Annotated in this window: 51 protein-coding genes, 1 tRNA gene and 2 rRNA genes; 27 read left to right on the top strand and 27 right to left on the bottom strand. The window is 62.2% G+C overall.

The annotated features are described in order from the left end of the window. The first annotated feature begins 80 nt into the window (after positions 1-80). The 5 genes from def to AACW18_RS00250 all read left to right on the top strand — a co-directional run bounded on the left by def (position 81) and on the right by AACW18_RS00250 (position 5,961). Positions 81-593 carry a peptide deformylase gene (gene def / locus AACW18_RS00270; protein ID WP_218389829.1) on the top strand — a complete coding sequence of 171 codons (513 nt, stop codon included), beginning with the start codon at positions 81-83 and terminating at the stop codon, positions 591-593. 12 nt (positions 594-605) lie between these two features. Continuing rightward, positions 606-1,550, top strand: coding sequence for a methionyl-tRNA formyltransferase (fmt, locus tag AACW18_RS00265; protein ID WP_218389828.1), 945 nt, complete (start codon positions 606-608; stop codon positions 1,548-1,550). 45 nt (positions 1,551-1,595) lie between these two features. Continuing rightward, positions 1,596-2,888, top strand: a complete 1,293-nt coding sequence (gene rsmB, locus AACW18_RS00260; protein WP_218329898.1) for a 16S rRNA (cytosine(967)-C(5))-methyltransferase RsmB — start codon at positions 1,596-1,598, stop codon at positions 2,886-2,888. A 160-nt stretch (positions 2,889-3,048) separates the two neighbouring features. Next, positions 3,049-4,425, top strand: coding sequence for a Trk system potassium transporter TrkA (gene trkA / locus AACW18_RS00255; protein WP_042652919.1), 1,377 nt, complete (start codon positions 3,049-3,051; stop codon positions 4,423-4,425). Positions 4,426-4,518: 93 nt separating this feature from the next. Continuing rightward, entirely contained in the window at positions 4,519-5,961 is a 1,443-nt protein-coding gene (locus AACW18_RS00250) for a TrkH family potassium uptake protein (RefSeq protein WP_042652920.1), read from the top strand. A gap of 72 nt (positions 5,962-6,033) precedes the next feature. On the opposite strand, the gene rmuC is transcribed toward AACW18_RS00250, so the two are convergent. Then, positions 6,034-7,365, bottom strand: coding sequence for a DNA recombination protein RmuC (gene rmuC, locus AACW18_RS00245; RefSeq protein ID WP_218389827.1), 1,332 nt, complete (start codon positions 7,363-7,365; stop codon positions 6,034-6,036). Further along, positions 7,362-7,577 (bottom strand): hypothetical protein, encoded by a 216-nt coding sequence (locus tag AACW18_RS00240; RefSeq protein WP_042652922.1) that lies wholly within the window; start codon positions 7,575-7,577, stop codon positions 7,362-7,364. The genes rmuC and AACW18_RS00240 overlap by 4 nt, the downstream gene beginning before the upstream one ends. Before the next feature lie 138 nt (positions 7,578-7,715). Here AACW18_RS00240 and AACW18_RS00235 point away from each other — a divergent pair, with 138 nt between their 5' ends. Then, complete coding sequence (locus AACW18_RS00235; RefSeq protein ID WP_042652923.1) at positions 7,716-8,228, top strand: ferredoxin-type protein NapF; 513 nt, start codon at positions 7,716-7,718, stop codon at positions 8,226-8,228. A 67-nt stretch (positions 8,229-8,295) separates the two neighbouring features. Here the strand turns inward: AACW18_RS00235 and AACW18_RS00230 are convergent, their stop codons facing one another. The 6 genes from AACW18_RS00230 to AACW18_RS00205 all read right to left on the bottom strand — a co-directional run bounded on the left by AACW18_RS00230 (position 8,296) and on the right by AACW18_RS00205 (position 14,814). After that, positions 8,296-8,748, bottom strand: a complete 453-nt coding sequence (locus AACW18_RS00230) for an Rrf2 family transcriptional regulator (RefSeq protein WP_042652924.1) — start codon at positions 8,746-8,748, stop codon at positions 8,296-8,298. Between the two features lie 288 nt (positions 8,749-9,036). Beyond that, positions 9,037-9,876: a PfkB family carbohydrate kinase gene (locus AACW18_RS00225; RefSeq protein ID WP_218389826.1), complete on the bottom strand. Its 840-nt coding sequence runs from the start codon at positions 9,874-9,876 to the stop codon at positions 9,037-9,039. A 62-nt stretch (positions 9,877-9,938) separates the two neighbouring features. Further along, the gene (locus tag AACW18_RS00220; RefSeq protein ID WP_042652926.1) at positions 9,939-10,910 is read right to left on the bottom strand and encodes a LysR substrate-binding domain-containing protein; all 972 of its coding nucleotides are present in this window, start codon (positions 10,908-10,910) and stop codon (positions 9,939-9,941) included. Between the two features lie 154 nt (positions 10,911-11,064). Next, on the bottom strand, positions 11,065-11,793 hold the full coding sequence (locus tag AACW18_RS00215; RefSeq protein ID WP_218389825.1) for a glutamine amidotransferase-related protein: 729 nt from the start codon (positions 11,791-11,793) through the stop codon (positions 11,065-11,067). 83 nt (positions 11,794-11,876) lie between these two features. Further along, a complete protein-coding gene (locus AACW18_RS00210) occupies positions 11,877-13,373 on the bottom strand; it encodes a CoA-acylating methylmalonate-semialdehyde dehydrogenase (protein WP_218389824.1) in 1,497 nt (498 codons plus the stop codon). Between the two features lie 109 nt (positions 13,374-13,482). Continuing rightward, positions 13,483-14,814 (bottom strand): aspartate aminotransferase family protein, encoded by a 1,332-nt coding sequence (locus AACW18_RS00205; RefSeq protein WP_218389823.1) that lies wholly within the window; start codon positions 14,812-14,814, stop codon positions 13,483-13,485. A gap of 173 nt (positions 14,815-14,987) precedes the next feature. On the opposite strand from AACW18_RS00205, the gene AACW18_RS00200 reads away from it, so the two are divergent. From AACW18_RS00200 to AACW18_RS00170, 7 genes are all read left to right on the top strand, one after another. Continuing rightward, the gene (locus tag AACW18_RS00200) at positions 14,988-15,530 is read left to right on the top strand and encodes a cupin domain-containing protein (protein WP_042652930.1); all 543 of its coding nucleotides are present in this window, start codon (positions 14,988-14,990) and stop codon (positions 15,528-15,530) included. A 180-nt stretch (positions 15,531-15,710) separates the two neighbouring features. Then, on the top strand, positions 15,711-17,207 hold the full coding sequence (locus AACW18_RS00195) for an aldehyde dehydrogenase (protein WP_218389822.1): 1,497 nt from the start codon (positions 15,711-15,713) through the stop codon (positions 17,205-17,207). A 125-nt stretch (positions 17,208-17,332) separates the two neighbouring features. Beyond that, positions 17,333-17,506 carry a hypothetical protein gene (locus AACW18_RS00190; RefSeq protein ID WP_218389821.1) on the top strand — a complete coding sequence of 58 codons (174 nt, stop codon included), beginning with the start codon at positions 17,333-17,335 and terminating at the stop codon, positions 17,504-17,506. A 120-nt stretch (positions 17,507-17,626) separates the two neighbouring features. Further along, positions 17,627-18,523, top strand: a complete 897-nt coding sequence (rarD, locus tag AACW18_RS00185) for an EamA family transporter RarD (protein ID WP_042652932.1) — start codon at positions 17,627-17,629, stop codon at positions 18,521-18,523. A gap of 71 nt (positions 18,524-18,594) precedes the next feature. Next, on the top strand, positions 18,595-19,413 hold the full coding sequence (locus AACW18_RS00180) for an AraC family transcriptional regulator (protein WP_218389820.1): 819 nt from the start codon (positions 18,595-18,597) through the stop codon (positions 19,411-19,413). A 107-nt stretch (positions 19,414-19,520) separates the two neighbouring features. Further along, positions 19,521-20,162 carry a LysE family translocator gene (locus tag AACW18_RS00175; protein WP_042652934.1) on the top strand — a complete coding sequence of 214 codons (642 nt, stop codon included), beginning with the start codon at positions 19,521-19,523 and terminating at the stop codon, positions 20,160-20,162. A gap of 252 nt (positions 20,163-20,414) precedes the next feature. Further along, complete coding sequence (locus tag AACW18_RS00170) at positions 20,415-21,524, top strand: YeeE/YedE thiosulfate transporter family protein (RefSeq protein ID WP_256351981.1); 1,110 nt, start codon at positions 20,415-20,417, stop codon at positions 21,522-21,524. A gap of 95 nt (positions 21,525-21,619) precedes the next feature. Here AACW18_RS00170 and AACW18_RS00165 read toward each other — a convergent pair whose 3' ends face one another. Beyond that, positions 21,620-22,240, bottom strand: a complete 621-nt coding sequence (locus tag AACW18_RS00165; RefSeq protein ID WP_218389819.1) for a LysE family translocator — start codon at positions 22,238-22,240, stop codon at positions 21,620-21,622. A 101-nt stretch (positions 22,241-22,341) separates the two neighbouring features. Between AACW18_RS00165 and AACW18_RS00160 the strand changes: the two genes are divergently transcribed. Further along, on the top strand, positions 22,342-23,238 hold the full coding sequence (locus AACW18_RS00160; RefSeq protein WP_218389818.1) for a LysR substrate-binding domain-containing protein: 897 nt from the start codon (positions 22,342-22,344) through the stop codon (positions 23,236-23,238). Positions 23,239-23,250: 12 nt separating this feature from the next. Here the strand turns inward: AACW18_RS00160 and AACW18_RS00155 are convergent, their stop codons facing one another. After that, on the bottom strand, positions 23,251-23,919 hold the full coding sequence (locus AACW18_RS00155; RefSeq protein WP_218329889.1) for a chromophore lyase CpcT/CpeT: 669 nt from the start codon (positions 23,917-23,919) through the stop codon (positions 23,251-23,253). Between the two features lie 144 nt (positions 23,920-24,063). Continuing rightward, on the bottom strand, positions 24,064-24,558 hold the full coding sequence (locus AACW18_RS00150) for a GNAT family N-acetyltransferase (protein WP_218389817.1): 495 nt from the start codon (positions 24,556-24,558) through the stop codon (positions 24,064-24,066). 303 nt (positions 24,559-24,861) lie between these two features. On the opposite strand from AACW18_RS00150, the gene AACW18_RS00145 reads away from it, so the two are divergent. Both AACW18_RS00145 and AACW18_RS00140 read left to right on the top strand, forming a co-directional pair. Continuing rightward, the gene (locus tag AACW18_RS00145) at positions 24,862-25,518 is read left to right on the top strand and encodes a hypothetical protein (RefSeq protein ID WP_218389816.1); all 657 of its coding nucleotides are present in this window, start codon (positions 24,862-24,864) and stop codon (positions 25,516-25,518) included. A 133-nt stretch (positions 25,519-25,651) separates the two neighbouring features. Next, entirely contained in the window at positions 25,652-26,098 is a 447-nt protein-coding gene (locus AACW18_RS00140) for an SRPBCC family protein (RefSeq protein WP_218292492.1), read from the top strand. Between the two features lie 187 nt (positions 26,099-26,285). Here the strand turns inward: AACW18_RS00140 and AACW18_RS00135 are convergent, their stop codons facing one another. After that, positions 26,286-26,786, bottom strand: a complete 501-nt coding sequence (locus AACW18_RS00135) for a DUF1993 domain-containing protein (RefSeq protein ID WP_218389815.1) — start codon at positions 26,784-26,786, stop codon at positions 26,286-26,288. A 271-nt stretch (positions 26,787-27,057) separates the two neighbouring features. Here AACW18_RS00135 and AACW18_RS00130 point away from each other — a divergent pair, with 271 nt between their 5' ends. Continuing rightward, positions 27,058-27,585 (top strand): winged helix-turn-helix transcriptional regulator, encoded by a 528-nt coding sequence (locus AACW18_RS00130; protein WP_218389814.1) that lies wholly within the window; start codon positions 27,058-27,060, stop codon positions 27,583-27,585. Next, a complete protein-coding gene (fabF, locus tag AACW18_RS00125) occupies positions 27,582-28,859 on the top strand; it encodes a beta-ketoacyl-ACP synthase II (protein WP_218389813.1) in 1,278 nt (425 codons plus the stop codon). Before AACW18_RS00130 ends, fabF begins: the two co-directional genes overlap by 4 nt. Positions 28,860-29,280: 421 nt before the next feature. Here the strand turns inward: fabF and AACW18_RS00120 are convergent, their stop codons facing one another. Further along, positions 29,281-29,793: a hypothetical protein gene (locus AACW18_RS00120; protein WP_218389812.1), complete on the bottom strand. Its 513-nt coding sequence runs from the start codon at positions 29,791-29,793 to the stop codon at positions 29,281-29,283. 218 nt (positions 29,794-30,011) lie between these two features. On the opposite strand from AACW18_RS00120, the gene AACW18_RS21465 reads away from it, so the two are divergent. Further along, positions 30,012-30,152, top strand: a complete 141-nt coding sequence (locus AACW18_RS21465) for a hypothetical protein (protein WP_305730718.1) — start codon at positions 30,012-30,014, stop codon at positions 30,150-30,152. A gap of 106 nt (positions 30,153-30,258) precedes the next feature. Here the strand turns inward: AACW18_RS21465 and AACW18_RS00110 are convergent, their stop codons facing one another. Next, positions 30,259-32,352, bottom strand: coding sequence for a P-loop ATPase, Sll1717 family (locus AACW18_RS00110; RefSeq protein ID WP_218389811.1), 2,094 nt, complete (start codon positions 32,350-32,352; stop codon positions 30,259-30,261). A 294-nt stretch (positions 32,353-32,646) separates the two neighbouring features. Further along, entirely contained in the window at positions 32,647-34,818 is a 2,172-nt protein-coding gene (gene uvrD, locus AACW18_RS00105; protein WP_218389810.1) for a DNA helicase II, read from the bottom strand. Positions 34,819-35,228: 410 nt separating this feature from the next. On the opposite strand from uvrD, the gene AACW18_RS00100 reads away from it, so the two are divergent. The 4 genes from AACW18_RS00100 to AACW18_RS00085 all read left to right on the top strand — a co-directional run bounded on the left by AACW18_RS00100 (position 35,229) and on the right by AACW18_RS00085 (position 39,965). Beyond that, positions 35,229-36,227: a BMP family lipoprotein gene (locus AACW18_RS00100; protein WP_042652944.1), complete on the top strand. Its 999-nt coding sequence runs from the start codon at positions 35,229-35,231 to the stop codon at positions 36,225-36,227. A gap of 86 nt (positions 36,228-36,313) precedes the next feature. Beyond that, a complete protein-coding gene (locus tag AACW18_RS00095) occupies positions 36,314-37,882 on the top strand; it encodes an ABC transporter ATP-binding protein (protein ID WP_218389809.1) in 1,569 nt (522 codons plus the stop codon). After that, entirely contained in the window at positions 37,879-38,997 is a 1,119-nt protein-coding gene (locus tag AACW18_RS00090; protein WP_042652945.1) for an ABC transporter permease, read from the top strand. The genes AACW18_RS00095 and AACW18_RS00090 overlap by 4 nt, the downstream gene beginning before the upstream one ends. 2 nt (positions 38,998-38,999) lie before the next feature. Then, positions 39,000-39,965 (top strand): ABC transporter permease, encoded by a 966-nt coding sequence (locus AACW18_RS00085; RefSeq protein WP_218389808.1) that lies wholly within the window; start codon positions 39,000-39,002, stop codon positions 39,963-39,965. A gap of 77 nt (positions 39,966-40,042) precedes the next feature. Here the strand turns inward: AACW18_RS00085 and AACW18_RS00080 are convergent, their stop codons facing one another. Then, on the bottom strand, positions 40,043-40,948 hold the full coding sequence (locus tag AACW18_RS00080; RefSeq protein WP_218389807.1) for a LysR substrate-binding domain-containing protein: 906 nt from the start codon (positions 40,946-40,948) through the stop codon (positions 40,043-40,045). A 118-nt stretch (positions 40,949-41,066) separates the two neighbouring features. Between AACW18_RS00080 and AACW18_RS00075 the strand changes: the two genes are divergently transcribed. The 3 genes from AACW18_RS00075 to AACW18_RS00065 are packed head-to-tail and all read left to right on the top strand — an operon-like array spanning position 41,067 to position 43,659. After that, positions 41,067-42,194, top strand: a complete 1,128-nt coding sequence (locus AACW18_RS00075) for an S-(hydroxymethyl)glutathione dehydrogenase/class III alcohol dehydrogenase (RefSeq protein ID WP_218389806.1) — start codon at positions 41,067-41,069, stop codon at positions 42,192-42,194. 50 nt (positions 42,195-42,244) lie between these two features. Continuing rightward, positions 42,245-43,093: an S-formylglutathione hydrolase gene (gene fghA, locus AACW18_RS00070; protein ID WP_218389805.1), complete on the top strand. Its 849-nt coding sequence runs from the start codon at positions 42,245-42,247 to the stop codon at positions 43,091-43,093. A gap of 59 nt (positions 43,094-43,152) precedes the next feature. Further along, positions 43,153-43,659, top strand: coding sequence for a DinB family protein (locus AACW18_RS00065; protein ID WP_218389804.1), 507 nt, complete (start codon positions 43,153-43,155; stop codon positions 43,657-43,659). Between the two features lie 64 nt (positions 43,660-43,723). Here AACW18_RS00065 and AACW18_RS00060 read toward each other — a convergent pair whose 3' ends face one another. Then, on the bottom strand, positions 43,724-44,446 hold the full coding sequence (locus AACW18_RS00060; protein WP_218329877.1) for a head GIN domain-containing protein: 723 nt from the start codon (positions 44,444-44,446) through the stop codon (positions 43,724-43,726). Positions 44,447-44,808: 362 nt separating this feature from the next. Between AACW18_RS00060 and ovoA the strand changes: the two genes are divergently transcribed. Continuing rightward, a complete protein-coding gene (gene ovoA / locus AACW18_RS00055; protein ID WP_218389803.1) occupies positions 44,809-46,959 on the top strand; it encodes a 5-histidylcysteine sulfoxide synthase in 2,151 nt (716 codons plus the stop codon). 66 nt (positions 46,960-47,025) lie between these two features. Here the strand turns inward: ovoA and AACW18_RS00050 are convergent, their stop codons facing one another. The 10 genes from AACW18_RS00050 to rrf (AACW18_RS00005) all read right to left on the bottom strand — a co-directional run bounded on the left by AACW18_RS00050 (position 47,026) and on the right by rrf (AACW18_RS00005) (position 57,254). Further along, positions 47,026-48,003 carry a bile acid:sodium symporter family protein gene (locus AACW18_RS00050; protein ID WP_218389802.1) on the bottom strand — a complete coding sequence of 326 codons (978 nt, stop codon included), beginning with the start codon at positions 48,001-48,003 and terminating at the stop codon, positions 47,026-47,028. Between the two features lie 279 nt (positions 48,004-48,282). Further along, positions 48,283-49,725, bottom strand: a complete 1,443-nt coding sequence (locus AACW18_RS00045; RefSeq protein WP_218389801.1) for an amino acid permease — start codon at positions 49,723-49,725, stop codon at positions 48,283-48,285. A 148-nt stretch (positions 49,726-49,873) separates the two neighbouring features. Beyond that, complete coding sequence (locus AACW18_RS00040; protein WP_218389800.1) at positions 49,874-50,212, bottom strand: tRNA-binding protein; 339 nt, start codon at positions 50,210-50,212, stop codon at positions 49,874-49,876. A gap of 76 nt (positions 50,213-50,288) precedes the next feature. Then, positions 50,289-51,746, bottom strand: coding sequence for an amino acid permease (locus tag AACW18_RS00035; protein WP_218389799.1), 1,458 nt, complete (start codon positions 51,744-51,746; stop codon positions 50,289-50,291). A gap of 103 nt (positions 51,747-51,849) precedes the next feature. After that, on the bottom strand, positions 51,850-52,305 hold the full coding sequence (locus AACW18_RS00030) for a beta-galactosidase subunit beta (protein ID WP_218329872.1): 456 nt from the start codon (positions 52,303-52,305) through the stop codon (positions 51,850-51,852). Further along, positions 52,302-55,376, bottom strand: a complete 3,075-nt coding sequence (ebgA, locus tag AACW18_RS00025) for a beta-galactosidase subunit alpha (protein ID WP_218389798.1) — start codon at positions 55,374-55,376, stop codon at positions 52,302-52,304. Before ebgA ends, AACW18_RS00030 begins: the two co-directional genes overlap by 4 nt. A 319-nt stretch (positions 55,377-55,695) precedes the next feature. Next, positions 55,696-56,661, bottom strand: coding sequence for a transcriptional regulator EbgR (ebgR, locus tag AACW18_RS00020; RefSeq protein ID WP_218389797.1), 966 nt, complete (start codon positions 56,659-56,661; stop codon positions 55,696-55,698). Positions 56,662-56,817: 156 nt separating this feature from the next. Then, a 5S ribosomal RNA gene (gene rrf, locus AACW18_RS00015) occupies positions 56,818-56,932 on the bottom strand. Between the two features lie 26 nt (positions 56,933-56,958). Next, positions 56,959-57,034: transfer RNA gene (locus AACW18_RS00010), tRNA-Thr, on the bottom strand. 105 nt (positions 57,035-57,139) lie between these two features. Further along, positions 57,140-57,254: ribosomal RNA gene (gene rrf / locus AACW18_RS00005) — 5S ribosomal RNA — on the bottom strand. Between the last annotated feature and the right edge of the window lie 3 nt (positions 57,255-57,257).

The raw sequence follows: 57,257 nt of genomic DNA, 5'->3' as shown, positions 1-57,257 counted from the left end.
GTGTTGCTGTTTTTTGTCGACGTAAATGACTAGAATTACGTCAATATTGACTGCGTTTATATGAAACTAAAGAAAAAACTATGGCCATTCTAGATGTATTGCGTTTCCCCGATGAGCGCCTGCGTACCATCGCAGCCCCTGTCGAGACCATTACACCCGAGTTACAACAGATTGTAGATGATATGTTCGAAACCATGTACGCGGAGGAAGGCATAGGCCTGGCCGCGACTCAGGTCGACATTCATCAGCGCATCATCGTCATCGACGTCTCTGAAGACCGTGAAGATCAGCTGGTGCTGATCAACCCGGAGATCCTCGAGCAGTCGGGCAGCACCGGCATCGAAGAGGGTTGCCTCTCCGTCCCCGGCAGCCGCGCTCTGGTGCCGCGCGCCGAGTGGGTCAAGGTGCGGGCACTGGATCGCCACGGCAAGCCGTTCGAGCTGGAAGCGGACGATCTGCTCGCTATCTGCATACAGCATGAGATGGATCATCTGGTCGGCAAGCTGTTTGTGGATTACTTGTCCCCGCTCAAGCGCCAGCGCATCCGTCAGAAGCTGGAAAAGATGGCTCGTGAAGATCGCAAAGCCCTCTGAGGATCTGCCCCATTGAATAAGCTGAAACTGATTTTTGCCGGTACTCCCGACTTCGCCGCCCGTCACCTGGCGGCGTTGTTGTCTTCCGACCACGAGGTCGTCGCCGTCTATACCCAGCCCGACAAGCCGGCGGGCCGTGGTCAGAAGCTCAGCGCCAGCCCGGTCAAGGAGCTGGCCCTCGCCCACAGCCTGCCGGTCTACCAACCCGCATCCCTGCGCAACGAAGCCGCACAGGCCGAGCTGGCCGCCCTCGGCGCCGATCTCATGGTGGTGGTGGCCTACGGCCTGATCCTGCCCAAGGCGGTGCTCGACACCCCGCGGCTGGGTTGCCTGAACGTGCACGGCTCCCTGCTGCCACGCTGGCGCGGTGCCGCACCTATCCAGCGCGCCATCTGGGCGGGCGATGCCGAAACCGGCGTGACCATCATGCAGATGGATGTGGGGCTGGATACCGGCGCCATGATCCGCAAGGTGAGCTGCCCCATCGCCTTTGATGAGACCTCTGCCAGCCTCTATGACAAGCTGGCCGAGCTGGGACCGCAGGCGCTGGTCGAAACCCTCAACGCCATGGCCGCCGGTGATACCGCCGCCGAGGCGCAGGACGATGCCCTGGCCAACTACGCCCAGAAGCTCTCCAAGGAGGAGGCGCGCATCGACTGGTCCATGGAGGCCGTCGCCATCGAGCGCTGCATTCGCGCCTTTAATCCCTGGCCCATCAGCTGGTTTGAAGTGGCGGAACAGACCATCAAGGTCTGGCAGGCAGAGGTGCTCGAGCAGGAACACGGCCAGACTGCCGGCACTCTGCTCAAGGCCGACAAGCAGGGGATCGACATCGCCACCGGCAAGGGCGTGCTGCGCCTGCTGACCCTGCAACCGCCTGGCAAGAAGGCCATGTCCGTCTCGGATCTGCTCAACTCTCGCCGCGACTGGTTTGCACCCGGCACGCAATTGAATTGAAACAAGCGGGGCCCGGGCCCCGACTTGCGCATCTAAGGTAACTCTATGAAAACACGTGCACAGGCCGCTCTCGTTATCCAACAGGTGCTGGATCAGGGCCAATCCCTCTCCGCTGTTCTGCCTGCTGCCCAGGAGAAGGTGGCGCCTCGCGACCGCGCCCTCCTGCAAGAACTCTGCTATGGCACCCTGCGCTGGCTGCCCCGCCTCGACGCGGCGGTGAGCGAGATGATGGACAAGCCGCTCAAGAACAAGAGCCGCATCTTCCATTATCTGATCCTGGTCGGCCTCTATCAGCTCATCTACACCCGCATTCCGGCTCACGCCGCGGTGGCCGAGACCGTCAACGCCGTCAAGCTGCTCAAGGGCACCTCCCTGCGCGGCCTGATCAACGGCGTGCTGCGCAACTTCCAGCGCAGCGCCGAAGTCATACTGCTGCGCATCGACCGCGTCCCCAGCATCCGGCTCGGCCACCCAGAGTGGCTCACCAAGCGACTGCGTCAGGCCTATCCCGAGGATTGGGAATTCATCATGGAGGCCAACAACCAGCGCCCCCCCATGTGGATCCGCAATAACGGCCAGCGCCAGAGCCGCGAGCAGATGCTGGCCCGCATGGCCGAGGTCGGCATCAATGCGGTGGCTGGCGAGGAAGGGGACGACTGCATCCTGCTGGAGCGCCCCTGCGACGTGACCAAGCTGCCCGGCTTCGAGCAGGGCGACTGCTCGGTACAGGACGGAGCCGCCCAGCAGGCCGCCCGCCTGCTCGACCCGCAACCGGGTGAGTGGGTGCTGGATGCCTGCGCCGCCCCCGGTGGCAAGACGGCTCACCTGCTGGAGCTGCAACCCGCCCTCGCCGGCGTCATCGCCGTCGATGCGGACGAGAACCGCCTCAAGCGGGTGCAGGAGAACCTGGATCGTATCGGCATCAAGGCCCGGGTGATCCATGGCGATGCCAGCACGCCGGACCAGTGGTGGCCACAGGGTCAGTTCGATCGCATCCTACTCGATGCCCCCTGCTCCGCCACCGGCGTCATCCGTCGTCACCCCGACATCAAGTGGTTGCGCCGGGATCAGGACATCCGCGAGCTGGCCGAGCTGCAGCGCCGTATCCTCAACGCCCTCTGGGCCAAGCTGAAGAGCGGGGGCACCCTGCTCTACGCCACCTGCTCCGTTCTGCCGGAAGAGAACCGCGACCAGATCCGTGCCTTCCTGGCCGACACCAGGGACGCCAGGCTGGTGCCCCTGCACGAGCAGGACACCCCGGCTTGTCCGGGTCGCCAGTTCCTGCCGGGTGAGGCCGAGATGGACGGCTTCTATTATGCCAAGCTGATCAAGCAGTAAGCGGCAACTGTCGAGGCTGCATCCGGGCGCCTTCCTACGGGCTGGCGCCCTCTCTTCGAAGCAACAGCGTTGAGTAAGATTTCCCTATGCAGATCATCATGTCGGGCATCAGACTGGCTGGCCACCTCAGTAACGGAACAACCTTGGGTAAGATCTCCCTATGAAAATCATCATTCTGGGTGCGGGTCAGGTCGGCGGCACGCTAGCCGAGAACCTCGCGGGTGAAAACAACGACATCACCATAGTAGATACCGACAGCGACCGTCTGCGGGAGCTGCAGGACAAGTTCGATCTGCGGGTGGTGAACGGTCACGGCGCCCACCCCAGGGTGCTGCGCGAAGCGGGCGCCCAGGATGCCGACATGCTGGTGGCGGTCACCAACAGCGACGAGACCAACATGATCGCCTGCCAGGTGGCCTACTCCCTGTTCAACACCCCGAACAAGGTGGCGCGCATTCGCTCCCCGGCCTATCTGGTGGAGCGGGATCGGCTGTTCCTGCCGGAATCCGTGCCGGTGGATCACCTGATCGCCCCCGAGCAGCTGGTGACCGACTACGTGCGTAGGCTGATCGAATACCCGGGTGCGCTGCAAGTGGTGGACTTCGCCGGTGGCAAGGTGGGGCTGGTGGCGGTCAAGGCCTACTACGGCGGCCCCCTGGTGGGCAATGCGCTCTCCACCCTGCGGGATCACATGCCCAATATCGAGACCCGGGTGGCCGCCATCTTCCGTCAGGGCCGCTCCATCCGCCCCCAGGGTACCACCATCATAGAGGCGGATGACGAGGTGTTCTTCGTCGCCGCCGCCGGCCACATCCGCGCCGTGATGTCGGAGCTGCAGCGGCTCGAGAGCCCCTACCGCCGCATCATGATAGTCGGGGGTGGCAACATAGGTGCCGGCCTCGCCCGCCAGCTGGAGAAGCGCTACAGCGTCAAGCTGATCGAGCGCAACCAGAAGCGGGCGGAGCAGCTGTCGGAGCTGCTGGAGAACACCATCGTCTTCTGTGGCGACGCGGCGGATCAGGAGCTGCTGGCGGAGGAGCACATCGATCAGATCGACGTCTTCATCGCGGTGACCAACGAGGACGAGTCCAACATCATGTCGGCCCTGCTCGCCAAGAAGATGGGCGCCAAGAAGACCATGGTGCTGATCCAGCGCAGCGCCTACGTGGATCTGGTGCAGGGCGGCTCCATCGACATCGCCATCTCGCCCCAGCAGGCCACCATCTCGGCCCTGCTGACCCACGTGCGCCGGGCGGATATCGCCAACGTCTACAGCCTGCGCCGCGGCGCGGCCGAGGCCATTGAGGCCATAGCCCACGGGGACGAGAACACCTCCAAGGTGGTGGGCAAGACGGTGGGCGAGCTCAAGCTGCCGCCGGGCACCACCATAGGCGCCGTGGTGCGCGGCGACGAGGTGCTGATCGCCCACGATCGCACCCAGATCCAGCAGGATGACCACGTGGTGATGTTCCTGGTGGACAAGAAGTACATTCCGGAAGTGGAACGCCTGTTCCAGCCAAGTCCCTTCTTCCTGTAACCTGCCCATGCATCAGGCGACAGCATCCAGACCCGGACCTTTCAAAAAGGAATCGTCCGGGTCTTTTGTTAATCAACGACCAGGTTATCTCCCATGATCAAGCTGCGTCCCATCGTCTTCACCCTCGGGCTGGTGCTCTCCAAGCTGGCCCTGTTCATGTGGTTGCCCACCCTGCTGGCGCTGCTCACCGGTTCCGAGGGCTTCGTCGAATTTCTCAAGTCCGTGCTGATCACCCACGGCGCCGCCCTGCTCTGCCTGCACTACGGGCGCAAGGCGGAATTTCACCTCGGGGTGCGGGAGATGTTCCTGCTCACCACCTCGGTCTGGGTGGTGGCCTGCATCTTCGGCGCCCTGCCCTTCTTCTTCATCAACCACATCGACTTCACCGACGCCTACTTCGAGACCATGTCCGGCGTCACCACCACGGGTTCCACAGTACTGTCCGGGCTGGACGGCATGGCCCACAGCATCTTGCTGTGGCGCTCCATCCTGCAGTGGCTGGGGGGGGTGGGTTTCATCGTGATGGCGGTGGCCGTGCTGCCCTACCTCAACGTGGGCGGCATGAAGCTGTTCCAGACCGAGAGCTCGGATTGGTCCGACAAGAGCGCACCGCGCGCCAAGACGGTGGCCAACAACATAGTGGTGGTCTACCTGGTGCTTTCCATGCTCTGCTTCCTCGCCTACTGGGTGAGCGGCATGACGCTGTTCGAGGCGGTCAATCACTCCATGACGACGCTGAGCACCGGCGGCTACTCCACCTCGGATCAGTCCATGTCCCACTTCTCCAACTCGGCGCACTGGATCGGCACCCTGTTCATGTTCCTCGGCGGCCTGCCCTTCCTGCTCTACATCCAGAGCCTGAACCGGCGCGACAACAGCCTGCTCAAGGATGCCCAGGTGCAGGGCTTCTTCTGGCTGGTGGTCTGGGTGACCGTCATCGTCACCTTCTATCTCTGGGTCAGGGACATCTACGGCTTCATGGACGCCCTGCGCATCAGCAGCTTCAACATCGTCTCTGTGCTGACCACCACCGGCTTCGGCCTCGGCGACTTCGGTACCTGGGGGCCGCTCACCAGCATCATCTTCATCATTCTGCTGGCGCTCGGCGCTTGCTCCGGCTCCACCGCCGGGGGGCTCAAGATCTTCCGGGTGCAGGTGGCGTTCGCCCTGTTCAAGAAGCAGATGCGCCAGCTGATGCACCCCTCCGCCGTCTTCCCCCAGAAGTACAACGGCCGCCCGGTCAACGACGCCATCATCCGCTCCATGATCTCCTTCGTGCTGGCCTATTTCGCCATCATCTTGCTGATCGCCGCCCTGCTCGCCGCCATCGGCCTGGATCCGCTGACCGCCATCTCCGGCTCCATCACCGCTGTGGCCAACGTGGGTCCCGGCATGGGCCCCATCATAGGACCCAGCACCAACTTCGCCACCCTGCCGGATGCGGCCAAGTGGATCCTCTCCTTCGGCATGCTGCTGGGTCGACTCGAGATCCTGACCGTCGCGGTGATCTTCTTCCCCTCGTTCTGGCGGCAATAAGGCCGGAGCGGCGGATCCTGATGACAAAAAGGGCAGCCCATGGGCCGCCCTTTCCATCTGCTTTCGACCATCTCAGTCGGCGGAGTCTTCCCGCTCCAGCGCGCGGTTGATCAGCGGCTCCGGCAGCGGCTTGGTCACCTCCACTCCCAGCTCGCGAAAGCGCTCGGCCTGGGCTATCAGGTTGCCGCGGCCGTTGACCAGCCGACCCATCGCCTTGTCGTAGCTCTCCTGCGCCTTGTGCAGGCTGCCCCCCATCTGCTGCATCTCCTCCACGAACAGCCGCAGCTTCTCGTACAGCCGCCCGGCCCGCTCGGCAATCTGGCGCGAGTTCTGGTTCTGGCGCTCGTAGCGCCACAGGTTCTCTATGGTGCGCAGCGCCACCATCAGGTTGGTGGGGCTGACCAGCAGGATGTTGTGATCCAGCCCGTAGCGCACCAGGGAGGGGTCGGCCTCCAGCGCGGTCAGGAACGCCGGCTCCACCGCCACGAACATCAGCACATAGTCCAGGGTGCGCACCCCGGGCAGTTGCTGGTAATCCTTGCGACCCAGCTCGCGGATGTGGTTGCGCACCGAGGCGATGTGCTCCTTGAGCGCCACCGCCTTCTCCAGCGTGTCGTCGCTGTTGTACCAGCGCTCGTACGCGGTCAGCGACACCTTGGCATCGATGATGATGTCTTTCTCTTGCGGCAGGTGGACGATCACGTCCGGCTGGTAACGCTTGCCCTTGTCCACCTCGATATTGACCTGGGTGTGGTACTCGTGGCCCTCACGCAGGCCGCATTCGGAGAGGATCCTGGCCAGCACCACCTCACCCCAGTTGCCCTGCTGCTTGCTGTCGCCCTTGAGGGCCCGGGTGAGCGCCGCGGCCTCCTCGGTCATGCGGGCGTTGAGCTCGGCGAGGCGCTCCAGCTCGAACTTGAGGCTGTGGCGCTGGGCCGTCTCCTGGGCGTGGGTCTCTCCCACCTGACGGCGGAACCCCTCCAGCTGCTCCTTGAGCGGGGTCAGCAACAGATCCAGGCTGTGCTGGTTCAGCTCGCGGAAGTTGCCGGAGTTCTGCTCGAAGATGCGGTTCGCCAGGTTCTCGAACTGCTGGCTGAGACGGGCCTCGGCCTGCTGCTGCAGTTGCAGCTTCTCGGCGCTGGCGATGCGCTCGCTGCGCAGGGTGGCTTCGGCATCCTTGAGGCGGGCGGTGAGCTTGAGCAGCAGGGTTTGCTGTTGCTCCAGCTTCTGCTGGCCCAGCATCTTCTCGTCCTGCAGCTCGTCGAATCTGTCCTGCAGCGCCTGATGGCGCTCCTCGGTCAGCAGCGTCTCCTCCCGGGCCGCGCGGCGACCCACCAGCCAGCCGAGGCCCAGGGCGAGCAGACCCGCCAGCAACGCAGGCAGCCAGCTCGTCATCGGGATCATCGCCGACTCCGCTGGCGCAGGAAGAGTTCGAGGTAGCGGTTGAGCAGCAGCCAGAGCAGGACATAGATGAGGTAGGCGGCCAGCACCACCCACTTGTGGCTATTGACCCCGGTGTCGAGCTCGGCGAACTCGATACCCTTGATGCGGCAATAGGCCCACATCAGCAACGGGAAGACATAGAGCAGGGAGGCACGCCAGAGAAATAACCACATGTGTATGTTCGACCACGCAAAAAGATCTGCCTAGCTTACACAAGGCCAACCCGGCTTGCGATCCTGCGCCACGCTATTCTCTGGCTTGCCGGCGGAAATCTGGCTAAAATTAACCCCTAATAGGTATTCGGGGTAGGCATGACTCACTTTTTCTGTCGCTGGTTGATGCACGCACTGGGAAGCCCCGCCAAACCGGCCGTGGCTTGCCATGAGGCGCGCCCGCCCTGGGCCATCGAAGAATCCCAATACCTCGCCCTCTGCAACCGTTGCGGTGAATGCTTCAAGGCCTGCCCCAACGGCCTGCTCAAACCGGCCGATCAGCCGGAATACGACGGTACCCCCATCGCCGGCACCCCTGTGCTGGATCTCGCCTGCGGCCAGTGCAGCTACTGCGGCAGTTGCGCCAGAGCCTGCCCCACGGGGGCGCTGGATCTGCGGCTCGGCCGCCAGGTGCAGACCCGGGTCAGGATCGAGGCGAGCTGCCAGGCCCGCCAGGGCTTCTACTGCCTGCTGTGCGAGGATGCCTGCCCCCAGCAGGCGATCAAGGCCAGCAGCGAGGGGGTAAGCGTCAACATGGCGGCCTGCGACGGCTGCGGTGCCTGTGGCCTCGCCTGCCTGCACGGCGCCATCACCCTGATCCCGCAACCCTAGCCCGCACAACCCCCGGATGCCAGAAAGCACAGAGGGGCCCTTGGGCCCCTCATGGTCTGCCTCGGCCTTATGCCATGGCCAGGACGTTGTCTTGCTCTATCCCCAGCAGGTGGCAGAGCCGGGTCGGATCCCGCACCGCATCGGCCAGGGTGTATTCCCCCAGCACCTCGAGGAAGGCATTCATGGCGCGGCGCAGTATGCCCTGGATGCGGCAGCCGCCGGAGAGGCGGCAGTTCTCGCGCTTGCAGTCCACCGGACAGAGCACGTGCTCCATGTCCATCACCACGTCGCGCAGGTTGATGGAGACCGCGGAGCGACCGAGGCGGATGCCGCCGTGCTTGCCACGGATCGTCTCGATGTAACCCTTGATGCCGAGCTGATGCACTATCTTGACCACGTGGTTGCGGGAGATGGCGAAGGTGTCGGCCACCTCGGTGATGGTCGACAGGCGATCTCCCGGCTGGATTGCCAGAAAAGTCAGGGTCCGCAGGGCATAGTCGGTAAATCGTGTCAGTTGCATGGTCGCACTTGCCTCTTACTACAAGCCAGAAATCAGGACGACAACCAGGGGCCAAGGGACGGGGATGGTGCGTGCGCCCGCACAGGATCCGCATCTTGAGCCGAGTCGTGGAGTGACAAGGTTAAGAGCAGCCCGGACGGGTGTCGACGAAGATGTACATAAATCGACACTTTCTTTGATTGATCGCAAACTTGCCGGCTTGGGGCAGGGTTTCGGCCATTTCTGGTGGCTAAATTCCATCGGCCGGCGCGGGGTCAAAGACGGGAGAATCGGTTCGGACTATCGCCCTCAGTGGGGCTGTCTCAGCCAGGTTTTCAGGGCCTGGGAGGGGATGGAGCTCTCCGACGCCACCGCGAAGGCGCCCCAGTCCACCGCGCACTGCAGGGCATCCTGGATCGCCATGCCACGGGCCAGGCCGTGGATGAGGCCACCGGCGAAGGCATCCCCCGCCCCCGTGGTATCCACCACCGACACAGGCCGCGCCGCGACCCGGATCTCCTCCTCGCCGTGGATGGCCACGGCCCCCGCCTTGCCCTCGGTCAGCACCAGCCACTCCAGTTGCTCCCCCGCCAGGCCGCGGGCATGCAGCCAGGGATCGGCCACCTCCGCCAGATCGGCGCGGGAGGCCACCAGCACATGGCAGGGACGGCGGGCCTGGCCGCCCTTGGGGTACTGGGCCACCACGAAGCTCTTGCCGAGCATCTGGCGCATGTAACCTATGATGGCGGTGCCGGGATAGTTGACGTAGAGGCAATCCACCCCCTCCACCGGCAAGTCGCCGGGCAGATCGGGGCGACGGGGACGGCGCAAGATGGTGCGCTCGCCGGTGGAGTCCACCAGGATCAGCAGCTCGCCGGTCTCGCCACCGAAGCGCTCCACCTGGCTGCAATCCAGACCATGGCTCGCCGCCTGCTCCAGCAGCCAGTCGCCAGTCTCGTCCAGCCCGATGCGCGAGGCGATGCGCACCTCGTGCCCCGCCCACACCAGGCCGATGCCGGTGTTGGCGGCGCCGCCCCCCAGCCTGCGCCCCTGATCCAGGTACTGCAGACGGGCCCCCGCCACCAGCGGTTCGCCCAGGGAGAGCACATGGTCACAGTTGAGGTTGGCAAGCAACAGGATGCGGGACATGGGTACCTCTAAGGCAGGAGGGCACAGTCGCATCATCGGCCGGGGCCGATAATGCGAGAGGGTCAGTAGACGGGCAGTTCCACCCCGGTCATCAGCTCATCGATACGCGCCTGGGTCGGCTGCTGCATGACGTTCTGGATCACCTCCTTGGTGAGGTGCGGCGAGAAGGAGCTGATGAAGTCATACATGTAGTTCTGCAGCAGTATGCTCTTGCTGAAGCAGAGCTGGGCCGGGCAGGGCGCGAACAGGTACTCCAGGTTGATGGCCACCAGGCCGGGGGCATCGGTGTCGTCGGCCACCAGCGACGAGATGATGCCGATGCCGAAGCCCAGCTCCACGTAGCGCTTGATGACGCCGGCATCCATCACCGTCATGTAGTAGTTGGGGGTGAGGCCGGCGGCCTGGAACACCTGATCCTGCACCTGACGCCCGGTGGCGCCACTCTCGTAGCTGAGGATGGGGTACTGACAGAGCTGCTCCAGGCTCGGCTTCTTCACCTTGGCCAGCGGGTGATCCTGCGGCACCACCAGCGACAGGGTCCAGAGGTAGGCGGGCAGTGCGATCAGCTCCTTGTCGAAGCCGATCTCGTGGGCCACGATGGAAAAATCGGAGTAGCCCTTGCTGATCTGCTCCTTGTTGGCCGACATCACCGGGTGCAGGTGGAACGAAATCTTGGGGTACTTCTTGGTGAAATAGGTGACGCTCTTGGGCAGCAGGTAGCGCGCTATGGTGTGGGTGGTGTGGATGTTGAGCGTGCCCACGGTCGGATCCAGGTACTCGCGGGAGATGGCCTTGATCTTGCCCTCGATGTTGAGCATCGCCTCGGCACACCTGATGATCTCCTCGCCCACCGGGGTGATGCGATGCAGGTGCTTGCCGCGGCGCTCGAAGATACGCACCCCCAGCTCGCTCTCCAGCAAGCCGATCTGCTTGCTCACCCCAGGCTGGCTGGTATAGAGCGCATCGGAAGCGACGGAAACATTGAGATTGTGGTCCCGCACCGCGATCAGATACTTCAACTGCTGTAGTTTCAAGGCTTCACCCTCACAGGCTGGCGCGGCTGTCATTGGATGGACAAGGCCGCCACAAATGGCGGCCAGTGTACCATCCGAACTTGGCATATCACCGCTTGATCCTTCATTTTGCTACAAAATCTAGCATCTGCAGGGGTTATATGACAAACGGGGTTCAGCGCACGGCGGGCCCGACCGGCAGCATGCCGAGAAACTGCAGCAGCCACTGCATCATGGTGGCCGAATCGACCTCCCCTTCCAGCGAGGAGAGGCTGCTCTGGTAGTGCTCATCGGGCAGCCGATCCCGTCGCCGCTCGATCAGCGCCCGGTTGTACTCCACCGAGAACTCGGGGTGGCCCTGAATCGCGACTATGTGATCCCCCTGCAGGAACATGAAGTTCGGGCAGAAGTCGTTGCCCGCCAGCAGGGTCGCCCCCGGCGGCAGCTGCTCCACCTGATCCTGGTGGCTGGCCAGGATCCGGATCGTGTCCAGGCCGGGCTGCATCCAGGGCTTAGCCTCCTGCATGGGGTGGACGGAGACGCCGAGCCCCCAGCCCTTGGTGGACTTCATCACCTCCCCCCCCAGTGCCTGGGCGATCACCTGATGGCCGAAGCAGACCCCGGCCAGCTTGACGTTCTGATCGTGGGCGCGCCGGATCCAGTCGCGCAGCGCCAGGATCCAGGGCAGATCGCTGTAAGCATCGTGGCGCGAGCCGGTGATGAGCCAGGCATCGCATTCGTTCAGATCGGCCGGCAGCTCGCCATCGAGCGCCGACCATACCCGGTATTCCAGCGCCGGGGCCAGCGCCCGGAAGCCCTTGATAAACATCTCGGAGTAAACGGGGCCAAAACTCCCCGCCAAATCGGGGTCCAGCCGGTCACAATCGAGAATTCCCAGTCGCATCTGTCACTCCTTCACAGGGATAGCGGGGCACTCCGGCGGATCCCTCCGCCGGGCCATGCCTGGGCTAGCTACTGCATGGTTGGTCATTTCATGGTCGGCATGGAGAACTCGGCGCCGGCCCGCAGGCTCTGTGGCCAGCGTGCGGTGACTGTCTTCATCCGGGTATAGAAGCGTACCCCATCCGGCCCGTGCATGTTGAGCGGCCCGAAGATGGACCGCTTCCAGCCACCGAAGCTGTGAAACGCCATGGGCACCGGGATGGGGACGTTCACCCCTACCATACCGACCTGAACCCGGGTGGTGAAGTCCCTTGCGGTATCCCCGTCGCAGGTAAAGATGGCGGTGCCGTTGCCGTACTCGTGATCGTTGATGAGCCCGAGCGCGGTTTCATAGTCCGGCGCCCGCACTATGGCGAGCACCGGCCCGAAGATCTCCTCCCGATAGATGCGCATCTCGGGGGTCACCCGATCGAACAGGCTGCCGCCGATGAAGTAGCCTTCGCCGTGGCTGACGCCACGCCCATCCACCCGCAGCTGGGCTCCCTCGGCCACCCCCTGATCCACGTAGCCGCGCACCTTGGCCAGATGCTCGCGGCTGATGAGCGGCCCCATCTCGTTCTCCGGACTGGCGCCCAGACCCGGGCCGACCCGCAGCGCCTCCACCAGCGGTGTCAGCTTGGCCACCAGGGCATCGGCAGTGACCTCGCCGACCACCACGGCCACCGAGATCGCCATGCAGCGCTCGCCGGCCGCGCCATAGGCCGCTCCCATCAGGGCGGAGACCGCCTGATCGAGATCCGCATCCGGCATCACCAGCATGTGGTTCTTGGCACCGCCCAGCGCCTGAACCCGCTTGCCGTGGGCCGAGGCGGTGGCATAGATGTATTCGGCTATGGGAGTGGAGCCGACGAAGGAGACCGCGGCCACCCGCGGGTCGGTCAGCAGCACATCCACCACCTCCTTGTCGCCATTGACCACGTTGAGCACCCCGTCCGGCAGACCGGCCTGCTTGAGCAGCTCGGCCATCCGCAGGGAGAGCGAGGGATCCTTCTCGGACGGCTTGAGGATGAAGCTGTTGCCGCAGGCCAGCGCCACCGGGAACATCCACAGCGGCACCATGGCCGGGAAGTTGAACGGCGTGATGCCGGCACAGACCCCCACGGGCTGCATCATGGAGTGGCTGTCCACCCCGCGGCCCACGTTGAGGGAGTGCTCCCCCTTGAGCAGATGAGGGATGCCGCAGGCAAACTCCACCACCTCCAGCCCCCGAGTCAGCTCGCCCTGGGCATCGGAGAACACCTTGCCATGCTCGCGGCTGATGAGCCGGGCCAGCTCGTCGCGATGCTCCTCCATCAGCGCCTTGAAGCGAAACATCACCCGCGCCCGTACCAGCGGCGGGGTCTGGGACCAGTCGGCGAAGGCCTGCTCGGCGATGGCGATGGCATCGGCGCACTCGGCGGCGGTGCTGAGCACCACCTGTCCCTGCTGCTGGCCGGTGGCCGGATCGAAGATGGCGCCGAAGCGCTCGCTGTGGCTCTCTTTCGTCTCACCGCCGATGAAGTTGCTAACCCGGTATGTCATATATCCTCCTTGATGGGTAATTCGTCTCAATCCTGTGTGGCGTCATGAGATCGGCACGCAGGAAGATGGCGCCCGCAGCGCGGGCACCATGCAAAAATAAGGTGAAAAATCAGTCCTGTGCCTGCAGGGCATCCTGCAGCAGGGTGAACAGATCGTCGATCTCGCTGCGCTCTATGATGAGGGGTGGCGACAGGGCGATGATGTCGCCGGTGACGCGGACCAACGCCCCCTTCTCGAAGCAGCGCACGAACACCTCGTAGCCACGCTTGCCCGGTGCATCCGGCATGGATTCCAGCTCGATGCCCGCCACCAGACCGTAGTTGCGCACATCCTTCACATGCTTGCAGCCCTTGAGGGAGTGGGCCGCCTCCTCCCAGTAGCCCGCCAGATCGGCGGCGCGGTTGAGCAGATTCTCGTTGCGGTAGATCTCCAGGGTCGCCAGACCGGCGGCGGCGGCCACCGGGTGACCCGAGTAGGTGTAGCCGTGGAACAGCTCTATGGCCCCCTTGCCCGCCGCTATCATGTCGTCATAGATGTGGTTCTGCACCAGCACGGCCCCCATGGGGATGGCGCCGTTGGTGAGCCCCTTGGCACAGGTGATCATGTCGGGCATGACATCGAACTCCTGGGCGGCGAAGGGGGCACCCAGTCGGCCGAAGCCGGTGATCACCTCGTCGAAGATCAACAGGATGCCGTGCCTGGTGCAGATCTCCCGCAGCCGCTTGAGGTAGCCCTTGGGCGGCATGATGACGCCGGTGCTGCCGGCGATGGGTTCGACGATGACGGCGGCTATGTTGCTGGCATCATGGAGGAAGACGATCTTCTCCAGCTCGTCGGCCAGGCTGAGATCCTCCTCGGGCAGGCCCTTGGTGAAGGCATTCCTGGCGATGTTGAGGGTATGGGGCAGATGATCCACCCCGGTCAGCAGGGAGCCGAACCACTTGCGGTTGCCGGGGATGCCGCCGACCGAGATGCCGCCGAAGCCGACGCCGTGATAGCCGCGCTCGCGGCCGATGAGGCGGGTGCGGCTCCCCTGGCCGCGCGCCCGCTGCCAGGCCAGCGCTATCTTCAGCGCCGTGTCGACGGCCTCAGAGCCGGAGTTGGTATAGAAGACGTGGCCGAATCCCTTGGGGGCTATCTCCACCAGCTGGTTGGCCAGCTCGAACGGCAGAGGGTGGCCCATCTGGAACGTGGGGGCGAAATCGAGGTGGGAGATCTGCTGGGAGACCGCCTCGGCAATCTCGCGCCGACCATGGCCCGCGTTGCAACACCAGAGCCCGGCGGTGCCATCCAGTATCTTGCGGCCATCCTCTGAGTGATAATACATCCCCTCTGCCGACTTCAGGATACGCGGCGCCGCCTTGAACTGCTGGTTGGCGGTGAAGGGCATCCAGAAGGCGGACATGTCGGAGGGAGTATTGATGTCGCTTATCGGTTTCATGGTCACCTCATCCTTAAGGCGTTTAGTAACGCTTGGCTTGTGCCTATTAAATTAAACACCTGAATCCATAAAAAAGGGCCATTTATCGCCCCTGCTTGGTGTCACCCTCTTGGGGTGGTATAAGATATTTAACACAATTTTAATAATAGTAAACAGTCAAGGAGTGTCTATCGATGGATATCGGTCACCGCCTCAAGGCGGTTCGCACCAAGGCGGCCCTCTCCCAGCGCGAGCTGGCCAAGCGCTCCGGTGTGACCAACGGCTTTATCTCCCAGATCGAGAAAAATCAGGTGAGCCCGTCCGTGGCCTCGCTGCGCAAGGTGCTGGAAGGCATTCCCATGTCGCTCGCCAGCTTCTTCACCGATGAGACGGAGATGGATTCCGAGGTGATCTTCCGTGCGGACGACATGCCGGATCTCGGCACCCACCCCATCAGCTATCGGCTGGTGGGCCACAGCCGTGCCAACCGCGCCATCGGCATGATGCAGGAGATCCTCCCCCCCGGGGCCGACACCGGCGACGACATGCTGAGCCACGAAGGGGAAGAGTGCGGCATCGTCATCCAGGGTCAGGTCGAGGTGACCGTCGGCGAGCAGATCCACCTGCTGGCGCCGGGGGATGGCTACTACTTCGACAGCCGCACCCCGCACCGTTTCCGCAACGTGGGCGAGCAGGAGTGCGTGCTGATCTCGGCCAACACCCCGGCCAGTTTCTGATGACGGAGCGGCCGCCTTTGGCGGACGGGCGGGCCCACCAGCCCCGGTGATATCCCCGTCCGTTGCCAAAGGCTGACGGGGGCAAATGTTTAACAAAGTTGTACACATATGATTTACAAGCGGCAGGATGTTTAGCATATTGATACGCGGAGACTATCTTTGCCGGTTTAAGGAGTGAACATGAGTGACCTGACCCTGGCCCAGTGGCAACACAAGGCCGCCCATCTGACCCTGCCCTCACAAGCCTTTATCGACGGCAGCTACCGGGACGCCGTCAACGGCGCCACCTTCGACTGTATCAACCCTGCCAACGGCCAACTGCTGACCAAGGTGGCATCCTGCGATGCCGCGGATGCCGAGCTGGCGGTGCAAGCCGCCCGCGCCGCCTTCACCGACAAGCGCTGGAGCGGGCTGGCCCCGAAGCAGCGCAAGCAGATCATGCAGCGCTTCGCCGAGCTGATGCGCCTCAACAAGGTGGAGCTGGCGCTGCTGGAGTCGCTGGACATGGGCAAGCCCATCGGCGACGCCATGGGCTATGACGCCCCCGCCGCCGCCAACTGCATCGCCTGGAACGCCGAGGCCATCGACAAGATCTACGATCAGGTCGCCCCGGTCGAGGAGAGCGCGCTGGCGCTGGTGACCCGCGAGGCGCTCGGGGTGGTGGCCGCCATCGTCCCCTGGAACTTCCCGCTGGTGATGGCCTGCTGGAAGCTGGGACCGGCGCTCGCCACCGGCAACTCCGTCATCCTCAAGCCGTCCGAGAAATCCCCCCTCACCGCCCTGCGCATCGCCGGTATCGCGAAAGAGGCGGGCATCCCGGATGGAGTCTTCAACGTGCTGCCAGGCTTTGGCCACACAGTGGGTGAGGCGCTGGCCATGCACATGGACGTGGACTGCATCACCTTCACCGGCTCCACCAAGATCGGCAAGCATCTGGTTCAGTGCTCCGGCAAATCGAACCTGAAACGCGCCTTCATGGAGTGTGGCGGCAAGAGCCCCAACATCATCATGGCGGACGTGCCGGATCTGGACGCCGCCGCCAAGAGCGCCGTCGGCGCCATCTTCTACAACCAGGGCGAGGTGTGCACCGCCGCCTCCCGCCTGCTGGTGCAAAACAGCATCAAGCCGCAGTTCATGGCGCGGCTGCTGGCCCATGCCCGCGAGTGGATCTCCGCCAACCCGCTCGACCCCGCCACCCGCATCGGCGCCATGGTGGACAGCATCCAGCTGGAGCAGGTGCTGCGTTACATCGAGATCGGCCAGCAGGAGGGCGCCAAGCTGCTGCTGGGGGGCCAGCGCACCAACCAGGAGAGCGGTGGCTTCTATATAGCCCCCACGATTTTTGATGAGGTGACGCCGCAGATGCGCATCTTCCGCGAGGAGATCTTCGGCCCCGTGCTGGCGGTGAGCGGCTTCGACACGCTCGAAGAAGCCATAGCGCTCGGCAACGACAGCGACTACGGCCTGGCCGCCGCCATCTGGACTGCGGACCTCAATCAGGCGATCAAGGGCTCCCGCGCCCTGCGTGCCGGCACTGTGTTCGTCAACAACTGGGATGGGGGCGACATGACGATGCCGTTCGGCGGCTTCAAGCAATCCGGCAACGGCCGCGACAAGTCGCTGCACGCGCTGGAGAAGTACACCGAGCTGAAGAGCACCTGGATCCAGCTCGATTAATGTCAGAAATGAGCCGATGTGACGAAAGAGGGGGAGAAATCCCCCTTTTCCATTTTTACCCTTTCATCACCCGCCTCAATCGATATAATCGTCAAATAGACAAGCTGTTAAATATAAAGATAAAAATGCTGTTTTTTCTGGGAAGTGTACTGTTTCTGGTAGTGGGGTTGCCGCTCCTGTTCTTCGTGCTGGGCCAGGGTGAGGCCTATGTGATCTGGGGCCCCTGGATCTCCGCCATCGTACTCATGCTGTGGCTGCTGATGGATGTGGAGAAGATCCGCCGTGGCGGCGGCCGCTGAGCCGGTTCCATGCTGTAAAAATCTCGCCAAGCCTCGTTTATTCACTTCTTTCCCCCCAAAAGTATCGCTACACTGATTTTTTGCGATGTTTTCCAACATCCGACTCTGAAGGTTATCCACATGCAGCAACAAATTCAGCGCCAGGGCGTCATCTATGCCCTGTGTGCCTATACCCTTTGGGGCCTGGCGCCCATCTACTTCAAGACCATTTCCGCCGTCCCGGCCGCCGAGATCCTGACCCATCGCATGATCTGGTCCTGCGTCCTGCTGCTGGTGCTGACCCTGCTCGGCCGCCAGTGGCACAAGGTGCGGGCGGTGCTGCGCCAACCCAAGGTGCTGCTCACCCTGGCCTTCACCTCGGTCACCGTCGGTGGCAACTGGCTGCTGTTCATCTGGGCCATCAACAACGGCCACATGCTGGATGCCAGTCTCGGCTACTACATCAACCCGCTGTTCAACGTGCTGCTCGGCATGCTGTTCCTGAGCGAGCAGCTGCGCCGCCTGCAGTGGTGGGCCGTGGGGCTGGCGGTGATCGGGGTCGCCGTCCAGCTCATCGCCTTCGGCTCCCTGCCCTGGATTGCACTGGTGCTGGCCTCGAGCTTCGCCATCTACGGCCTCATCCGCAAGAAGCTGGCCCTCGATGCCCTCACCGGCCTGCTGATCGAGACCCTGATCATGCTGCCCCCCGCCGCCATCTACCTGTGGGGATTCGCCGACAGCCCCACCAGCCACCTCACCGAAAATGACTGGCACCTCAACCTGCTGCTGATCGCCGCCGGGGCCGTCACCACGGCGCCGCTGCTCTGCTTCACCGCGGCCGCCACCCGGCTCAAGCTCTCCACCCTGGGTTTCTTCCAGTACATAGGCCCCAGCCTGATGTTCATCCTGGCGGTGACCCTGTACGGGGAGTCGCTGGCGCTGGACAAGATGATCACCTTCGGCTGCATCTGGAGCGCGCTGGTGCTGTTCAGCCTGGACGGGCTGCGCAGCGGCAAGCGCCGTCAGGCCGCGGGTTGAGGCCCAGGGTGCGCTGTGGTCGACGCAATAATCTACAAGCCAATCGCCGGCTTTCGGGTTATCAATAGTCGATGAGCGCACCCCAATCCCGCATCCATTACTGGCAATCCCCGCTGCTGCCGGGGGTTGAACTCTCCCACTCCCACCACAGGGAGTTCAGCTATGGCCGCCACGTACACCTGGACTATCACATAGGTCTGGTGCAGCAGGGCGGCCAGAAGTTCATCCACAAGGGCAGCAGCCACAACCTGGTGCGCGGCGAGCTCTCCACCGTCAACCCGGACGAGATGCACGACGGCCTGAGCCTGCTGCCGGAAGGCTACGAGGTGCGGGTGTTTGCCATCGCCCCCGAGCAGCTGGCGCGCTGGCTGCCAGACAACCCTGAGCCCTTCTTCGACAAAGGGCTACAGGCCAGACCCGACCTCTATCAGGGCTTCGCCCGGCTGCACATGTACCTGGATCGCCCCCAACCGGACGGCCTGCTGGCGGAGAGCCGGTTGCTGGCCCTGCTCGGCGATCTGCTGCGGCTGGCACCGGAGCGCCACGCCCTGGCGGATCCCCAGCTGCGCTACCTGCGCGATTATCTGCTGGGTCAGCTGGATCAGCGCCACAGCCTGGAGGATCTCGCCGCCCAGTTCGGCCTGGATCGCTTCACCTTCCTGCGCCAGTTCAAGAAGAAGACCGGCATGACCCCCTATGCCTGGCTCAAGCGGCTGCGCCTCGAACGCGGCAAGCTCCTGCTCGCCCGCGGCCTGCCGGTGAGCGAGGTGGCGCTGGCGGTCGGTTTCTTCGATCAGAGCCACTTCCACCACGGCTTCCGCCAGGCCTTCGGCCTCACCCCGGCGGACTACCGCCAGCAGATGCAGTCGTTCACAGGCCAGTCGAGCTGACGGCCACCGGCCCGACCGATTACCACCGGCAGATGCAATCTTTTACAAGCCAGCCCCCGCCCCTATCCCCCATGCTGCCACCTCGTCGTCTTTCCTGGAGTTATGTCATGTTCACCAGCCTGTTTCTGACCATAGGTCTCATCCACCTGATCGCCCTGGCGAGCCCGGGTCCCGACTTCGCGCTGATCCTGCGCACCAGCCTGCACAGGCCCACCGCCCTGGGGGCGGCGCTCGGCATAGCGCTCGCCATCCTGCTGCACGCCACCCTCAGCCTGACCGGCATCAGCCTGCTGATCGCCAGCCAACCCTGGCTGTTCATGGCGGTGAAGATAGTGGGTGCCCTCTATCTGGGCTGGCTCGGTTGGGGGGCGATCAAGGCGGCGCGGCAGGAGAGCGCGACGCTGGCACTCAGGGCCGGCGGCGAGCTGCAAGGCTGGAACCGGGGGCTGCGGGCCGGGCTCGCCACCAACCTGCTCAACCCCAAGGCGCTGCTGTTCTTCATGGGCCTGCTGGCGGCCATGGTGACACCACAGGTGGACGGCCTGACCCGTGGCCTGCTGATCCTGGAGCTGTTCCTGCTGTCTCTGGCCTGGTTCGGGCTGCTGGCCTGGAGCCTCTCCACCGCACGGGCCCAACATCTGCTCGGCCGGGTGCAACGGCCGCTCAATCTGGTCACCGGCCTGCTGTTTGGCGCCGTCAGCCTCTCCATCCTGGTGGAACTGGCCGGCGAGGCGAGCGCCTATATCTGAGCCATGCAGGCCACACCCGTCGCCGAGTGGACCCAGCGCAGTAGGGTGAAACGGCCGCTCAATCTGGTCACCGACCTGCTGTTTGGTATCACCCGCCCAGTCTCTCCATCCTGGTGGAGCTGGCCGGCGAGGCGAGTGCCTATATCTGAGCCATGCAAACCACGCCCGCCGTAGAGCGGGCTGGTGTCGGACTCATTGTGGGATTAGGATGCAGGCCGTCAACTCACCACAATAGTTTAAGGATGCATCGGCATGACTCGAAAATGGTCGCTCCCCATCGTGGCACTCGCGGGGGGAGCGTTACTCTGGCTCGGCAACACCTTTGGTATGAAATGGGCCCTGATGGCCCTGATCGGATTCGGCTTCGGCTTCACCCTCTCCTTCAGTCGCTTCGGCATAGTGTTCGGTTGGCGCGAGATGCTGACCAAGCGCAACAGTTACTATGTGCGGGTTCACCTGCTCACCATCGCCATCGAAATTCTGCTGTTCACCTGCTTCCTCTCCTTTAGCCACGCCCTGTTTGGCGATGCCATGGTGGGCAATGTGATGGCCATCGGCATTCCCTTCATCGTCGGCGCCTTCCTGTTCGGGATCGGCATGCAGCTGGCGGGGGTCTGCGCCACCGGCACCCTCTACTGCTGTGGCGAGGGCCAGCCCCGCTTCTGGCTGGTGCTGCTCTGCTACGGCATCGGTACCCTGATCAGCAACCAGTTCCGCCCCACCTTCGACGCCACCTTCTCCAGCCAGATCGTGCTGGCCAAGGATCTGACCGGCAATATCTGGAGCGGCATGTTGCTCAACCTGGCGCTGGTCGCCGTGCTGTTCCTGCTGTTTCGCAAGAGTGAATTGAAGCGCACCGGCGAGATTAAGCCCATCTTCGGCGGCGGCAACCTGTTCTGGCGCGACGGTCGCTTCACCGTGCTGACCGGCGGCATCCTGATCGCCCTGCTCAACTCCGCGGTGGTGGCTCTGCACGGCTCGGCCTGGACCATCACCGGCGCCGTCTATGACATGGCGCTGCGCGGTGCCTCCCTGTTCGGCCTGTTCGAGGGCAACCCGAAATTGGCCCAGCCACTGTTCACCAACCCCATGGTCGGCATGTTCTGGCTGGGGATCCTGGGGGCGGCGCTGGCTCGCTGTCTCAGCGGGGGCGGCAGCCACACCCCGATCCGCCTCGGCAACAGCCTGGCGGCTATCCTCGGCGGTTTGCTGATGGGGATGGGCGCCATGTACAGCGCCTGCAACCTCGGCGGCTTCTTCGACGGCACTGCGTCGGGCAGCCTGCACGGCTGGGTCTGGATGCTGATGGCCCTCGGCGGCAGCCTGATCGGCATCCGCCTGCGGCCGCTGTTCAAACTCTGATGCAAGCACGGGATGGGGCCGATCTGGGTCGGCACCATCCCGCTCTTCTTCGCCAAGCGGGTTCCCCCTGCCGGCACTGCCTCCCGATCCCCCTCTCAGCCCAATGCCCTTATCAGCAGCAAGAGCGCGAAGCCGGTGAACATCACCGCCGACAACCGGTTGATCCCCCTGGCGAAGCGATCGCCATAACCCTGCAGCCCCACCCAGCGAAACACCAGGCAGTAGCCGCCGTGCACCAGCAGCACCACGCCACTGAAGCTCAGCGCCAGCAGCATGCACTGGCCCAGCGCCCCCTGGCGAAAGTCGATGAACTGGGGGAACAGGCTGGTGAAGAAGATGATCGCCTTGGGGTTGAGCAGGCTGATGAGCACCCCCTTGGCGAAGCTGCGCAGACAATCCCGATCCGTGGTCGTGCCCACCACTGGGCTGACCCCGCGCTGACGCCAGGAGTTCACCCCCAGGTAGAGCAGATAGAGGGCGCCCCCCAGGGTGAGGATCTGCTGGCCCCCGGCCAGCCAGTGGGTAAACCAGAGCACCGCCAGCGAGGCCAGGGTTGCCACCAGCAGTATCCCCACTGCCACCCCGATGAAGCCGGCGATGGCGTGGCGGGTGCCCCGGGTCAGGGTGTTGCCTATGGTGTAGATCACCGCGGGGCCGGGACTGAGCACAGTCCCCAGGGCGAGCAGCAGGTAGAGGGCGTAATATTCGAGACTCATCGCAGGGCATTCCGTGGTCGATTGGATGCCGCCCAGTATATTGACAGCCTCTTCGCCAGCCAGACATAGTGGCGCTCGGCTTTATAAACCAGGAGTTTAGAGTGGATCGCCTGACCGCCATCGAGATCTTCGTCGAGGTCGCCCGCGCCGGCAGCTTCAGTGCCGTGGCGGATCGCTTCGAGATGACGCCGGCCATGATCGGCAAATACATCAAGTGGCTGGAGGCCAGGGTCGGCTCCCGCCTGCTCAATCGCAACACCCGCTGCCAGAGCCTGACCGAGGCGGGCAGGGAGTACCTCGGCGGTTGCCAGAGCCTGCTGCAACACTATCGGGAGCTGGAGCAGAATACCCAGGCCCACACCGGCCAGGCGACGGGCAAGATCCGCATCAATGCCCCCATCACCTTCGGCAGCTATCGGCTGACCCCCCTGCTGTGCCGCTTCATGGCGCAATATCCGCAGATCCGCATCGAGCTGGATCTCTGTGATCGGCTGGTCGATGTGATCGGCGATGGTTTCGATCTCATCTTCCGGGTCGGCACCCCCAAGGACGCCGCCTACATCGCCCGTCCGCTGAGCCACTCGGCCTCGGTGTTCTGCGCCTCCCCCCTCTACCTGCAACGCCACGGCACCCCGCTCGAGCTGGCGGATCTGGCTCGCCATCGCTGCCTGGGCTTCACCCCCTGGCTGACCCAGTCCGGCCTGGCCGCGGAGTTTCCCCTCGAGCAGCTGCACCTGTGGGACAGCCCCTTCATCAGCAACCATGGCGGCGCCCTCAAGGTGGCCGCCCTGAACCATGCGGGCATAGTGCTGCAACCGCGCGCCCTGCTGAGCCAGGAGCTGGCCAGCGGCGCCCTGCTGGAAATCCTGCCGGATGCCCTGCCCACCCCGCGCCCCGTCAACATGCTCTACCCCGCCAGGGAGCCCATGCCGCTGCGGCTGCGACTGCTGATCGACTACCTCAGCGAGCATCGCCACGAGCTGGACATAGCGGCCTGACGGCGGGCCGGCTCATTCCCCGCGCTGTTTCACCCTGCGCAGATAGACATAGCCCTCGCCGGGGCTGCCCCAGCGCTGATGGGCGTCGTTGTCGTAGGCCCTGTCCAGCAGCCTGACGCTGTTGGGACCGATCCAGAGGTATTGCACCAGGGTGCTGGCGCCGCCGAAGTTGGTGGCGCAGCTGCCGACCCTGCTGTGGCCAGCGTATTCCCCGGAGGGTTGGCGGGTCAGCCAGATCTCGCAGCCCTGGCGCAGGGAGAGTTGTTGCGGAGTGAGGGAGTCGAGCAGTTCGGGCTTGCGCCAGGCGCCGGCGAAGTCGATGGCCCTGGGCATGGTCAGCTCGGCCATCAGGATGCGGCCGTCCGGCAGCGGGGAGAAGCGGTAGATGCGCTGACGAAACGGGCGCACCGCCCGCTCGGTCAGGAATTGCTCGGCATAGACCCAGCGAAAGCCGCTGTCACCGGGCCAGATCTCCACCAGCCGCAGCTCGGCGCTGGTGAAGCGGCGATCGTAGCCGGCCTGCTCCTGGCTGGAGAACTCGCCGGTGAACCAGGAGAGCAGCGGCTCCATGCTGGCCTGGCTCGCCAGGGTGGTCGCCGGCGCGGCAACAAAGGGGGTCGGCGCCGCCCACACCAGGCTGGCGTAAAACAACCCGAACAGGGCAGCCATCAGCTGTATCATCGAATCCTTCCGAGTCGCTTGCATGGCGGCGATTATATGAGCGAACGGCGGCAATAACCTCTACCTTGATCAACTCCTTGCAGATCTATCGAAAAATCACTCGGTTAGCGAAAGAAGCTGACGGCAGGGACCAGCCTCGCCGCCTCAGCCAAGATAGGAGAGCACCGCAAACTCGTTGCCGCCAAATTCGAACGCGGCCACCTCGTGCATGCCCATCTTCTCGTGGGCGCGCAGCGAGGCGATGTTGTCACGCCGAATGAAGAGGATCCCCTCCCGCGCCGGCAGCTGGTGCCGCAACGCCGAGAACATCGCCTGCGCCAGGCCCTGGCCCCGCGCCTCGGCGGCCACGCAGATGGGGCCGTACACATAGGCATCGGGCGCCCCCTCATAGGCGGAGAACATGGCCCTGACCACGGGCACCTCTATGGTCATGGCCCGCGAGCCGGTCACCAGGAAGCCAGTCACCCGCCCCTCCCGGCGCGCGACTATCAGCGGCATGGCACCCATCATCTCGGCAATCTTGTCCCGCGGCAGACTCGCCGCCAGGGAGCCACCGCGATCGGCCTGATTCTCGGCCTGCAGCGCCGCTATGCCATCCAGATCGCCCTCGACCGCGCACCCGATCACGACCTCGCTCATGTTCACACTCCTGCCAATCTCTGTCTGTGTTGAGGGCCACCCCGCACCAGCCGGGCTGGGTCGCCGTATCAGAAAGGCCGTATGAGTCTCTTGCATGGCGGCGATTATATGAGCGAACGGCGGCCATCGCCTCCCCCTGCTGCAAATACAGTGGCCGCCACCCCCCCCTGATGCCGACCTGGGTGATAGCCGTTTGACCAGGAGGCCGAGGCGGCGTCCGGCCTGCGGCTATGGCGCCTTGACCGCGGATGAAAAGCCGGCCCATGCTTGTCCATATCCGAGTCACAAGGAAGTGAGTCTGCCATGAGCCAATCCCGCTTTTCCCCCCTCGATCCCATCTCCCGCCACTCCGAGATCCTGTTCGGCCTGCTGATGGTGCTCACCTTCACCGGCTGCTTCAACGCCCTGGAGGCGGGGCAGGCGGAGGTCAAGGAGCTGCTGATCGCCGGCATCGGCTGCAACATCGCCTGGGGCATGATCGATGCCATCGTCTACCTCATCACCACCCTGGCCGAGCGCGGCCGCTCCCTGCGACTGCTGCAACAGCTGCGCCTGCTGCCGCAGGGGGAGCCGGCGGCCCTGCTGGCGATCCGCGATGCACTGCCGCAACTGCTGGCCGAGATCAGTCGCGACGAGGAGCTCAGAGGCTGGCAGGCTCGCCTGAACGAGCACCCCACCACGGCGTTGGGCCGCATCTTCTTCTGGAACGATCTGCGCAACACTCTGGGGGTCTTCCTGCTGGTGTTCCTCTCCACCTTCCCCGTGCTGCTGCCGTTCATCTTCCTCGATGACACCGTGCTGGCGCTGCGCCTCTCCCACGCCATCGCCCTGCTGATGCTGATGCTTATCGGTCATGGCCTGGCCCACTACGCCGGCTCCCCACGCCCCTGGCTGATCGGCATCCTGTTCGCCGCGGCGGGCGCCGTGATCGTCGTCATCACCATCGCCCTTGGCGGCTAAGCCGCCGCCTCCCATCCCGCCACCATCCCTGCGCCTGTCCTTCTCCCCTCGCCCCCTGGCGGCCAGGGGTGGGGCGGGCACGGCGCCCATGAGCGGCTATCCTTGTGCGGGACCCCAGGAAGAGGAATGAATCATGACGACAGGAACGGTACGACTGCACAGGGTAGTCAAGGCCCCGCCGCTGCGGGTCTATAGAGCCTTCATCGAGGCGGATGCGTTGGCCAAGTGGCTGCCGCCCCACGGCTTCACCTGCCAGGTACACCAGCTAGACGCCAGCGTCGGCGGCACCTTTAGGATGTCGTTCACAAATTTCGGCACCGGCCACGGCCACTCCTTCGGCGGCGAGTACCTCGAGCTGGTGCCAGGTGCGCGCATTCGCTACACGGACAGCTTCGATGACCCCAACCTGCCGGGGGAGATGCGGGTGACCATCAGCCTCAGCCCGGTGCTGTGCGGCACCGACCTCGCCATAGTGCAGGAGGGGATCCCCGCGGTGATCCCGGTCGAGATGTGTTACCTCGGCTGGCAGGAGTCCCTGACCCAACTGCTTGCCCTGGTCGAGCCCGAGATACCGGGTTAGCCGCGCGGGCGGCGCACCCATATATTTGGCCAAACGGCGACCCTGGGTCGCCGTTTTCTATCTGCCTGCCGCCACACATATGGTCCGGCGCTCGACCGGCGGCGACCCGGCCCGCCACGCCTGTTGCTCCCCCCAAACGCAGAGAGCCTGCCGACATGGCAGGCTCTCTGGCGAAAGGCTAGAACGCTTATTGCAGGTTCAGGCCGCCCAGGTAGTCCTTCTTGCCGAGATCGACCCCCGCCTGACGCAGCAGGGCATAGGTCATGGTCAGGTGGAAGTAGAAGTTCGGGATGCCGTACTCATGGACGCAGGTCTTGCCATCCATCCCCTTGCCACCGGCCCAGTAGGGGAAGTAGTGGCCGCTCTCGAACCGGCCGTAGTCGGCGTCCAGCTTGCTCTGCAGGAAGGCGATGGTCTTTTCGACATGAGTGCGCAGATCCGCCATGGTCTTGGGCTCGTCCCCCATGACCGGCATCTCGCTGTGGCTGGCGGTGGCGACCACGGCGCGGGCCGAGTCACAGCAGATCAGCACCTGTTTGGAGAAGGGCAGCATGTCGACGATGAGGCGCTCGCCGAAGAAGTTGTCCACGTTGAACTTCTTGGCCTCGGCATGGGCGGCGGCCTTGGCCAGGCAGCCGTCGAGGTTGGTCAGCATCTTGATAAACTGGGCGGTAATGTCACGGTTCATGGTGCGTTCTCTAATCGGGTTGAAGGCGGATGTGCACGAGCGGCCCCCACTATAGCGCATCCGTTTTCCGGTTCGAGCCCATGGCGATAAAAAGCCCAGGGAGCGAGCGTGATCCGCGACAGGTTATGGCAACCATTGCAGAGGGTCGTAGATTTCCTCTCTCCAAGGTGCCGCATAACGTCGCCCACCACCGGACGGCACGAGTCACTTGCATAATGGAAGTAAGGACCGTATGGTTACTTCCATTATGCAAGTAACCTGATGACCCCACATGCGCAAGAAGAGTCTGAGTGAACAGCAGTGCCCCATCGCCCGCAGCCTGGATCACGTCGGTGAGTGGTGGAGTCTGCTGATTATCCGCGATGCCATGCATGGCCTGTCGCGCTTCGATGAATTTCAAAAGAGCCTTGGCATCTCCCCCAACATACTGACCCGACGCCTGACCGCCCTGGTCGAGGGGGGCCTGATGGAGAAGCGGCTCTACTCCGAGCGGCCCCCTCGCTATCAATATGCGCTCACCCCCCGCGGCCAGGATCTCAGCGCCGTGCTGATCGCCCTGCTCACCTGGGGCAATAACCACCTGGCTCCCGAGGGGGCCAGCATCCAGCTGAGGGATGCCCAGACGGGTGAACTGGTCGACCCCATGCTGGTGGACAGGCGCACGGGTCAGGAGATTTCACCCTCGCGCCACACCCTGGTGCCGGGACCGGCCGCCAGTGATGGCATGAAGCAGCGTCTGCACCATGCCAATGGCGTGATGAGCGGCGATAACCCTTCGAAACAGGAATCAGAATCATGAGCTCAACTCGCATCGTGGTGACAGGAATGGGAGCGGTGACCCCGCTTGGATATGGGGTGGAAACCGTGTGGCAGCGGCTGTTGGCGGGCCAGTCCGGCTTGCGCCGCCTGCCGGAGGCCTTCACCGAAGGGCTGGCCGCCAAGGTGGGCGCCATGGTGCCCTCCCTGGCCGAAGATCCCGTGGCCGGGTTTGACCCCGATGCCGTGGTATCGACCAAGGAGCAGAAGAAGATGGATCGCTTCATCCTGTTTGCCATTGCCGCGGCCAAGGAGGCCCTGCTGCAAGCCAACTGGGCCCCCAAGACGGCGGCGGAGCAGGAGCGCACCGCCACCATCATCGCCTCGGGCATCGGCGGCTTCCCCGCCATCGTCGAGGCCGTGCGTACCACGGATGAACGGGGACCGCGCCGCCTATCTCCCTTCACCATCCCCTCCTTCCTGGTCAACATGGCGGCGGGCCATGTCTCCATCAACTTCGGCTTCAAAGGGCCGCTCGGGGCGCCGGTCACGGCCTGCGCCGCAGGGGTGCAGGCCATTGGCGACGCCGCCCGACTCATTCGCTGCGGTGAGGCCGACATCGCCATCTGTGGCGGGGCCGAAGCCACCATAGACCGCGTCAGCCTGGGCGGGTTTGCCGCGGCCCGCGCCCTGTCGTCCGCCTATGCCGATGATCCCGAAGCGGCCTCCCGTCCGTTCGATGTCGACCGCGATGGGTTTGTCATGGGCGAAGGGGCCGGGATCCTGGTGATTGAATCCCTGGAACACGCCCTGGCCCGGGGTGCCACCCCCATAGTGGAGCTGGTGGGGTATGGCACCAGTGCCGACGCCTATCACCTCACCGCCGGTCCCGAAGATGGCGACGGCGCACGCCGCGCCATGATGACGGCCCTGGCTCAGGCCGGCATTCAGGCGGCGGATGTCCAGCACCTCAATGCCCATGCCACCTCGACTCCGGTGGGTGACAAGGGAGAGCTGGCCGCCATCAAACGCGTATTTGGCGATGACAACCAGATTGCGGTGACCTCCACCAAGTCAGCCACCGGCCATCTGCTGGGGGCCGCCGGGGGCATAGAAGCCATCTTCACCGCCCTGGCCATTCGCGACCAGAGAGTGCCCGCCACCCGCAACCTGCAACACCCCGATCCGCTCGCCGACGGCGTGGACATAGTGCGGGGCGCGGCCCGTGACATGCGGATCGAGCACGCCATCTCCAATGGATTTGGCTTTGGCGGCGTGAATGCCAGCGTGCTGTTCAAGCGCTGGCAGGGAGCCTGATCTCGCCGGCGGGTGAACATCATCATGCCGGCTGAATGGGCGGCGAACTCCCCGCCCGGGCGCTCGCCGACTCTTTCCATCATCTTGGATACCCATCTTTTTGATGTCGAGCACCAACCCCTCTACGACTCGCTCAGAAAGGTGGGTGTCCCAGATTTGTCTCCCAGATTTGTCACCAGCCGCCCCTCTGAATCGCTAGCCCCGCTTCATATCACACCCCGGCATGTCATCCGATGCCGGGCATGACGTTGCCTGAATAAGAGGCTTTTTAGGCCAGAACCGTCGCCTTGTTGCTCCAACTCCAGCCCCTGAGCCAACCATCCATCACCCCATCACCAGCCTGGCTACGGCTTACTCAGAAAGGTGGGTGTCCCAGATTTCTCGGTTCGATTAGCGAAGCGCAGTCGGACGATCCCTTTGATTACAGCCTGTCGGCAAGGGTGACAGCCTCTGACTGGGTTGCCTGTGTATCAGCAAATAGCCGCCTGCCGAGATGGCGGTTCAGCAGCAGAGGGGGCAGCAGCGTGAGCAGCAACCAATGGGTATGGGGCAGGATAAAGGTCCAGATGATCTCGTGAGGCTGCCAGGTCGAGGCGGTCGCCGTCATAAAGGCGGTGTCATAGGTCTGCCACAGCCAGAGCCCGGCAAAGAGTGGTGGCAGCAGCGGGCGGGGTATCAGCAGAAACAGGGGGCAGAAGACGCAGGCGAGCAAAACGCTGAACTCCAGCATGGGCAGCGCCAACTCGGCAAAGGTCCGCCCCGAAGAGAGGCCGCTCCATTGTAGGGACATGTCCTCGGTCAGTGCAGGCCACCAAGAAGCGTATTGGAACAGGGTAAACGAGAGCAGAAACAGCAGGCTGGTCAGCAGTGCCAGCGCCGTTTTCCGTAAAAACCACCGCCACGACCAGCACAGTATCGGCATCCATTTAGACATTAATGACTCCCATCTGGTGACGGGGCAGTATGCCTTGGTTCGCGGCACCGTCAAAGCAGCATCTTGGGACACCCACCTTGGGGTGATGACACGGAGGCTCACCTCAGAAAGATGAGTGTCCCAGATGTCATTGGTGACCGAACGGCGCAGCCAAACCCGGCTGCGCCATGGAGAGCAGGGCATTTGGCAGCGCCACTACTGGGAACACCTGATCCGGGATGCGCAGGATTACCGCCATCCATATGGATTACATCCATATCAACCCGCTCAAGCATGGCCATGTCACGCGGGTGGCCGACTGGCCGTATTCCACCTTCCATCTCTATGTGGCAAGCAGCATCTATCCGCAGGATTGGTGAGAAGATGGGCCGTAGATATGCTGGAGTAAACCTCTCATAACGCAATGTTCGAGTGTTACTTAACAAATCGAACCTACGGCCAATAATCTACAACTTGCGGAGTTTGTTATCTTCTTTTTCTTTGAGTACTTTTTATCGCCATATATGAGGTTTCATATAAAGTAAGCAATTTCCCCATTTGGCTATCAATCGCATCATGTTTTTCTGGATTTCTTAATTTCTGTAATAATTTAGATATGAATTTAGCGGGCAGTTTTATTATCAAAGCCTGATGTGACTGATGCATTTCTCTTGTCCAGTCTAAATCTTTGCCTGCTTTCAATACTTCATCATCATCCCTATTAATTATGAATCCAAGCTTTCCATAGACACCAGTCAAATATGATTGTAATTGCCTATATTCTGAAGCGCCCAAATCAGAATAGTTTTTTGCATCAAACACAACTTGCCTAGCCTTATAGTCCTCTAAAACTCTCTTCCAAAAATCAGATTTGCCTCCATTTGTCCCTATAATGTCTCTTCTTTGAACTGCGCTACCATTTGGATGTTTTTTTATATCTGTCAGGTGCGAGGCAAATACAATCCTTAATGCATCCAAGCACCACTGTTCAAATTCAACAGCACCTTCAACACCATGAGGAATCTGATCTAAATGCGTAGTTATTTGGCCAATGGTTTTATTTCTTATAGCTGAGTTCTCAGACACCACACTGATATCATATTCATCATTTATTTCCTCAGCTTCTTCCGGAGTAAGCGCATTTTTATTTAGATTTAACCCTAGCCAATAGCATGGATGAATTAATAGACGATCATCATTCTCGAATCCCTTATCGGGAGTTCTGCCATCATGACAAAATGAAAAAGAGGATGTGTTTTTGTCATATATACCGATGAATCCGACACTATATAGGCTCTGTAGTATCCCACTTGACTTTAATAATCTCACCTCGGAAATTATTTTGGGATCTGCACTATCATCAATTACTTCTTGAGATGCTTCAATTCGTTTTAAACATGTATATACGGTTAATTCCGGTTCAATATTTCTGAATAGGCTAGTTATTAGCTGAATAGATGGAAATATTTTTTGATATTCTTTCCACAAATCTTCCAACCTTGCCATTGAAATAGATCTGGCGGCATATTCTAGATCAGGACTTATAATTATTTGCCGCCCCTCTCTAAAGGCTGAAAAAAATGCCTCATTTAGTAATGAAAGTAAATCTCTTGGCCGGTACAGCGTAAACTGAAGACATCTTTTAAATCCATTTCGCCCCTTTAGGTCATCAGCAGCGCATCTATCCCAAACTCGCTGATCCTTTTCAATATCTAGACAAAATGCAACTTTCATTCTTTTTGCAGAGAGCATCAATAACTGTGCCCAGTCCCAGTGTAATCGAATAACTTGCCCCTCAATATTTCTTGAGTAATCCGGATCCTCCTTTGATAAAGCTCGAAATATATTGTCTCTTAAAAATATAATTGGTCTGATACAATTGGTTTTCTGGTTTAATTCAATTGAGGCATATGTAAGTCCCGCAATTATTCCAATTCCTAGGTTGTCTGGCTCATAAGCCTCATCGAGTTTATCCATTAATATAATAACTCGCCGATCAGCACTAGTAAGAAGCTTTATAATACTGGCTTCAATTTCAGATATTTTTAAATTAAACTGCAAATCCCCAATGGATTCTTCTGGGTTTGTTTCATCTAAATATTCTTTCGCAATAATCCTGCATCGCCTTAATATATCACCATGCACTGATATCCATCGTTTAGTGTGTTCATTTAGTACTACATCTGATGCAATGTGTGATGAAAGTTTATAATGCGATGATATATGTGATGCTATCTCCATTAATATAGCGTAACGCCATAATAACCGAGTTGCTGCACGAGCTAAATTAAATGACCCAGTAAATGGTTTTAACATAGATCGAAAACCGATTATTTGTGTGTCATCAGGAGAGAAGCTTAACACCAATATTTTTCTATCTTTTTTCCAATGCTCATGTAACTGAATGAACAATGCGCTTTTGCCTGTCCCACGTCTTCCAACCACTACCGTTCTATCATCTGTCTCGATTAATGCTCTAAAATCTGCGGTCTCGATAAATGCACTACTCAGCATTGGTCTATCATTTTCTGCTGTAGTATCACCAAATGGATTTGATTTAGAAGTGACATTATTACTCATATATATCCTCTAGATGATAAAGCCGCAGATATCATTCGAAAATGGTTTGCAATAATTTGGCTCAACACTCTATATAAAGCAATAGACCATGGTTGTATCATAATAAGATGTTTATCATGCTTATGGACACAGATTAATATCTAGACCGTGATTTGTGTCACGCCTCGTACTGGGAGTGAGAGGTTCGATTCGAATAGTGAAACACAGACGGCCCCTCCCCTTAAAGATTTTTGATAACAGTTATAAAAACAACCCGGCCTAAGCCGGGTTGGTTATATCAAAAGGCGGGAAAAATCAGAGCGCTTCCAATCTGGCATACGCCGTCACCAACCACTTGGCGCCGACCTCGTCGAACTGGATCTGGACCCGGCTCTGCTGGCCGACCCCTTCGAAGTTCAGCACTATGCCTTCGCCGAATTTCGGATGGAGCACCCGTTGGCCGAGCTTGATGCCGCTGGCGTCGAAGCTCTGCTGCACCTCGTTCTGGCTAAAGCGGCCGTACTGGGTGGGTCTGCTCACCTGAGTGCGCAGCCGGATCTCTTCCAGACACTCGGCGGGCATCTCGCGGATGAAGCGGCTCGGCTTGTGGAACATCTCGCGGCCATAGATGCGGCGGCTCTCGGCATAACAGATGTAGAGCTTCTCCATGGCGCGGGTCATGCCCACGTAGCAGAGGCGGCGCTCCTCTTCGAGCCGGCCCGACTCCTCGGTGGATTGCTGGCTGGGGAACATACCTTCCTCCACGCCGACCAGCAGCACCAGCGGGAACTCCAGTCCCTTGGCACTGTGCAAGGTCATCAGCTGCACCGCATCGGCGTATTCGTCCGCCTGATTCTCGCCGGACTCCAGCGCCGCGTGGGCGAGGAAGGCCGACAGATCGCTCATGTCTTCCAGCTCGTCCGGCCGCTGGTATTGACGGCAAGCCGTCACCAGCTCGTCCAGGTTCTCCACCCGCGCCTGGGATTTCTCCCCTTTTTCGGCCAGATACATGGCCTTGAGGCCGGAGTGCTGGATGGCGATGTCCGCCTGCTGATGCAGAGGCAATAAGGAGACCTTCTCCTCCAGCGCGTCGATGAGATCGACGAAGCCGCGCACCGCGTTGCCGGCGCGACCGGTCAGCACCTTGTCATTGAGCAGCACCCTGGCCGACTGCCAGAGGTTGAGCCCCTGATCCCGGGCGTTGTTGCGCAAGATCTCCAGGGTGCGCTCGCCTATGCCCCGGGTCGGGGTGTTGACGACCCGCTCGAAGCTGGCGTCGTCGCCTCTGTTGTTGATGAGGCGCAGGTAGGCCATGGCGTCCTTGATTTCCTGCCGCTCGAAGAAGCGCAGGCCGCCGTAGATGCGGTACGGCATGGCGTCCTGCATCAGCGCCTCTTCCAGCACCCGGGACTGGGCGTTGGAGCGATAGAGGATGGCGCAGTCGGCCAGCAGGCCGCCCTTCTCCTTCCAGTCCTTGAGCCGGCCGACCACGAAGCGGGCCTCGTCCACCTCGTTGAAGGCGGCGTAGAGCGAGATGGGATCCCCTTCCGCCCCCTCGGTCCACAGCTCCTTGCCGAGCCGCTCCGAGTTATTGGCGATGACGCAGTTGGCGGCCTTGAGGATGTTGGCGGTGGAGCGGTAGTTCTGCTCGAGGCGAATGGTCTCGGCGCCCTGGTAATCGGTCAGGAAGCGCTGGATGTTCTCGATCTTGGCGCCGCGCCAGCCGTAGATGGACTGATCGTCGTCCCCGACGATCATCACCTTGCCGGACTCGCCCGCCAGCATCCGCAGCCAGGCGTACTGGATGCCGTTGGTGTCCTGGAACTCGTCCACCAGGATGTTCTGGAAGCGATCCCGGTAGTGTTCGAGGATGTGCGGCTTGTTCAGCCACAGCTCGTGGGCGCGCAGCAAGAGTTCTGCAAAGTCCACCAGCCCGGAGCGATCGCAGGTCTCCTGATAGGTCTTGTAGATCTGCTGATAGGTGCGGGTGACGGGATCGCCGTAGAGATCGATGTCGCCGGGGCGCAGGCCTTCGTCTTTCTTGCCGTTGATGTAGCCCATCACGGCGCGCGGTGCCCAGTGCTTCTCGTCCAGATTCAATGCCTTGAGCACCCGGCGGATGAGACGATACTGGTCGTCGGAGTCGAGGATCTGGAAATCCTGCGGCAGGCCGGCATCCAGATGATGGGCCCGCAGCAGGCGGTGGGCGATGCCGTGGAAGGTGCCGATCCACATGCCGCGCACCCCGTCGCCTATCACCTTCTCGACCCGGCCGCGCATCTCGGCGGCCGCCTTGTTGGTGAAGGTCACCGCTATGATGGAGAAGGGTGAACAACGCTCCACCTGCATCAGCCAGGCGATACGGTGCACCAGCACCCGGGTCTTGCCCGAGCCGGCGCCCGCCAGCACCAGCAGATTGCTGCGAGGGGCCGCGACCGCGTCTCGTTGCTTGTCGTTGAGCCCGTCGAGCAGGGTTGAAACGTCCATCACCACTCCTGTTTATTTATACAGGCGGCGATTATACGGCCTGAGCGGCCAGAGACCAAATCGTCGTGCGGCCGCTCCCGTCACGGGCGGATCGCCCGCCTCCCATGCCACAGATTGGCGCCAATGGAAGCTTCCTTTTTCATCAAGGGAAGAAAACGCTTGCTTATAACACCATGAATATAAACAAAAATGTCATTTGAGCCTTATTAATCGCAGCATTTACATCTGAAAACAAGTACAAAAACAAACACTTATAAATCAATTTGCTTATATTTCAAACCGTTAACGCAAACGTTTTTCCTTTATGATCCCCTTGACCCACACGATGGCTCACTTACAGTTAGCCGGCGTGCTTTATGACCTGCTGATAACAGGTTGTGGACCCTCACATAACAATCAAGGATACGATCGTGACTAAAGTGCTCAAGCTGGCCACCGTGGCCGCCCTCACCCTCGCTGCCCTGTCCGCCCAGGCAGCCTCCGATCCCGCCGTCATCTATGATACCGCCGGCAAATTCGACAAATCCTTCAACGAAGCCGTGTTCCGTAATGGCGTCGAAGTCTACAACAAGGACAAAGGCGTCAAGGTCAAGGAGTTCGAACCCCAGAACGAAGCCCAGCGTGAGCAGGGTCTGCGCCGTCTGGCCAGCCGTGGCAACAGCCCCATCGTCGCCGTCGGCTTCAACATGGGTTCCGCGGTAGAGAAAGTCGCCACCGAATTCCCGAAAACCCAGTTCACCATCATCGACATGGTGGTCGACAAGCCGAACGTCCAGTCCCTCATCTTCAAGGAGCATGAAGGCTCCTTCCTGGTGGGTGCGCTGGCAGCCATCGCCTCCAAGAGCGGCAAGGTCGGCTTCGTGGGTGGCATGGACATCCCGCTGATCCGCAAATTCCAGTGCGGCTACGAGCAGGGTGCCAAGTACATCAATCCGAAGATCGACGTGTACCAGAACATGACCGGCTCCACCCCGGCCGCCTTTGCTGACCCGGCCAAGGGTGCCGAGCTGGCCAAGTCCCAGTTCGCCAAGGGCGCCGACGTGGTCTATGCCGCCGCCGGCGGTACCGGTATCGGTGTCTACCAGGCTGCCAAAGATGAAGGCAAGCTGGCCATCGGCGTGGATTCCAACCAGAACCACCTGCAACCTGGCACCATGCTGACCTCCATGGTCAAGGATGTTGGCCTGGCCGCTTACAAGTCCTGGGATGACGCCGCCAAGGGCAGCTGGAAGCCGGGTATCCAGACTCTGGGTCTGGCCGAAGGCGGGGTGGATTGGGCACTCGACAAAGACAACGAGAAGCTGATCACCCCGGACATGAAGGCCAAGGTTGACGCCATCAAGGCCGACATCATCTCCGGCAAGGTCAAGGTGCACGACTACATGAGTGACAACTCCTGCAAATACTGAGTCACCGCTACTACTCTCAATCCAAGATGACCGGCCCGTACGGGCCGGTTTTTAGTCTCTAATTCATGACCCGCAAGGACTGCATCATGGACCAGACAGATCGCTATGCCATCGAATTAAGAGGTATCGATAAGCGGTTCGGCGAAGTGTACGCCAACAAGCAGATCGACCTTCAGGTTCAAAAAGGCAGTATTCACGGCATCGTCGGCGAAAATGGCGCCGGCAAGTCGACCCTGATGAGCATCATCTACGGTTTCTACCACGCCGATAAGGGCGAGATGCTGATCGACGGTAAACCGTTCAAACCCCATGGCTCACAAGATGCGATCGGCGCAGGCGTGGGCATGGTGCACCAGCACTTCATGCTGGTGAACAATTTCAGCGTGCTGGAGAACGTCATCCTCGGCGCGGAAAACGGCTGGCACCTTGGCCAGAGCCTGGCGGCGGCCGAGAAGTTGCTCGGCGAGCTGGCGCGAGACTATGGTCTCGAGGTGCCGCTGCACGAGAAGGTGGAGGATCTGCCGGTGGGCCTGCAACAGCGGGTCGAGATCCTCAAGGCGCTCTATCGCGGCGCCCGCATCCTGATCCTCGACGAGCCGACCGGGGTACTGACCCCGCAAGAGGCGGATCACCTGTTCGAGGTGCTCAAGAAGCTGCGGGATCAGGGCGCGACCATCATCCTCATCACCCACAAGCTGCGGGAGATCCTGGCCATCACGGATCAGGTCTCCATCATGCGCCGGGGCGAGATGGTGGCCCACGTCGCCACCAAGGATACCGACAAGGAGCAGCTCGCCGAGCTGATGGTGGGCCGCAAGGTGCGCCTCAAGGTCGACAAGGGCGCCGCCCAGCCGGGCGCGGCCAAGCTCAAGGTCGAAGGCCTCAGCTACATCGATGACAACAAGGTGGAGCGGGTCAAGTCCGTCAGCTTCGAGGTGCGGGCCGGTGAAGTGGTCGGCATCGCCGGCGTCTCCGGCAACGGCCAGTCCGAGCTGCTCAGCCTGCTCGGCGGCATCCTCCAGCCGAGCAAGGGCAGCTTCACCATCACCGGCGGCGGCAAGGCCCATGAGGTGAGCGTGGCACAGCCGGCCGATCCCGAGATGGTGCGCAACTTCGGTCTCGGCCATATCCCGGAAGATCGCCACAAGATGGGGCTCATCAATCGCTTCGAGGCGAAAGAGGCCTTCATCCTCGGCTATCACCGCCGCCCCCAGTACAACAGGGGCTGGCTGCAGAACAAGGAGGCGATCCTGCAGGATTGCCAGGCCAAGATGGACAAGTGGGACGTGCGCCCGCCCCATCCCGACCACAAGACCGCCAACTTCTCCGGTGGCAACCAGCAGAAGCTGGTGATCGCCCGCGAGGTGGAGCAGAACCCGGATGTGCTGCTGATCGGTCAGCCGACCCGGGGCGTCGACATCGGCGCCATCGAGTACATCCACCAGCAGATCATCGCCATGCGCGACAAGGGCAAGGCCGTGCTGCTGGTGTCGGTGGAGCTGGACGAGATCATGAGCCTGTCTGACCGGATCCTGGTCATCGCCGATGGTCGCATCGTCGGTGAGCTGGATGGCGCCAAGGCGGACGAACGCACCATAGGGTTGATGATGGCTAACATAGTCCCAGACGAGATTGCCAAGGAGGCTCGCCCATGAGCCAGACACGTATTCCTGCCTGGATCTCCGTGGGCGTGCTGCCCGCGATCAATATACTGCTGGCCTTCCTGGTGTCGGCCATCCTGTTCTATTACCTCGACATCAACCCGCTCGATGCCGCCGACATCATGTGGTACGGCGCCTTCGGCACCGGCGAGGGGATAGGCTTCACCCTCTACTACGCGACCGGCTTCATCTTCACCGGTCTGGCGGTGGCGGTGGCCTTCCACGCCGGTCTGTTCAACATCGGCGGTGAGGGCCAGGCCTATATCGGCGGCCTCGGCGTGGGGCTGGTCTGCCTGCTGCTCGGCGATGTGCTGCCGTTTGCGCTGCTGCTGCCGCTCGCCATCATCGCCGGTGGCCTGTTCGGCGCGGCCTGGGCCTTCATCCCGGCCTGGCTGCAAGCCAAGCGCGGCAGCCACATCGTCATCACCACCATCATGTTCAACTTCATCGCCGCCTCGCTGATGGCTTACCTGCTGGTCGATGTGTTCAAGCCGCCAGGATCCATGGCCACCGAGAGCAAGGTGTTCGCCGTGGCGAGCTGGCTGCCGAAGATCAGCGAGCTGGCGGCCGGTTTCGGTGTGGCGATGCCGAACAGCCCGCTCAACATCAGCTTCGTCTGGGCGTTGATCTGTGCCGTGCTGGTGTGGGTCTTCATCTGGCATACCCGCTGGGGTTACGAGATCCGTTCGGTCGGTGCCAGTCAGAGCGCCTCCGCCTACGCGGGCATCTCCTATCCCAAGGTGGTGATCCTGGCCATGGTGATCTCCGGCATGCTGGCGGGCTTCTTCGCCCTCAACGTGCTGCAGGGTGAGCTGCACCAGATCAAGCTCAACTTCGTGGAAGGCTTCGGCTTCACCGGCATCGCAGTGGCCCTGATGGGGCGTAACCACCCGGTTGGCGTCATCATCGCCAGCCTGCTGTTCGGCTTCCTCTATCAGGGCGGCGCCGAGCTCAGCTTCGAGTTCGGGGTGGATCGCAACATAGTGGTGGTGCTGCAGGGTCTGGTGATCCTGTTCTGCGGCGCGCTTGAGCACATGCTGCGTCCGCGCATCGAGCAGTGCTATCTGGCATTTGCCAACCGCTCAACCGCGCAAGTCAAAGGAGCCTGATCATGTTCGAAACCCTGATATTGATGCTGGATGCGACCATACGCACCGCGCCACCGTTGATCCTGGCTGCCATGGCGGGCATGTTCTGCGAGCGCTCCGGGGTGGTCAACATCGCGCTGGAAGGCAAGCTGCTGGCGGCGGCGTTCGCCAGCGGTGCGGCGGCGGCGGTCTCCGGTTCGGCCTGGATCGGGCTGGGCGCCGGGGTCGGTGTCTCAGTCCTGTTCGCCCTGCTGCACGGCTTCTCCACCATCACCCACCGCGGCGATCAGGTGGTGAGCGGCATGGCCATCAACATACTGGCGGCCGGTCTGACCGTTACCCTTGGCCGTTACTGGTTCGATCAGGGCGGCCAGACTCCGGCGCTGTCCGGCGCTTCGCGCTTCGCCCCCATCGATCTGCCCTATGCCAAGGAGCTGTATGACGTGCCTGTCGTCGGCCAGCTCTACAGCGAACTGCTGAGCGGTCACTCCCTGCTGGAGTACGTGGCGTTCGCCGCCGTGCCCCTGGCCTGGTGGGTGCTGTTCCGCACCCGCTTCGGCCTGCGTCTGCGCGCCGTGGGCGAGGCACCGGCCGCGGTCGATACCGCCGGCATCTCAGTGGTGCGGATGCGCTACACAGCGCTGATGATCGGCGGCCTGCTTGCCGGCATCGGTGGCACCTACCTGGCCGTGGCCCAGACCGCCCAGTTCATCCCCAACATGAGCGCGGGCAAGGGCTTCATGGCGCTGGCGGCGCTGGTGTTCGGCAAGTGGAAGCCCTGGAGCGCCATGGCGGCCTGCCTGCTGTTCGGCTTCCTCGACGCCGTCGCCATCCGGCTGCAAGGGGTCAGCATCGGCGATTTCCCGATCCCGGTGCAGGCCATAGAGGCGCTGCCCTACGTACTGACCGTGTTCCTGCTGGCCGGTTTCATCGGCAAGGCGGTGGCGCCCAAGGCGCTCGGCACCCCCTACGTCAAGGAACGGGAATAGCGGCGCATGGCGTCATCAAGCAAAAGGCCCACGCAAGTGGGCCTTTTTTATGGCGCCTGTTTATACCGCCGGAGCACTCAGCCGATGGGCCGCACCAGCACGGGTTGGGCGGGATCGCTCAGCCGCTCGGCCAGATAGTCCACCAGCAGCCGCACCTTGGGAGAGAGGTGGCGGTTGTGGGGATAGAGCGCCCAGATCCCCTCCTGTGGTGCCCGCAGCTCGGGCAGCAGCTCGATCAGCTCCCCCCGGGCGAGATGCTCACTCACGTAGTAGTCCGGCAGCTGGATGATGCCTATCCCCTTCAGGGCCGCGTCCAGCAGGGCATGGCCGCTGTTGCACTGCAGCAGGCCGCGCACCCGCACGCTGTGGGGCTGCCCGTTGAGGGTGAAGTGCCACTCATCGCCATTGCCTGCCAGGCAGCGGTGGCGGGACAGCTCGGAGAGGCTGTTGGGCATGCCGTGCCGCACCGTGTAGGCCGGCGAGGCGCACACATAGGGCACCCGCTGCGCCAGCTTGCGCGCCACCAGGGTCGAATCCTTGAGATGGCCGAGCCGGATCGCCAGATCGAACCCCTCGTGCACCAGATCCAGCAGCTGGTTGGTGAGGTTGAGGGTCACCTCCAGCTGGGGGAAGCGCACCATGAAGTCGTTCACCAGCGGCGCTATGCGGCTCTCGCCATAGGAGACCGGGGCCGTGATGCGCAGCAGCCCCTGCGGCTGGGCCTGATGCTGGCCGAGGGCCAGCTCGGCCTCGTAGAGGTTGTCGAGCAGCTGGCGACAGTGGCGGTAATAGATCTCGCCCAGCTCGGTGAGCCGCACCTGACGGGTGGTGCGCAGCAACAGCTTGGCCTGCAGCCGATCTTCCAGCTGCGCCACCTGCCGGCTGACCTGGGCCACCGACACCCCCAGCTTGCGCGCCGCCGGGGTAAAGCCCCCCTGCTCCGCCACGCTGACAAACTCACAAACGCCTTCCCAGCCGAACATTATTACCTATGTGTAAAAGTGATTTGAGATTTAGCCTTATTATCACCAAATCGGCGGGAAACTACACTCAACGTCCGAACCCTTTTCCGTTCACCCATTCAACAAGAGGACGTCATCCATGGCACAGGTTCAGAGCATCAAGTGTAAGGCCGCCATCGCCTGGGGCCCGGGCCAGCCCCTCTCCATCGAAGAGGTGGAGGTCATGCCGCCCCAGGCCGGTGAGGTGCGGGTGCGGATCAAAGCCACCGGCGTCTGCCACACCGATGCCTTCACGCTGTCAGGTGAAGATCCGGAAGGGGTCTTCCCCTGCATCCTGGGCCATGAGGGCGGCGGCATCGTCGAGTCCATCGGCGAGGGCGTCACCAGCGTCAAGGTCGGGGATCACGTCATCCCGCTCTACACCCCGGAATGCGGCGAGTGCAAGTTCTGCAAGTCCGGCAAGACCAACCTGTGCCAGAAGATCCGCGCCACTCAAGGCAAGGGGCTGATGCCGGACGGCACCACCCGCTTCTCCAAGGATGGTCAGCCCATCTATCACTACATGGGCACCTCCACCTTCAGCGAATACACGGTGCTGCCCGAGATCTCCATCGCCAAGGTGGATCCGGCCGCCCCGCTGGAAGAGGTGTGCCTGCTCGGCTGCGGCGTCACCACCGGCATCGGCGCCGTGATGAACACCGCCAAGGTGAAGGAGGGCGAGAGCGTCGCCATCTTCGGGCTGGGGGGCATAGGCCTCTCCGCCGTGATCGGCGCCCGCCTGGCCAAGGCCGGCCGCATCATCGCCATCGACATCAACGAGAGCAAGTTCGAGCTGGCCCGCAAACTCGGCGCCACCGACTGCATCAACCCGAACGACTATGACAAGCCCATCCAGGAGGTGATCGTCGAGCTCACCGACGGCGGCGTCGACTTCTCGTTCGAGTGCATCGGCAACGTCAAGGTGATGCGCGCGGCGCTGGAGTGCTGCCACAAGGGCTGGGGCGAGTCGGTCATCATAGGCGTCGCCGGTGCCGGCCAGGAGATCAGCACCCGTCCGTTCCAGCTGGTCACCGGCCGGGTATGGCGCGGCAGTGCCTTCGGTGGGGTACGCGGTCGCAGCGAGCTGCCGAGCTATGTGCAGCGCTACATGCAGGGGGAGTTCCGCCTCGACGACTTCATCACCCACACCATGTCGCTTGAGCGGATCAACGAGGCGTTCGAGCTGATGCACGAAGGCAAGAGCATCCGCACCGTCATCCACTACTGAGCCATGACAGCCCCGCCCGCCAACGGGCCGGCGGGGCCAGGAGTCCTTCGATGAATCTGGACATCATCAGCAGCAACAAAAGCTTCGGCGGCTGGCACAAGCAGTATCGCCACCGCTCTGACCTGCTCGATTGCGAGATGCGCTTCGCCGTCTATCTGCCCCCCCAGGCCCTCACCGGCCAGAAGGTGCCCGTGCTCTACTGGCTCTCCGGCCTCACCTGCACCGATGAGAACTTTATGCAGAAGGCCGGTGCCCAGCGCATCGCCGCCGAACTGGGCATCGCCCTGGTGGCGCCGGACACCAGCCCGCGCGGTGACGGCATCGCGGACGACCCCGGCTACGATCTCGGCATGGGGGCGGGCTTCTACGTCAATGCGACCGTCAACCCCTGGCGCGACCACTACCAGATGTATGACTACGTCACCCGCGAGCTGCCCGAGCTCATCGAGACCCACTTCCCGGTCTCGACTCGGCGCGCCATCAGCGGCCACTCCATGGGGGGACACGGAGCCCTGATCGTCGCCCTGCGCGAGCCTGGCCGCTATCGCTCGGTGTCGGCGTTCAGCCCCATCAGCCACCCGAGCCGCTGCCCCTGGGGCCAGAAGGCGCTCGGCGCCTATCTCGGCAACAACCCCCTGCTGTGGCAGGAGTGGGATGCCTGCCAGCTGCTGCGCCACCACGAGCCAACCCCTCTGCCGACCCTGGTGGACGTGGGGCTGGACGATCCCTTCCTGGACGAGCAGCTCGGCATCGATGCCCTGGCCGAAATCGCGGCGACCAAGGACTGGCCGCTGGAGCTCAACCGCCACGCCGGATACGATCACAGCTACTACTTCGTGGCGAGCTTCATCGAGGCGCACCTGCGCTTCCACGCCCGTCACCTCGGCGAACAGCTCTAACCGCGCTCGCGGGTCGGCAAGAGTCGAGGCCCGGCTTGGCCAAGGAACAGGAATCAAGGATGAATCTCTTTACCACACTGCTGGCCACACCGGATCGCTTCGAGCAGCTGTTTGCTCAGGTGCCCGGCGACCGCCTGAACTGGGAGCCCGCCAACTGGGCCGGCATCCCCTCTGAGCGCTTCTCGGCCCAGGGGCACCTCTGCCATCTGCTGGACATAGAGATGCTGGGTTATCAGCTGCGCTTCCGGCGCACCCTGGCTGAGACGCTGCCCCTGCTGGCCTCCCTCGATGGCTATCAGCTGGCGCAGGATAACGACTACCCACGGCAGGATCCCGCCGTGCAGCTGGCCCGGTTTCGTGCCGCCCGAACCCAGACGGTCGACTGGCTCAGCGCCCTGCCTGCCTCTGCCTGGCGCCGACGGGCCCACTATGGCAGCTATGGCGAGGTGACGCTGGATGGGCTGGTACGCCTGCTCGCCAGCCATGACCACCAGCATCTCGCCGGCATGCAATGGCTGTTGATGCGACTCAATGCGGATCTGGGGCTGCAGCTCCCGCTGGAATGAAGCCGCCTCCGTGACGGCGCCCCATGAAAAAAGGCCCTTTCAGGGCCTTTTTCTCGTGCCGTGCTCAGCTCCCCTCGCGGGTGACCGAGCCTGAGCCCGCGACCCGCTGCTCGACCTTGGGGTCGCCCCAGTAGGCGATGCTGCCGGAGCCGGCGATGTTGATGTTGAGCCGCTCCCTGGCTCTAACCTCCACGTCGCCACTGCCGGCGATATTGACCTCGGCCTCGCCGCTCTCCAGCCGGCTGCCCTGCACATCACCGGTGCCGGCGATGTTCAGCTCGAGCGTTCGGACTGTGCCGGATCCCAGATCCAGTCCGCCCGAGCCGGCGATATTGCCCTCAAGGCTGTCCAGCTCCAGCCGCTGGGCCTGGATACCGCCGGAACCGGCCAGTGACAGCACCAGCTTGTCGCCCTTGAAGTGACCTATCTCCCCCTGGCTGTTGCCCGCCAGGGCCAGCTCGCGCAACCTGGGCAGGGTGATGGTCAGCTCCAGCGGCTCGGTGGGGGCAAGCTTATAGCCATCCTCGACCTCGATCTCCAGCTGGTTGCCGCGCTCGGTGACGCTGAGCAGCGGCAGCAGGTTCTCCTGCCCTCTGATGCTCAGCCCCGGCTCGTCACCGGCCAGGATCCGTATGGTCGCCGGCACCATGGCCGCGACCCTGTCTATCTCGCCGAGCGGCTGCCGCTGCTCGATGACGGCTCCCGTCCCCACCACCTCGGTATCCTCCTGCCAGCTGCACCCACTCAGCAGCCCCAGGATCAATGCCATCCCCATCATCCGTGTCATGCCACATTCCTCGTTGTCATTGGTCATATCCCATGTCTTGGTCTCTCAAAATGGCAAACTCCATGCCATATCATCAACCATATGATTTACATCAATATATATGGATCACTTGGCATGCTGACCGATAAACAGAGAGTCATTTAGACCACAAATTGGTCAGACTGACCAGCCCCAGTCGGGGTGGCGGCTCCCGGTTGACCGCACCTCCCGGGGGCCACTACGCTGATAGGCCATGGAAGTTTTCTGTTGTGCCACCGGTCTGTTGAGCCAATAGTAATAGCCTGTTGCCCATACGGCCCGCCATGGCGGCCTTGTCGCCATCACTGTCATGTCAGTCTTCACTGCCAACGAGGAGTCAAAGCGTGACCCAAGCCAGCCACCAGTTCGCCAGCACCAGCGGCCTGCCTGCCCCGACCCGCACCCCGCTGCTGACCGGTGAGGATCCCGAGCTGAAACGGCGCGAGCTGCTCGACTACTTCTGCCAGACCTTCGCACTCTACGACAGCCTGTTCGACTGCCTGGCCGATGAGCGCGCCTGGTTCAACAAGGCGATCCCGCTGCGTCATCCGCTCATCTTCTACTACGGCCACACCGCCGCCTTCTTCATCAACAAGTTGCTGGCAGCCCGCCTGATCGACAGCCGCATCGACCCCCGCATCGAGGCCATGGTCGCCATCGGGGTGGATGAGATGAGCTGGGACGATCTGGACGAGACCCACTACGACTGGCCCGGGGTGGCCGAGCTGCGACACTACCGCGCCAAGGTGCGCGCCCGGGTGATCGACTTCATCCAGCAGATGCCACTGACCCTGCCCATCGACTGGCAGAGCCCGGCCTGGGTCATCCTGATGGGGACAGAGCACGAGCGCATCCACCTCGAGACCTCCAGCGTGCTGATCCGCCAGCTGCCGCTGGCCTGGGTGCGATCCCAGCCCCAGTGGCCCAGCTGCGGCGAGGCCTGCCATCGCATCGACGAGGTGCCCCTCAACGATCTGCTGCCGGTGGCGGCGGGGCGGGTACGCCTCGGCAAGCAGGACGCCACCTACGGCTGGGACAACGAATACGGCGAACGCCACATCGAGATCCCTTCCTTCCAGGCCAGCCGCATGCTGGTGAGCAATGCCGAATACCTCGCGTTCGTCCAGGCCGGTGGTTACCGCCAGCAGGCCTGGTGGGATGACGAAGGCTGGGGCTGGTGCCAGTATGCCAAAGCGCAGATGCCCAGCTTCTGGCTCGGCTCCCCGGCCGAGCCCGAGCAGCTGCAACTGCGGCTGATGACCGAGCGGGTGGCCATGCCCTGGGACTGGCCGGTCGAGGTGAATCAGCTGGAGGCCGCCGCCTTCTGTCGCTGGAAGGCGGCCCAGACCGGCCTGCCCATCCAGCTGCCGAGCGAGGCGGAGTGGGCGCTGCTGCGCGAGTCGCTGGCGGGGGATCAGCCGGACTGGATCGAGGCACCCGGCAACCTCAACCTGGCGCGCTTCGCCTCCCCCTGCCCGGTGGATGCCTGCCCGCAGGCCGGCTTCTTCGATCTGGTGGGCAACGTCTGGCAATGGACCAGCACCGCCATCGATGGCTTCGACGGCTTTCGGGTGCACCCGCTCTACGATGACTTCTCCACCCCCACCTTCGATGGCAAGCACAGCCTCATCAAGGGCGGCAGTTGGGCAAGCACCGGCAACGAGGCGCTCAAGTCGTCCCGTTACGCCTTCCGCCGCCACTTCTTCCAGCATGCGGGCTTCCGCTATCTGGTCTCCCGCTATCAGGAAGCCATCACAGTGAATCCTTACGAAACCGACACCCTGGTCGCCCAATACCTGGACTTCCAGTACGGTCCGACCCACTTCGGGGTGGCCAACTACGCCAAGACCCTGGCCGATCTGGCTGGCGAGCTGTGCGGCAACCACCAGCGGGCGCTGGACATCGGCTGCGCCACCGGCCGCGCCAGTTTCGAGCTGGCCCGCCACTTCCAGCATGTGGACGGGGTCGACTACTCGGCCCGCTTCATCGACGTGGCGCTCTCCCTCGCCAGCCAGGACAGCTTCCGCTACGCCATGCCGGTGGAGGGGGAACTGGTGGAGTATTGCGAGGCGCGGCTGTCGAGTCACGACCTCGGGCCTGCGCAAGCGGATCGCGTCCACTTCAGCCAGGGGGATGCCTGCAACCTCAAGCCCAAGTACGACCACTACGATCTGGTGCTCGCCTCCAACCTGATCGATCGACTGCGCGAACCCGCCCGCTTCCTGCGCGACATAGCCCCCCGCCTGCGCAGCGGCGGCCTGCTGCTGCTCACCAGCCCCTACACCTGGCTGACCGACTACACCCCCAAGGCGAACTGGCTCGGCGGCATCCGGGAAAATGGCGAGGCGCTGTCCACCCATCAGGCGCTGCAGCGGCTGCTGGCGGCACAGTTTGAGGAGCTGTGCCCACCCCGGGACGTCCCCTTCGTCATCCGCGAGACCGCCCGCAAGTACCAGCACACGGTGGCGCAGCTGACCGTCTGGCGCAAACGCTGAGGGCGCCCAGCCGGGGAATGCAAAGAGGGAGGCCTATGGCCTCCCTCTTTTTTCACCGCGGCGAAATCACTGCTCCCGCTCGGGGACCAGGGGGCGGGCCCCCTGCTCGTGATAGCGGCGCGCCAGCACGGCGCACACCATCAGCTGGATCTGGTGGAAGATCATCAGCGGCAGCACCATGACCCCGACGCTGGCGGCCGGGAACATGACGTTGGCCATGGGCACCCCGTTGGCCAGGCTCTTCTTGGAGCCGCAGAAGACGATGGTGATCTCGTCCGCCTTGTCGAAGCCGAGGCGGCGGCTGATCCAGACGTTCCAGCCCAGCACCAGCGCCAGCAGCACGCAGCTGAGCAGCACTATGCTGGCCAGATCGTACCAGCCGACCTGGTGCCAGATCCCCTGCACCACCGCCTCGCTGAAGGCCACATAGACCACCAGCAGGATGGAGCTCTGATCCAGCTTGCCGATCAGCGGCCTGTGGCTGTCGACCCAGCGGCCGATCAGCGGCCGTGACAGATGACCCAGCACGAACGGCAGCATCAGCTGCACCATGATGGCCTGGATGGAGTGCCAGGTGTCTATGCCTTCCCCCTGCACGTTGATCATCATGCCCACCAGCACCGGCGAGAGGAATATGCCGAGGATGCTGGAGGCCGAGGCGCTGCACACCGCCGCCGACACATTGCCCCCCGCCATGGAGGTGAAGGCGATGGCCGACTGCACTGTGGCGGGCAGCGCGCACAGATAGAGGAAACCGAGGTAGATGGCCGGGCTCAGCCATTGCGGCACCAGCGGGCTGAGCAGCAGCCCCAGCAGCGGGAACAGCAGGAAGGTGCTGGCCATCACCACCAGGTGCAGCCGCCAGTGGCCCAGCCCCGCCAGCAGGCTCTGGCGCGACAGCTTGGCGCCGTGCATGAAGAACAGCATGGCCACCGCCAACTTGGTCAGCAGCGCGAACCAGACGGCCACCTGACCCTCGCAGGGGAAGAGGGAGGCCAGGGTGACCACCAGGATAAGCACAGAGGTAAAGGGATCCAGACGCACGAGCGGTCTCCATCAGCAAACGGACCCCGCCCTCGCGAGGAGGTCGGGACAAGGGACGACAAGCAGCAGAGCGGGAGATGTCTGGCACCTCCCGTCGAAACGGACCCAGCTTACCCCGATAACGGGGAGGCGCAAAGTTGAGGGAGACCGCCGAAATTAAACGCCTTCGGCTTGCTGCTGAGCGAGCTGGCACAGCCGGGCTCGCCACCAGGCGCAGATGGCACAAAAAAACGGGTGGCCCCTGGGCCACCCGTGCTGTTTGAAAACCGCGGTGCGGTGTTACTTGGCCAGGCTGGCACCCTGGCCAGGGGCCTTGTCGCCGGTGGCCAGCTTGCGAGCCTGACGCTTCTCGAAGCGGGAGATCCACCAGTAGGCCAGCGCCGAGAACACCGCCGTCATGAAGACGTTGATGAAGAAGGCGCGCACCAGATCCACCCCGGTCGGGAAGGCGGAGGCGCTCATGCTGATCACGAAGATGGCGATCAACACAGACACCACGCTCATGCCGAACCGGCGCGAGCCCATGCGAAACTCGCGGGGGGTGTCATCGTGTTTCCAGCGGAACACGAAGTAGGCCACCATGATGAAGATCGGCGGCAGCATGGCGGTGCCCGCGGTGAGGTTGATGGCGGTGTTCATCATCTGCTGCACCGATTCGGAGCCGAAGCCGTTGACCACCAGCATCACGAACACGAACACGAACTGCCACCAGGCGGCGCGTACCGGCACCCCATGCTCGTTGAGCTGGGTGGTCTTCTCGCCATAGACGCCCTGGGGAATCTCGGAGAAGTGGATCTTCACCGGCGCCGAGGTCCACATCATCATGGAGCCGAACATGGCGATGAACAGCACCACCCCGACCGCCCGGCCGACCAGCGCCTCCGACAGCTGGAAGTACTGCGCCATGCCGGTGAAGATCTCCACCATGCCGCCGGCGTAGGTGAGGCTCTCCCGCGGCACGAAGACGTTGACCAGCACCGAGCCGATGGCATACATGGCACCTATGATCACACCGGCGGTGATAATCACCCTGATGAAGGACTTCTGGCCGCCCTTGACGTCATTGAGGTAGGCCGCCGCCGTCTCGGCGCCACCGGCCGCCTGGAAGATCCAGCACATGATGCCGAGCGTCGCCCAGTTGATGGTGGGGGTCATGGCTTCCAGCGTGATGGGCTGGGCCGGCACGTGATCGCCCCCCAGCGCCATCAGGGCCCCCAGCACATAGATGGCGAACAGGGCGAACACCCCGTAGGCCACCAGCTCGGCAATCTTGCCGAGCCAGGTCGCCCCCTTGGTGGAAATATGGGTCGCCGCCGCGAACAGCGCTATGGAGATGACCGAGGTCACCATGGGGGAGAAGCTATATTCATACCCCAGCATGGCGTAGGAGGCGTAGGCGATGACGTTCGGCAGCAGGGAGACGAACCAGAACAGGTTCACGAACCAGTAGAGGAAGGAGCCGAGGTAGGCCATCCGGGTGCCGAGCGGTTTCTTGAGCCAGTCATACATGCCCGATTCCGAGTGCTTGTTCGCCGAGACGAACTCGGAAATGATGAACACGAAGGGGATGAAATAGACGATGGTGGCCAGCAGGAAAACGGGGGCCGAGCTCAGCCCCAGTTCGATGTTGTTGTTGACGATGTTGCGCACGTTGAACACGGCGGCAAAGGTCATCGACAACAGGGCAAACTTGCCTATGGTGCCGCGTACTGATTCAGACATATTGTCCTCCGGTGGGTTCACGCCCCTTCGCATGAGGGCGCCATGACTCTGAATGTGTTCGGCGCCTGCCTGCTGGCCGGGCCGTTTACTCTCTTGTTATTGTTGGCCTGGGCACCGCAAGCTGGCCCGGGCTGGCGTCATCCCGCCCTCACACTATCGGGGTGCCCGGCGCCATCGGCACCCGGGGCTGCAACAGCACGCTCTGGCTCTCGTCCTGGGTCTCGGCGCAGAGCAACATGCACTCGGATCGCTCGCCGCGCATCTTGGTCGGCTTGAGGTTGGTCAGCACCACCACTTCGCTGCCCATCAGCTCCTCTTCGCTGTAATGGGGCACCAGACTGGTGACCGTCTGCAGCGGCCGCTCGCCACCCACATCTATCTGGACGATATAGAGTTTGTCAGCCCCGGGATGGCGCACCACCTCCAGCACCCTGCCCACTTTCATCTCGACCCGTTTGAATTCGGCAAACTCGATCGTCTCGCTCATTCCATTCTCCTTGTGCTCTGTGGTTCAACCGGTAACGGGTGGCCGCCGCCACCCGGTTTATCTCTTTCTTGGCCACTCAGGCCGGTTTGGTCAGGGGGGATATGGCGACCTGCGCGGCCGGCTGGGCTTCTTTTGCGCGCGCCTCATCGCTCAGGGAGGCTTCGTATCTGTTGTATTTCCACCAGGCGAAGCCCAGGAAGATCACTATCCCGCCCACGTTGTAGAAGACGATGGTCATGATGTCGGCGCCGGTCGGGAAGGTGGATGCGAGGAAACCAACCGAGAAGATGGCGATCAGCACCGAGACCACGGCGATCCCGGTTGCACGTGAGCCCATCTTGAAATCCCGTGGCAGGTGATCCAGCTTCAGGCGCAGGTTCAGGTAGGCCAGCATGATGAACAGGGGGGGCAGCATGGAGGCGGCCGCCGTCATGTTGATCACCGTATTCATCAGGTCCTGGGCCGTGTTGGAGCCCAGGGTCGGGATCAGCATCAGGGGCAGCACTATCAGGTACTGGATCCAGGCCGCGCGGGCCGGCACGCCGTTTTCGTTCAGCTCGACCGTCTTCTTGCCGAAGATGCCGGCCGGGATCTCGGAGAAGAAGATCTTCACCGGGGTGGCGGTCCACATCAGCAGGGAACCGAACATGGCGGTGAAGGAGACCAGCCCCACGAAGCGGTTCATCAAGATGGCGGGCAGACCAAAGTAGGAGGCCAGCCCTTCGAATACCTGCACCGAGCCGCCGGTATATTTCAGAGTGCCGCTCGGTACGAAGACGTTGATCAGCAGGGAGGCGACGGAGTAGAGCACGCCGATGAAGATCCCGGCGATGATGATCACCTTCACGAAGGATTTGGAGCCGCCCTTGACGTCATTCACGTAGACGGCGACCGATTCCGCGCCACCGGCCGCCATGAAGATCCAGGTAGTGATACCCAGGAAGGCCCAGCTGAAGTCCGGGATCATCGCCTCTACCGTGATGGGGTCCGCCGGCTGTACACCACCGATCAAGGCCGCACCCGCCAGCAGAATGTAAGAGAGGGTCAGCAGCAGCATCAGGGAAGAGGTCACCGAGGTGATGGGACCGAGCATCTTGGCGCCGTTGGTGGAGACATAGGTGGCAAAGGCGAACAGCACCATGCTCAGACCCGTGGTGGCCAGCGGGGTGAGTATGTATTCGTAGCCGAGGAAGGCATAGGAGGCGTAGGCGATCACCCGCGGCAACAGCGAGGTGAAGAAGAACAGGTTCACGAACCAGTAGGTGTAGGCTGAGATGAAGGCCCAACGACCGCCGAGGGAGCTCTTCACCCAGGCATAGACGCCGGCTTCGGAGTTTTTATTCAGTGACACGAATTCCGCGATGATGAGGCAGAACGGAATAAAGTAAAAAATGGTGGCCAGAAAGAACATCGGGCCTGACGCCAGACCGATCTCAATGTTGTTGTTGATGACATTGTTAAAGCTGAATACGGCCGCAAAGGTGAGCGACAGCAACCCGAACTTACCTATCGTATTCCGTTTGGAATCAGACATCGTGCATCTCCGGCGTGTAGTTATTGTGTGCGGAAGGGCGGGGCATGAGGTGTAGGGGAGCCCCGTCCCTTCCGGCTTTTATCAGTACAGAAGCAGCTGGTTGTTATTTGTTCTTGAAGTAGCCGCCTTCGATGGTCACCTTGATGATCAGCTTGCGCACAGACCCATCGCCGACGAAGCGATAGGCCTCGTCGTTCTCGAAGATCACCAGCTGACCGTTGCCGACCCGCTGGCGCTGTTGCACCTCGCCGGCCAGCCACTCGCGGTCAGTGGTGTCGTCGTAGGCCTGCTCGGTGCACAGTTTGCGTTTCTCGGCCCACTCCACCGTCTCTTCCCCTTCCAGGTAGTAGTGGATGTCGAAGTAGCGGCGCTGCCCCTCGAACAGGGCGGTGGCCGGGCTGGCCCCCTCCTGCAGGCGGTAGGTGAGGGAGTCACCGATGGAGTGGCAGACGCCGGGCTTGAGGTTCGGCAGGTTGTCGATGGCCTCCACGCAGCGGCCCCACTTCTTTCCCTCCCGGTAGATGTTTTTGAACAGGGTCAGGTTGTCCAGGGTGATCATGCGAGCGTCCTCCCGCCGTTGATGCTGAGATCGATCCCGGCCAGCGCGGCCGGATTGAGGTTGCCGCGGGCGATGGGCAACAGGGTCAGGCCGAAGCTGAATGGCTCGAAGCGCACCCGCCAGGAGTCCAGCACCTCGGATCCCCAGGAGTTGGAGCCCAGCCCCAGCACCCTGTGATCCAGGTTGAGGGTGAGATGACCGCAGGGCTCCAGCTCGTTGATGTGCTGGGCGGCGTGGATATGCTCCCAGCTGTAGGGCCAGACGCTCAGGTTGATGGGGGCATCCGGTCGCACGTAGAGGCCGGCGCCGTGGCGGTTGCTCAGGGTCGCCCAGCGCACCTGCTGGCGGTTGCCGTTGTCCTGCGGGAAGGGGTAGTGCTCCCACATCTCGGCCACAGTGCTCTGGAAGCAGTCGATCCAGTTGCTCTGGCGGCTGTCCTGGTAGTTCTCCCCCGGCCCCATGCCAAAGTAGTGCACCCGATCGAGGTCCTGGCGGATCCCCAGCTCGAAGCCGATCTTGGGAATGATGTCGTCATAACCGCCATAAGGCTGGCCGCTGAGGGCCACATGCAGCTGGCCGTTCGGGCTCAGGGTGTAGACGTAGCGGCAGCGCATGCCAAAGTCGAACACCGGCGGCGCGATCAGGCTCTCCACCGTCACCTCGACCGCCTCACCCAGCTGACGCCAGCTCAGGGTGCGGAAGTGCTCCTGCATGATCTGCAGGTGGTTCGGGTGCCACAGGCTCTCGTACTCCTGCTTGTGGTTGTCGATCATCGGCTTGAAGAAGGTGAGGCGCGGCGCCCGCTCAATCAGCTCCATGCCATCCTGCTGCCAGCTCACCAGCTTGCCGTCGAGGCGGGAGAAGCGCAGGGCGAAGCCGCTGCCGGTCAGGGTCAGCGCGAGCCGCTCGTCGGCGATCTTCAGCGCCGTAGCGTTGGGGTTGGCAAAGGGCTGCAGCTGGCGAGTCGACTCCTTGAGCCGGAACTGGTACTGGCCGAGTTCATGACCCGCCGGGCTATGGCGGGTGGCGCTGGCCTTGATGACCCTCAGCTGGACGAAGGCCTCCCGACCGTCGAGGGATGGCAGATCAAGCTGCAGCGGGGTGATGGCGCCGGGGGCAATACCCTCCAGCCGGAGCTGCTGGCTGGCCAGCAACTCGCCCTCGGCCTTCACCTCGATCAGCAGGCGGATGTCGTCCAGGTTCGAGAACCAATGGCGGTTCTCCAGCTCCAGCCGGCCGCTGGCCGCATCCAGGGCGCGGATCTTGACCGGGCAGATCACCTGCTTGTATTCGCGCAGGCCAGGCCCCGGGGTCTGATCCGGATAGATGAGGCCATCCATGCAGAAGTTGTAGTTGTTGGGGTAGTCGCCGTAGTCACCGCCGTACTTGTAGACGGCGCGACCCTGCTCGTCCTGGTCCAGGATGCCGTGATCGCACCACTCCCAGATGTAGTGGCCCTGAATGTGGGGATGACGATCGAACACCTGCTGGTATTCGCTGAGGCCGCCCGGGCCGTTGCCCATGGCGTGGGCGTATTCGCAGAGGATGCGTGGCTTGTCCATCGGGAACTCGCCGAAACAGTTCATCTGGGAGACACGGGAATACATGGTGCTGACCACATCCACCACCTCGGCGTCGCGATCCTCCTCGTAGTGCACCAGCCGGGTCGGGTCGATCGCCTTGCAGCGCTGGTACATGGCCCTGATGTTGCAGCCGTAGCCGGACTCGTTGCCCAGGGACCAGATGATGATGGAGGGGTGGTTCTTCTGGGCGTGGACGTGGCGCTCGATCCTGTCCACGAACACCGGCTCCCAGGAGGGGTCATCGGTGATGCGGCTCAGATCGCCGACGTTGGCGAAGCCGTGGGTCTCCACGTCGGTCTCCGCCATCACGAACAGGCCGTACTGGTCGCACAGCTCGTAGAAGCGCGGGTCATTCGGGTAGTGGGCGGTGCGCACCGAGTTGAGGTTGTGCTGCTTCATCAGCACTAGGTCGCGCTCCACCCGATCCATGCCGACGGCCCGGCTCTTGAGGTGATCGTTGTCGTGGCGGTTCACCCCGTGCAGCTTGAGGTAGCGACCGTTGACGTAGAAAAGCCCGTCCTTGACGGTGATCTCGCGCACCCCGACCCGCTGGGGGATCACCTCCAGCAGCTCACCTCGCTCGTTATAGAGCGACAGCTGCAGCTGGTAGAGGTAAGGATCTTCGGCGTTCCACAGATGGGGGTTCACCAGATCCAGGCTGAAGCGACAGTCGAGCTTGCCATCTATGGTCAGGCTGTCGAGCGCGCCGCTGGCGATCTCGCTCCCCTGATCCAGCAGGGACCAGACCAGCCGGTGATCCCGAGCCGACTCGCCGAGATTCTCAAGCGCGATGTCGCAGCTCAGGGTGGCGCTCTGGTTGTCGTCGGCCAGCGCTGTCTGGATGAAGAAGTCCTGTACATGGACGGCTGTCTTGCCCACCAGGTAGACGTCGCGGAAGATCCCCGCCATCCACCACATGTCCTGATCTTCGATGTAGGTTGAATCCGCCCACTGCATCACCCGCACCGACAGCAGGTTCTCGCCGGTTTGGGCATGGGCGCTGATGTCGAACTCGGCGGTGAGGCGGCTGCCCTTGCTGAAGCCCACATACTGACCGTTCACATAGACCTCGAAGTAGGTCTCGACCCCATCGAACTTGATGATCACCTGCTCGCCCGCCCAGGCCGGGCTCAGCGTGAAGCCGCGCTGGTAGGCGCCGGTGGGGTTGTTGCTCGGCACGAAGGGCACATCGATGGGGAAGGGAAAACCTTCGTCTGTGTATTGCAGATGGCCGTGGCCTTCCATCTGCCACATGTTGGGCACCGTGATCTGACCCCAGTCGCTCATGGGGCTGTGATAGAAGGCCTCCGGCACCTGCAGGGGATGTTCGAAGTAATGGAACTGCCACTGGCCGCTCAAGGAGAGGAAGCGGCGACTCAGCTCCCGTTGCAGGGTGGCGGCCGCAGAGCTGTCGGCATAAGAGAAGAAGTAGGCACGGGGTGCCAGTCTGTGTTCACCAACGAATTGAACGTTTTCCCAGTTATTCACATGTCCTCCCGGAACAAGGCAAGGTAGCTGGGTAAACTCTAGATAAACATTTACTAAATATCAGATGATAATCGGTAAAGTTTTAACCTGATCACATAAGATAGCCCAATTTGTGAGCGGGATCAGAAGCAGGAGATAAAAGAGGGGGCTGTCTGCCTGAATGGCATAGATATTGGCGGGGTCAGCAAGAGATAGATGTATAGTATTTAAAAACAAATACTTAAGTTTTTTTCTTGATGGTAGGAGTCAATGCAGGAGGGAGGAAGGCCGTTGCTCCATAGGGATATGGAGCAACAGGGGAAGGATAATTTTACTAAAACTACCGAGTGGTGCCGCGCAGGGTCAGTCGGCTGGGAACCAGCACCCGCAGCGGCACTTCCCGCTCGTCGCGCAGCCGCTCGACCAACAGATTGACCCCCTGGGAGCCCATCAACTCGGAGTGGATCCGAACCGTGGAGAGCGGCGGGAAGGTAAACTTGGCGGTCGGAATGTCGTTCACGCTGATCAGCTCGATCTGCAGGGGAATGGCCAGCCCTTTCTCGTGGATCGCCCGCAGCACGCCGATGGCGATGGAGTCAGAGGCCACGAACAGGGCACGGGGCCAGTCGCCGGCCAGCATCTCCTTCGCCAGCCGATAGCCGGAGGCGCTGGAGAAATCGCCGCGATAGAGGTCGTTCTCCCGCACCACTCCCAGTCGCTGGCCATAGTCGAGGAAGGCCAGCTCCCGCAGATCCGGTGCCTCGTCCTGACCACCTATGTAGCCGATGCGGCCATGCCCCTGGGCGATGAAGAAGTCCACCACCTGCTGGCTGATCAACGCCAGATCCACGTCCACCGAATCGAACTCCCCCTCGGAGCGGCAATCCACGAACACCAGCTGGGCAGAAAGAGAATACAGCGCAGCGAGGCGCTCCGGCGGCAGATGACCGATGACCAGGATGCCGTCGACGGCGGAGAGCTCACGCCCTTCGGCACCGTTGTAGAAATGGGTCAGCTCGATGTTGAGGCGGGCACACTGGGTCTCGATGCCGTAGCGGATGGCGAGATAATAGGGGTCGTTGACCTCGGTGCTCTGCGGGTAGGCATAGACCGCCAGAAAGTGCAGCTTGCTCTTGTGCACCCCCTTGCGGGCGCTGCTGGTCTTGTACTCCAGTCGCTCGGCAATCTCGAAGATCTTCTGCCTGGTCTCTTCCTTGACGCTCAGCGTCGGATCCTCATTGAGCACCCGTGACACCGTGGCCTGGGAAACCCCCGCCTCCAGCGCTATTTCCTTCAATGTGGCCATGCATACTCCTCTGGCGATGACTCGCGACAATACCAGTCCAAGAGTAACGGGCAACATGCTGGCAGCCCAGCATTTTTACTAAAAGAAACCCATCAGAACAGGAAAAAACACCAAAGCAAAAAGGCCTCCCGCATGGGAGGCCTCTTCTAAATAGGTGCCTGACAGTGTCCTACTCTCGCATGGCGAATGCCACACTACCATCGGCGCTACCGCGTTTCACTTCTGAGTTCGGCATGGGATCAGGTGGTTCCACGGCGCTATTGCCGTCAGGCAAAAGCTGTATCACTAACTTAAAACTGGTGCTGATACCCAGAGTCGAACTGGGGACCTCATCCTTACCAAGGATGCGCTCTACCAACTGAGCCATATCAGCACACTAACCGGTAAAGAACACACTGTGTGCGTTATCTAAATCTGTTGTCCGCAACAACCTTACGTCGCTGCACGACCAATCACATCGCTGTGACCGTAATTAGGAGCCTGGCAGTGTCCTACTCTCGCATGGCGAATGCCACACTACCATCGGCGCTACCGCGTTTCACTTCTGAGTTCGGCATGGGATCAGGTGGTTCCACGGCGCTATGGCCGCCAGGCAA

It is taken from the genome of Aeromonas sp. sia0103 (assembly GCF_963895295.1).
Lineage (GTDB): Bacteria > Pseudomonadota > Gammaproteobacteria > Enterobacterales > Aeromonadaceae > Aeromonas > Aeromonas encheleia.
The sequence above is the reverse complement of the archived record's forward strand: the minus strand, read 5'-3'. Positions and strand labels throughout refer to the sequence as shown.

Coding starts and splice junctions, on each gene's coding strand:
- rmuC (WP_218389827.1), bottom strand. CDS start 7,365: ATGATCCCGATGACGAGCTGGCTGCCTGCGTTGCTGGCGGGTCTGCTC.
- AACW18_RS00110 (WP_218389811.1), bottom strand. CDS start 32,352: ATGAGTAATAATGTCACTTCTAAATCAAATCCATTTGGTGATACTACA.
- AACW18_RS00095 (WP_218389809.1), top strand. CDS start 36,314: ATGGACCAGACAGATCGCTATGCCATCGAATTAAGAGGTATCGATAAG.
- AACW18_RS00225 (WP_218389826.1), bottom strand. CDS start 9,876: ATGTCCCGCATCCTGTTGCTTGCCAACCTCAACTGTGACCATGTGCTC.
- AACW18_RS00120 (WP_218389812.1), bottom strand. CDS start 29,793: ATGTCTAAATGGATGCCGATACTGTGCTGGTCGTGGCGGTGGTTTTTA.
- fabF (WP_218389813.1), top strand. CDS start 27,582: ATGAGCTCAACTCGCATCGTGGTGACAGGAATGGGAGCGGTGACCCCG.
- AACW18_RS00150 (WP_218389817.1), bottom strand. CDS start 24,558: ATGAGCGAGGTCGTGATCGGGTGCGCGGTCGAGGGCGATCTGGATGGC.
- AACW18_RS00210 (WP_218389824.1), bottom strand. CDS start 13,373: ATGACATACCGGGTTAGCAACTTCATCGGCGGTGAGACGAAAGAGAGC.
- AACW18_RS00045 (WP_218389801.1), bottom strand. CDS start 49,725: ATGTCTGAATCAGTACGCGGCACCATAGGCAAGTTTGCCCTGTTGTCG.
- AACW18_RS00175 (WP_042652934.1), top strand. CDS start 19,521: ATGTTCACCAGCCTGTTTCTGACCATAGGTCTCATCCACCTGATCGCC.
- AACW18_RS00195 (WP_218389822.1), top strand. CDS start 15,711: ATGAGTGACCTGACCCTGGCCCAGTGGCAACACAAGGCCGCCCATCTG.
- AACW18_RS00080 (WP_218389807.1), bottom strand. CDS start 40,948: ATGTTCGGCTGGGAAGGCGTTTGTGAGTTTGTCAGCGTGGCGGAGCAG.
- AACW18_RS00090 (WP_042652945.1), top strand. CDS start 37,879: ATGAGCCAGACACGTATTCCTGCCTGGATCTCCGTGGGCGTGCTGCCC.
- AACW18_RS00085 (WP_218389808.1), top strand. CDS start 39,000: ATGTTCGAAACCCTGATATTGATGCTGGATGCGACCATACGCACCGCG.
- AACW18_RS00250 (WP_042652920.1), top strand. CDS start 4,519: ATGATCAAGCTGCGTCCCATCGTCTTCACCCTCGGGCTGGTGCTCTCC.
- ebgR (WP_218389797.1), bottom strand. CDS start 56,661: ATGGCCACATTGAAGGAAATAGCGCTGGAGGCGGGGGTTTCCCAGGCC.
- AACW18_RS00235 (WP_042652923.1), top strand. CDS start 7,716: ATGACTCACTTTTTCTGTCGCTGGTTGATGCACGCACTGGGAAGCCCC.
- AACW18_RS00155 (WP_218329889.1), bottom strand. CDS start 23,919: ATGATACAGCTGATGGCTGCCCTGTTCGGGTTGTTTTACGCCAGCCTG.
- AACW18_RS00075 (WP_218389806.1), top strand. CDS start 41,067: ATGGCACAGGTTCAGAGCATCAAGTGTAAGGCCGCCATCGCCTGGGGC.
- AACW18_RS00200 (WP_042652930.1), top strand. CDS start 14,988: ATGGATATCGGTCACCGCCTCAAGGCGGTTCGCACCAAGGCGGCCCTC.
- AACW18_RS00040 (WP_218389800.1), bottom strand. CDS start 50,212: ATGAGCGAGACGATCGAGTTTGCCGAATTCAAACGGGTCGAGATGAAA.
- AACW18_RS00180 (WP_218389820.1), top strand. CDS start 18,595: ATGAGCGCACCCCAATCCCGCATCCATTACTGGCAATCCCCGCTGCTG.
- AACW18_RS00205 (WP_218389823.1), bottom strand. CDS start 14,814: ATGAAACCGATAAGCGACATCAATACTCCCTCCGACATGTCCGCCTTC.
- AACW18_RS00130 (WP_218389814.1), top strand. CDS start 27,058: ATGCGCAAGAAGAGTCTGAGTGAACAGCAGTGCCCCATCGCCCGCAGC.
- uvrD (WP_218389810.1), bottom strand. CDS start 34,818: ATGGACGTTTCAACCCTGCTCGACGGGCTCAACGACAAGCAACGAGAC.
- AACW18_RS00035 (WP_218389799.1), bottom strand. CDS start 51,746: ATGTCTGATTCCAAACGGAATACGATAGGTAAGTTCGGGTTGCTGTCG.
- trkA (WP_042652919.1), top strand. CDS start 3,049: ATGAAAATCATCATTCTGGGTGCGGGTCAGGTCGGCGGCACGCTAGCC.
- rarD (WP_042652932.1), top strand. CDS start 17,627: ATGCAGCAACAAATTCAGCGCCAGGGCGTCATCTATGCCCTGTGTGCC.
- AACW18_RS00230 (WP_042652924.1), bottom strand. CDS start 8,748: ATGCAACTGACACGATTTACCGACTATGCCCTGCGGACCCTGACTTTT.
- fghA (WP_218389805.1), top strand. CDS start 42,245: ATGAATCTGGACATCATCAGCAGCAACAAAAGCTTCGGCGGCTGGCAC.
- AACW18_RS00165 (WP_218389819.1), bottom strand. CDS start 22,240: ATGAGTCTCGAATATTACGCCCTCTACCTGCTGCTCGCCCTGGGGACT.
- AACW18_RS00065 (WP_218389804.1), top strand. CDS start 43,153: ATGAATCTCTTTACCACACTGCTGGCCACACCGGATCGCTTCGAGCAG.
- AACW18_RS00215 (WP_218389825.1), bottom strand. CDS start 11,793: ATGCGACTGGGAATTCTCGATTGTGACCGGCTGGACCCCGATTTGGCG.
- AACW18_RS21465 (WP_305730718.1), top strand. CDS start 30,012: ATGCGCAGGATTACCGCCATCCATATGGATTACATCCATATCAACCCG.
- AACW18_RS00145 (WP_218389816.1), top strand. CDS start 24,862: ATGAGCCAATCCCGCTTTTCCCCCCTCGATCCCATCTCCCGCCACTCC.
- AACW18_RS00190 (WP_218389821.1), top strand. CDS start 17,333: ATGCTGTTTTTTCTGGGAAGTGTACTGTTTCTGGTAGTGGGGTTGCCG.
- AACW18_RS00060 (WP_218329877.1), bottom strand. CDS start 44,446: ATGACACGGATGATGGGGATGGCATTGATCCTGGGGCTGCTGAGTGGG.
- AACW18_RS00240 (WP_042652922.1), bottom strand. CDS start 7,577: ATGTGGTTATTTCTCTGGCGTGCCTCCCTGCTCTATGTCTTCCCGTTG.
- AACW18_RS00170 (WP_256351981.1), top strand. CDS start 20,415: ATGACTCGAAAATGGTCGCTCCCCATCGTGGCACTCGCGGGGGGAGCG.
- AACW18_RS00030 (WP_218329872.1), bottom strand. CDS start 52,305: ATGATCACCCTGGACAACCTGACCCTGTTCAAAAACATCTACCGGGAG.
- AACW18_RS00140 (WP_218292492.1), top strand. CDS start 25,652: ATGACGACAGGAACGGTACGACTGCACAGGGTAGTCAAGGCCCCGCCG.
- AACW18_RS00135 (WP_218389815.1), bottom strand. CDS start 26,786: ATGAACCGTGACATTACCGCCCAGTTTATCAAGATGCTGACCAACCTC.
- rsmB (WP_218329898.1), top strand. CDS start 1,596: ATGAAAACACGTGCACAGGCCGCTCTCGTTATCCAACAGGTGCTGGAT.
- def (WP_218389829.1), top strand. CDS start 81: ATGGCCATTCTAGATGTATTGCGTTTCCCCGATGAGCGCCTGCGTACC.